Source organism: Amycolatopsis sp. NPDC114484, from assembly GCF_055633755.1.
Window position 1 is genome coordinate 224,496 of the sequence record NZ_JBVKDQ010000013.1, and the last position, 54,975, is coordinate 279,470.

The 54,975-nt window shown below is 68.6% G+C and carries 54 protein-coding genes (1 of these 54 cut by a window edge); 23 read left to right on the plus strand and 31 right to left on the minus strand.

Annotated features, from left to right (window positions below; genetic code table 11):
• The 3 genes from ACZ7SW_RS29295 to ACZ7SW_RS29305 form a co-directional block, all read right to left on the minus strand.
• On the minus strand, positions 1-69 hold the start of the coding sequence (locus tag ACZ7SW_RS29295) for an NAD(P)-dependent oxidoreductase (protein WP_470233580.1). The gene continues 825 nt to the left of window position 1, outside the view; the window shows 69 of its 894 coding nt (coding positions 1-69); its start codon is at positions 67-69; its stop codon lies beyond the left edge, outside the window.
• Between the two features lie 35 nt (positions 70-104).
• Positions 105-1,352 carry a cytochrome P450 gene (locus ACZ7SW_RS29300; RefSeq protein ID WP_470233581.1) on the minus strand — a complete coding sequence of 416 codons (1,248 nt, stop codon included), beginning with the start codon at positions 1,350-1,352 and terminating at the stop codon, positions 105-107.
• A 107-nt stretch (positions 1,353-1,459) separates the two neighbouring features.
• Complete coding sequence (locus ACZ7SW_RS29305; protein WP_470233582.1) at positions 1,460-3,016, minus strand: AMP-binding protein; 1,557 nt, start codon at positions 3,014-3,016, stop codon at positions 1,460-1,462.
• A 217-nt stretch (positions 3,017-3,233) separates the two neighbouring features.
• Here ACZ7SW_RS29305 and ACZ7SW_RS29310 point away from each other — a divergent pair, with 217 nt between their 5' ends.
• The gene (locus ACZ7SW_RS29310; RefSeq protein WP_470233583.1) at positions 3,234-4,577 is read left to right on the plus strand and encodes a flavin monoamine oxidase family protein; all 1,344 of its coding nucleotides are present in this window, start codon (positions 3,234-3,236) and stop codon (positions 4,575-4,577) included.
• Between the two features lie 50 nt (positions 4,578-4,627).
• Here ACZ7SW_RS29310 and ACZ7SW_RS29315 read toward each other — a convergent pair whose 3' ends face one another.
• Entirely contained in the window at positions 4,628-5,785 is a 1,158-nt protein-coding gene (locus tag ACZ7SW_RS29315; RefSeq protein ID WP_470233584.1) for an acyl-CoA dehydrogenase family protein, read from the minus strand.
• A 228-nt stretch (positions 5,786-6,013) separates the two neighbouring features.
• Here ACZ7SW_RS29315 and ACZ7SW_RS29320 point away from each other — a divergent pair, with 228 nt between their 5' ends.
• Positions 6,014-6,217 carry a ferredoxin gene (locus tag ACZ7SW_RS29320; protein WP_470233585.1) on the plus strand — a complete coding sequence of 68 codons (204 nt, stop codon included), beginning with the start codon at positions 6,014-6,016 and terminating at the stop codon, positions 6,215-6,217.
• Positions 6,218-6,222: 5 nt separating this feature from the next.
• The gene (locus tag ACZ7SW_RS29325; RefSeq protein WP_470233586.1) at positions 6,223-7,398 is read left to right on the plus strand and encodes an NAD(P)/FAD-dependent oxidoreductase; all 1,176 of its coding nucleotides are present in this window, start codon (positions 6,223-6,225) and stop codon (positions 7,396-7,398) included.
• Between the two features lie 158 nt (positions 7,399-7,556).
• Here the strand turns inward: ACZ7SW_RS29325 and ACZ7SW_RS29330 are convergent, their stop codons facing one another.
• Positions 7,557-7,913 (minus strand): hypothetical protein, encoded by a 357-nt coding sequence (locus tag ACZ7SW_RS29330; protein ID WP_470233587.1) that lies wholly within the window; start codon positions 7,911-7,913, stop codon positions 7,557-7,559.
• A gap of 139 nt (positions 7,914-8,052) precedes the next feature.
• Here ACZ7SW_RS29330 and ACZ7SW_RS29335 point away from each other — a divergent pair, with 139 nt between their 5' ends.
• Positions 8,053-8,619 carry a cytochrome P450 gene (locus ACZ7SW_RS29335; RefSeq protein WP_470233588.1) on the plus strand — a complete coding sequence of 189 codons (567 nt, stop codon included), beginning with the start codon at positions 8,053-8,055 and terminating at the stop codon, positions 8,617-8,619.
• 76 nt (positions 8,620-8,695) lie between these two features.
• Here ACZ7SW_RS29335 and ACZ7SW_RS29340 read toward each other — a convergent pair whose 3' ends face one another.
• On the minus strand, positions 8,696-10,069 hold the full coding sequence (locus ACZ7SW_RS29340; RefSeq protein WP_470233589.1) for an NAD-dependent succinate-semialdehyde dehydrogenase: 1,374 nt from the start codon (positions 10,067-10,069) through the stop codon (positions 8,696-8,698).
• A 119-nt stretch (positions 10,070-10,188) separates the two neighbouring features.
• A complete protein-coding gene (locus ACZ7SW_RS29345) occupies positions 10,189-10,731 on the minus strand; it encodes a TetR/AcrR family transcriptional regulator (RefSeq protein WP_470233590.1) in 543 nt (180 codons plus the stop codon).
• A gap of 185 nt (positions 10,732-10,916) precedes the next feature.
• Here ACZ7SW_RS29345 and ACZ7SW_RS29350 point away from each other — a divergent pair, with 185 nt between their 5' ends.
• From ACZ7SW_RS29350 to ACZ7SW_RS29385, 8 genes are read left to right on the plus strand one after another with little or no spacing between them, the layout of a single operon-like run.
• Positions 10,917-12,134 carry an acetyl-CoA C-acetyltransferase gene (locus ACZ7SW_RS29350; protein ID WP_470233591.1) on the plus strand — a complete coding sequence of 406 codons (1,218 nt, stop codon included), beginning with the start codon at positions 10,917-10,919 and terminating at the stop codon, positions 12,132-12,134.
• Entirely contained in the window at positions 12,131-12,886 is a 756-nt protein-coding gene (locus ACZ7SW_RS29355) for an SDR family oxidoreductase (protein ID WP_470233592.1), read from the plus strand. Before ACZ7SW_RS29350 ends, ACZ7SW_RS29355 begins: the two co-directional genes overlap by 4 nt.
• 25 nt (positions 12,887-12,911) lie before the next feature.
• Positions 12,912-13,670 carry an SDR family oxidoreductase gene (locus ACZ7SW_RS29360; RefSeq protein WP_470233593.1) on the plus strand — a complete coding sequence of 253 codons (759 nt, stop codon included), beginning with the start codon at positions 12,912-12,914 and terminating at the stop codon, positions 13,668-13,670.
• Entirely contained in the window at positions 13,667-14,119 is a 453-nt protein-coding gene (locus ACZ7SW_RS29365; RefSeq protein ID WP_470233594.1) for a MaoC family dehydratase, read from the plus strand. Before ACZ7SW_RS29360 ends, ACZ7SW_RS29365 begins: the two co-directional genes overlap by 4 nt.
• Positions 14,119-15,144, plus strand: coding sequence for a phosphotransferase family protein (locus ACZ7SW_RS29370; RefSeq protein ID WP_470233595.1), 1,026 nt, complete (start codon positions 14,119-14,121; stop codon positions 15,142-15,144). Before ACZ7SW_RS29365 ends, ACZ7SW_RS29370 begins: the two co-directional genes overlap by 1 nt.
• Positions 15,144-16,376, plus strand: a complete 1,233-nt coding sequence (locus ACZ7SW_RS29375; RefSeq protein ID WP_470233596.1) for an acyl-CoA dehydrogenase family protein — start codon at positions 15,144-15,146, stop codon at positions 16,374-16,376. The genes ACZ7SW_RS29370 and ACZ7SW_RS29375 overlap by 1 nt, the downstream gene beginning before the upstream one ends.
• Entirely contained in the window at positions 16,373-17,548 is a 1,176-nt protein-coding gene (locus ACZ7SW_RS29380; protein WP_470233597.1) for an acyl-CoA dehydrogenase family protein, read from the plus strand. Before ACZ7SW_RS29375 ends, ACZ7SW_RS29380 begins: the two co-directional genes overlap by 4 nt.
• Positions 17,545-18,660: an acyl-CoA dehydrogenase family protein gene (locus tag ACZ7SW_RS29385; protein WP_470233598.1), complete on the plus strand. Its 1,116-nt coding sequence runs from the start codon at positions 17,545-17,547 to the stop codon at positions 18,658-18,660. Before ACZ7SW_RS29380 ends, ACZ7SW_RS29385 begins: the two co-directional genes overlap by 4 nt.
• Before the next feature lie 118 nt (positions 18,661-18,778).
• Here the strand turns inward: ACZ7SW_RS29385 and ACZ7SW_RS29390 are convergent, their stop codons facing one another.
• The 6 genes from ACZ7SW_RS29390 to ACZ7SW_RS29415 all read right to left on the minus strand — a co-directional run bounded on the left by ACZ7SW_RS29390 (position 18,779) and on the right by ACZ7SW_RS29415 (position 26,385).
• Positions 18,779-21,094, minus strand: a complete 2,316-nt coding sequence (locus ACZ7SW_RS29390; RefSeq protein ID WP_470233599.1) for a LuxR C-terminal-related transcriptional regulator — start codon at positions 21,092-21,094, stop codon at positions 18,779-18,781.
• A gap of 339 nt (positions 21,095-21,433) precedes the next feature.
• Positions 21,434-22,348 carry an NAD(P)-dependent oxidoreductase gene (locus tag ACZ7SW_RS29395; protein WP_470233600.1) on the minus strand — a complete coding sequence of 305 codons (915 nt, stop codon included), beginning with the start codon at positions 22,346-22,348 and terminating at the stop codon, positions 21,434-21,436.
• Complete coding sequence (locus ACZ7SW_RS29400) at positions 22,345-23,121, minus strand: SDR family NAD(P)-dependent oxidoreductase (protein WP_470233601.1); 777 nt, start codon at positions 23,119-23,121, stop codon at positions 22,345-22,347. The genes ACZ7SW_RS29395 and ACZ7SW_RS29400 overlap by 4 nt, the downstream gene beginning before the upstream one ends.
• A 347-nt stretch (positions 23,122-23,468) precedes the next feature.
• The gene (locus ACZ7SW_RS29405; protein WP_470233602.1) at positions 23,469-24,866 is read right to left on the minus strand and encodes an aminotransferase family protein; all 1,398 of its coding nucleotides are present in this window, start codon (positions 24,864-24,866) and stop codon (positions 23,469-23,471) included.
• Positions 24,867-24,871: 5 nt separating this feature from the next.
• Positions 24,872-25,690, minus strand: a complete 819-nt coding sequence (locus tag ACZ7SW_RS29410; RefSeq protein ID WP_470233603.1) for an enoyl-CoA hydratase/isomerase family protein — start codon at positions 25,688-25,690, stop codon at positions 24,872-24,874.
• A gap of 185 nt (positions 25,691-25,875) precedes the next feature.
• Positions 25,876-26,385 (minus strand): extracellular solute-binding protein, encoded by a 510-nt coding sequence (locus ACZ7SW_RS29415; RefSeq protein WP_470233604.1) that lies wholly within the window; start codon positions 26,383-26,385, stop codon positions 25,876-25,878.
• On the opposite strand from ACZ7SW_RS29415, the gene ACZ7SW_RS29420 reads away from it, so the two are divergent.
• On the plus strand, positions 26,274-26,663 hold the full coding sequence (locus ACZ7SW_RS29420) for a molybdopterin dinucleotide binding domain-containing protein (protein ID WP_470233605.1): 390 nt from the start codon (positions 26,274-26,276) through the stop codon (positions 26,661-26,663). The genes ACZ7SW_RS29415 and ACZ7SW_RS29420 overlap by 112 nt on opposite strands.
• Before the next feature lie 425 nt (positions 26,664-27,088).
• Here the strand turns inward: ACZ7SW_RS29420 and ACZ7SW_RS29425 are convergent, their stop codons facing one another.
• From ACZ7SW_RS29425 to ACZ7SW_RS29455, 7 genes are all read right to left on the minus strand, one after another.
• Entirely contained in the window at positions 27,089-28,243 is a 1,155-nt protein-coding gene (locus ACZ7SW_RS29425) for an ABC transporter ATP-binding protein (protein ID WP_470233606.1), read from the minus strand.
• Positions 28,236-29,027 (minus strand): ABC transporter permease, encoded by a 792-nt coding sequence (locus ACZ7SW_RS29430; protein WP_470233607.1) that lies wholly within the window; start codon positions 29,025-29,027, stop codon positions 28,236-28,238. Before ACZ7SW_RS29430 ends, ACZ7SW_RS29425 begins: the two co-directional genes overlap by 8 nt.
• The gene (locus ACZ7SW_RS29435; RefSeq protein WP_470233608.1) at positions 29,027-29,896 is read right to left on the minus strand and encodes an ABC transporter permease; all 870 of its coding nucleotides are present in this window, start codon (positions 29,894-29,896) and stop codon (positions 29,027-29,029) included. Before ACZ7SW_RS29435 ends, ACZ7SW_RS29430 begins: the two co-directional genes overlap by 1 nt.
• 85 nt (positions 29,897-29,981) lie before the next feature.
• Complete coding sequence (locus ACZ7SW_RS29440) at positions 29,982-31,043, minus strand: extracellular solute-binding protein (RefSeq protein WP_470233644.1); 1,062 nt, start codon at positions 31,041-31,043, stop codon at positions 29,982-29,984.
• Between the two features lie 221 nt (positions 31,044-31,264).
• Entirely contained in the window at positions 31,265-33,586 is a 2,322-nt protein-coding gene (locus tag ACZ7SW_RS29445; protein WP_470233609.1) for an ATP-binding protein, read from the minus strand.
• 86 nt (positions 33,587-33,672) lie between these two features.
• Positions 33,673-34,947 (minus strand): flavin monoamine oxidase family protein, encoded by a 1,275-nt coding sequence (locus tag ACZ7SW_RS29450; protein WP_470233610.1) that lies wholly within the window; start codon positions 34,945-34,947, stop codon positions 33,673-33,675.
• Positions 34,944-36,278, minus strand: a complete 1,335-nt coding sequence (locus ACZ7SW_RS29455) for a flavin monoamine oxidase family protein (RefSeq protein WP_470233611.1) — start codon at positions 36,276-36,278, stop codon at positions 34,944-34,946. Before ACZ7SW_RS29455 ends, ACZ7SW_RS29450 begins: the two co-directional genes overlap by 4 nt.
• Before the next feature lie 102 nt (positions 36,279-36,380).
• Between ACZ7SW_RS29455 and ACZ7SW_RS29460 the strand changes: the two genes are divergently transcribed.
• Both ACZ7SW_RS29460 and ACZ7SW_RS29465 read left to right on the plus strand, forming a co-directional pair.
• A complete protein-coding gene (locus tag ACZ7SW_RS29460) occupies positions 36,381-37,367 on the plus strand; it encodes a hypothetical protein (RefSeq protein WP_470233612.1) in 987 nt (328 codons plus the stop codon).
• A gap of 41 nt (positions 37,368-37,408) precedes the next feature.
• Positions 37,409-37,807, plus strand: a complete 399-nt coding sequence (locus tag ACZ7SW_RS29465) for an acyl-CoA thioesterase (RefSeq protein ID WP_470233613.1) — start codon at positions 37,409-37,411, stop codon at positions 37,805-37,807.
• Between the two features lie 60 nt (positions 37,808-37,867).
• Here ACZ7SW_RS29465 and ACZ7SW_RS29470 read toward each other — a convergent pair whose 3' ends face one another.
• From ACZ7SW_RS29470 to ACZ7SW_RS29490, 5 genes are read right to left on the minus strand one after another with little or no spacing between them, the layout of a single operon-like run.
• The gene (locus tag ACZ7SW_RS29470; protein ID WP_470233614.1) at positions 37,868-38,641 is read right to left on the minus strand and encodes an enoyl-CoA hydratase-related protein; all 774 of its coding nucleotides are present in this window, start codon (positions 38,639-38,641) and stop codon (positions 37,868-37,870) included.
• A 16-nt stretch (positions 38,642-38,657) separates the two neighbouring features.
• Complete coding sequence (locus ACZ7SW_RS29475; protein WP_470233615.1) at positions 38,658-39,062, minus strand: RidA family protein; 405 nt, start codon at positions 39,060-39,062, stop codon at positions 38,658-38,660.
• Between the two features lie 32 nt (positions 39,063-39,094).
• Positions 39,095-39,883: an enoyl-CoA hydratase/isomerase family protein gene (locus tag ACZ7SW_RS29480; RefSeq protein ID WP_470233616.1), complete on the minus strand. Its 789-nt coding sequence runs from the start codon at positions 39,881-39,883 to the stop codon at positions 39,095-39,097.
• Between the two features lie 31 nt (positions 39,884-39,914).
• Positions 39,915-41,135 (minus strand): acyl-CoA dehydrogenase family protein, encoded by a 1,221-nt coding sequence (locus tag ACZ7SW_RS29485; RefSeq protein ID WP_470233617.1) that lies wholly within the window; start codon positions 41,133-41,135, stop codon positions 39,915-39,917.
• A gap of 26 nt (positions 41,136-41,161) precedes the next feature.
• On the minus strand, positions 41,162-42,271 hold the full coding sequence (locus ACZ7SW_RS29490) for an acyl-CoA dehydrogenase family protein (protein ID WP_470233618.1): 1,110 nt from the start codon (positions 42,269-42,271) through the stop codon (positions 41,162-41,164).
• 211 nt (positions 42,272-42,482) lie between these two features.
• Between ACZ7SW_RS29490 and ACZ7SW_RS29495 the strand changes: the two genes are divergently transcribed.
• From ACZ7SW_RS29495 to ACZ7SW_RS29505, 3 genes are all read left to right on the plus strand, one after another.
• The gene (locus ACZ7SW_RS29495; RefSeq protein WP_470233619.1) at positions 42,483-44,057 is read left to right on the plus strand and encodes an AMP-binding protein; all 1,575 of its coding nucleotides are present in this window, start codon (positions 42,483-42,485) and stop codon (positions 44,055-44,057) included.
• A 247-nt stretch (positions 44,058-44,304) separates the two neighbouring features.
• On the plus strand, positions 44,305-44,988 hold the full coding sequence (locus ACZ7SW_RS29500; protein ID WP_470233620.1) for a LuxR C-terminal-related transcriptional regulator: 684 nt from the start codon (positions 44,305-44,307) through the stop codon (positions 44,986-44,988).
• Positions 44,969-45,445: a VOC family protein gene (locus ACZ7SW_RS29505; RefSeq protein ID WP_470233621.1), complete on the plus strand. Its 477-nt coding sequence runs from the start codon at positions 44,969-44,971 to the stop codon at positions 45,443-45,445. Before ACZ7SW_RS29500 ends, ACZ7SW_RS29505 begins: the two co-directional genes overlap by 20 nt.
• 57 nt (positions 45,446-45,502) lie before the next feature.
• Here ACZ7SW_RS29505 and ACZ7SW_RS29510 read toward each other — a convergent pair whose 3' ends face one another.
• Complete coding sequence (locus tag ACZ7SW_RS29510) at positions 45,503-47,092, minus strand: flavin-containing monooxygenase (protein WP_470233622.1); 1,590 nt, start codon at positions 47,090-47,092, stop codon at positions 45,503-45,505.
• Positions 47,093-47,096: 4 nt separating this feature from the next.
• Positions 47,097-48,032, minus strand: coding sequence for an alpha/beta hydrolase (locus ACZ7SW_RS29515; RefSeq protein WP_470233623.1), 936 nt, complete (start codon positions 48,030-48,032; stop codon positions 47,097-47,099).
• A gap of 163 nt (positions 48,033-48,195) precedes the next feature.
• On the opposite strand from ACZ7SW_RS29515, the gene ACZ7SW_RS29520 reads away from it, so the two are divergent.
• Positions 48,196-49,002, plus strand: a complete 807-nt coding sequence (locus ACZ7SW_RS29520; protein WP_470233624.1) for an SDR family NAD(P)-dependent oxidoreductase — start codon at positions 48,196-48,198, stop codon at positions 49,000-49,002.
• A 5-nt stretch (positions 49,003-49,007) separates the two neighbouring features.
• Complete coding sequence (locus ACZ7SW_RS29525; protein WP_470233645.1) at positions 49,008-49,751, plus strand: SDR family NAD(P)-dependent oxidoreductase; 744 nt, start codon at positions 49,008-49,010, stop codon at positions 49,749-49,751.
• A 76-nt stretch (positions 49,752-49,827) separates the two neighbouring features.
• On the opposite strand, the gene ACZ7SW_RS29530 is transcribed toward ACZ7SW_RS29525, so the two are convergent.
• From ACZ7SW_RS29530 to ACZ7SW_RS29545, 4 genes are all read right to left on the minus strand, one after another.
• A complete protein-coding gene (locus tag ACZ7SW_RS29530) occupies positions 49,828-50,232 on the minus strand; it encodes a RidA family protein (protein WP_470233625.1) in 405 nt (134 codons plus the stop codon).
• Between the two features lie 31 nt (positions 50,233-50,263).
• Positions 50,264-51,442, minus strand: a complete 1,179-nt coding sequence (locus tag ACZ7SW_RS29535; RefSeq protein ID WP_470233626.1) for a saccharopine dehydrogenase family protein — start codon at positions 51,440-51,442, stop codon at positions 50,264-50,266.
• Between the two features lie 179 nt (positions 51,443-51,621).
• Positions 51,622-52,026 carry a cupin domain-containing protein gene (locus tag ACZ7SW_RS29540; RefSeq protein WP_470233627.1) on the minus strand — a complete coding sequence of 135 codons (405 nt, stop codon included), beginning with the start codon at positions 52,024-52,026 and terminating at the stop codon, positions 51,622-51,624.
• On the minus strand, positions 52,023-52,922 hold the full coding sequence (locus tag ACZ7SW_RS29545) for an NmrA family NAD(P)-binding protein (RefSeq protein ID WP_470233628.1): 900 nt from the start codon (positions 52,920-52,922) through the stop codon (positions 52,023-52,025). The genes ACZ7SW_RS29540 and ACZ7SW_RS29545 overlap by 4 nt, the downstream gene beginning before the upstream one ends.
• 483 nt (positions 52,923-53,405) lie before the next feature.
• On the opposite strand from ACZ7SW_RS29545, the gene ACZ7SW_RS29550 reads away from it, so the two are divergent.
• From ACZ7SW_RS29550 to ACZ7SW_RS29560, 3 genes are all read left to right on the plus strand, one after another.
• A complete protein-coding gene (locus tag ACZ7SW_RS29550; protein ID WP_470233629.1) occupies positions 53,406-53,918 on the plus strand; it encodes a TetR/AcrR family transcriptional regulator in 513 nt (170 codons plus the stop codon).
• 234 nt (positions 53,919-54,152) lie between these two features.
• Complete coding sequence (locus tag ACZ7SW_RS29555; protein WP_470233630.1) at positions 54,153-54,380, plus strand: DMT family transporter; 228 nt, start codon at positions 54,153-54,155, stop codon at positions 54,378-54,380.
• Positions 54,377-54,697 (plus strand): DMT family transporter, encoded by a 321-nt coding sequence (locus tag ACZ7SW_RS29560; protein ID WP_470233631.1) that lies wholly within the window; start codon positions 54,377-54,379, stop codon positions 54,695-54,697. The genes ACZ7SW_RS29555 and ACZ7SW_RS29560 overlap by 4 nt, the downstream gene beginning before the upstream one ends.
• Positions 54,698-54,975: the final 278 nt, after the last annotated feature.

Here is a 54,975-nt window from a genome sequence, read left to right on the forward strand (position 1 = left end):
GGATCCCAGCAGCCCGCAGCCGAGGACCGCCACGTCGTAGGTCTTCGTCGTTGAAGAGGTGTCAGTCATGGATTCTCCGCGTTCTTTCGATTGAGTCGGGCGGGTCAGGCCTTGCGGGGACCGAGGCGTACCGGGAGCGATTGGCGCTGGTTGGCGAAGAACGACGCGGTGAACGGCGCGTCTCCGGCGATTTCCATTTCGGGGTAGCGTTTGAGGGTTTCCCCGATCATCACCCGCAGCTCCAGACGGGCGAGTGCGTTGCCGAGGCAGAAATGCCGGCCGCCCGCTCCGAAGGCCAGGTGTTCCGGGTTCCGGGTCACGTCGAAGCGATCCGGGTCCTCGTAACGGTCTTCGTCGCGGTTCGCCGACGGGTACCACATGACGACCGAGTCGCCTTCCTTGATCTGCGCGCCGCCGAGTTCCACGTCCTTGGTCGCGGTGCGGCGCATCAGCGCGAACGCCGGGAACATCCGCAGTGCCTCCTCGACCACGTTCGGCACCAGCGACGGGTCGGCGAGCACTTTCCGGCGTTCGTCCGGGTTTTCCATCAGCGCGATCATCGCGCTGGTGTAGGTCGCCATCGTGCTGTCGTTGCCCGCGGCGAACAGCAGCAGCATGCCCGCGATGATCTCGTCGTCGGTGAGCTTGTCCCCTTCGACCTCGGCGTCGACCAGGATGCTGATGAGGTCGTCGCCCGGGTTGGCCTTGCGGTCCTCGACCAGCGCCACGCACTGCCCGATCAGGTCGGGAATGAAGACGGTCAGCCACTCCTCGAGCCCGCCGGGATTGAAATGCGGGTCCTCGAGGGCGATGTAGCGGCTGATGTTGTGGATCCAGCGGGCGTCGTCTTCCTCGGGGATGCCCATGAACCCGTGGATGACGCGGGCGACGATCGGCTTCGAGACGTCGTTGACCAGGTCGCAGGAATCCTTCCCGTCGAGGCGGTCGAGGACGTTCTTGACCGCCTCGACGACCCGGTCCTCCTCCGCCGCGATGCGGTCGCGGGTGAAGCCCTCGAGGAACAGCTGCTTGAGCCGGTCGTGCCGCGGCGGGTCGAGGTTGATCATGTCCGTCTTGGCCAGTTCGACCAGGTCCTCGGGCATGCCGTGCCAGGTCAGGTCGACCGCTCCCTCGCGGTGGGAGGAGAACGTCTTCCAGTCGCGGCTGACGCGTGCGACGTCCTCGGCTTTCGTGATCGACCAGAAACCGGCCGCCTCGGGCATCCCGGCGATGCCGGACGAGTGGTGCACCGGGCATTTGCCGCGCATTTCGGCGAAAACCTCGTGCGGCGGGCCGGCGGCCCACAGCTGCGGGTCGGCGACTGTGAAGCCGGGGTCGTCGAGTGTGCTCATCGTTCCTCCGCAGTGACGTAGCCAACGCTGATGCGCGCGAACGTAGAGCCGGGGACCCGGCGCCAGCGGGGACCGGCGAGGTCTCGGCCCGGTTGGGGGAGGCCCCGTCAGGCCGTTTCGCCGTCCCACGCCGTCGCGGTGATGCCGCGGGCGCGGACTTGGTCCTTGTTCACGCGCTGGGTCGGCGTCTTCGGCAGCTCGTCCACGATCTCGATGAAGCGCGGGACGGCGTGTTTGGGAAGGTCCGCGGCGAGGAAGTCGCGCAGCGTCGCCGGCTCGCATCGCCGGCCTTCCTGCTCGACGACCAGGAGGGCGACGTCCTCCTCCCCGAGGTCCGAGGGCACCCCGATCGCCGCTGCTTCGCGCACGTCCTCGTGCTTGTTGGCGGCGCACTCGACCTCCCAGGCCGACACGTTTTCGCCGCGCCGGCGGATGGAGTCCTTGAGCCGTCCGATGTAATAGAGGAAGCCGTCCTCGTCCGCGCGCATCCGGTCGCCGGTGTGGAACCACAGATTCCGCCAGGCGGCGACCGTCGCCTCCGGTTTGTTCCAGTAACCCGCCATGACGGTGTGCGGTTCCCTCGGCCGCAGGATCAGCTCGCCGATCTCGCCGGGCGGCACGGGCCGGTCCTGATCGTCGACAAGCCGGACCTCCAGCTCGGGCGTCGGCAGCCCCACCGAGCCGACGCGGTGGTGCTCCGCCGTGTTCTGGGTGATGCACAGCGCCTCGGTCATGCCGTACATCTCGACCAGCCGGACGCCGAACCGTTCTTCGAACGCGTTCTGGAGCGCCGCGGGGGCTCCGCCGCCGGTCCCGATGACGGCGGGGTGGTCGCGGTCGGCGTCGCTGGGCTCGGCGGAGTAGAGCATCGACAGCATCGTGCCGAGGTAGGCGAAGTACGACGCGTCGGCGGCGCGCACCTCGTCCCAGAATCGGCTCACGCTGAACCGCTTGCCGAGAGCCAGCCGTCCGCCGGTGAGCAGGGCCGCGAGGACGTACGACCGCGCGTCGGAGTGGAACAGCGGCTCCGGCGTGTACGCCGTCTGCCCCGCCCGCATGCCGAGGCCTTCCGCGCCGCGGCGCGCCCAGGTGATCTGGTACGCGTGCGGAAGCAGCACGCCTTTGGACGGGCCCGTCGTGCCGGACGTGTAGATCATCGTCGCGATGTCGCTTTCCAGCGGCGGCACGACCGTGCCGTCGCGGCCCAGCTCCCGAAGGTCGTCGAAGGTCAGGTGCCGGGTGCCGGGCCCGAACGGCAGCTCGCCGGCGTCGGGGTCGATCAGGACCGCGAACTCCGGGGGCTCCGGGGCCACCGTGGCGACCGCGCGCAGATAGGCGGGAAGCCCGATGACCACCCGCGGGGCGCAGTCGCGGACGAGATACTCCAGGAACGCGCCGCGCGCTTCCGGGTTGACCGGCACGTCGATCATCCCGGCACAGTCGACCCCGAGCCAGGCGACCACTGTCTCGAGCCGGTTGTCCGACACGATCAAGCCGCGGTCGCCTCGGTCGAGACCGAGCGCGCGCAGACCGGCGGCGATCGCCGTGACCGACCCGAACAGATCCGCTCGCGAGCACTCCTCGCCGTCGATCAGCAGAACCGGAGCGTCCGGGGCCTGCTCGGCCTGCTCCTTCAGCACGGCGAAAACGGTGGCTTCACCCACAGCGGAATTCCTTCCCAGCGAAATCTCTCAGCATTGTGCGGCGCATCGGCCCGGATGGCAGCAAACCGCGCAGATCGCACGCGAGGACGCGCTGGTTCCCAAGCGGTGCCCGGCTGGGGGAGCACCGGGTCATCCCCCAGCCGGGCGCAGTGTCGCCGGGTCTGCCCCTCGCCGCTGGCGCCGCCAGCACGATCTCCCGGTGCAGAGGGACAAAAGCGTGCGTGAACAGCAGTGTGAAGTTGTTGTCATCGGTGCCGGGGCAGCCGGTCTGGTAGCCGGATCGACGCTGGCGGAATCGGCGGATGTCGTCGTGCTCGAATCCGCGAAGCGGCCCGGCGGCCGCGTGGAATCCGTCCGGCACGGGGACTACTGGCTCAACATCGGGACCCAGTTCACCGAAGGCGCCGGGCCGTTGTTCGAGGTGATGGACCGCTACCGGATCGAGCGGGGCTCGCTCGCCGGACGGAAGGCGGCGCTGTATCTCAAAGGCCGCATGGTGACGACGGACAACCCGCCGCTGCTGCTCCTTCGCTCTCGGATGCCGTTGGCCGCCAAGATGGAGCTGGCGCGGGTCGGCTTGCGCATCAAGTATGCCTACGCCCGGCTCTTCGGGAAGAACGCCGAGGCCGCCCGTGCGATGCGGGCCCGCCTCGAAGCGCGAACCGGGGCGGAGGCCCTGATGGCGGGCGTCCGATCGCGCGAGATGACCGCGCTCTTCAGCGCGTGGTCCGGTCAGTGGATCGGTTGCGAGCCGGAGGAAACCGCGGCGACCCAGCTCGCGATCTCCATCGGAACAGCGTTGGAGAAGGCGGCGAAAGTGCCGAACTTCGCACTGCCCGTCGGCGGGAATCAGACCTTCACCGACGCGCTCGCGGAAGACCTCGGCGACCGGCTGCGGCTCGGGTCCGAGGTACGGAAACTCACCTGGACGGACAGCAGCGTGACTGTCGAGTACGCCGACGAGGACGGCGCTGTGCGGTTGACGGCGAAACGCGCGATCGTGGCGACTCCGGCCGACTGCGCCCTCGCGGTCATGCCCGACCTGCCGGACGCGTACCGCACGGCGTTGGCCGACATCGAGTACGGCCGGTATGTCCTCGCCGGCGTCTTCACCAAGGAACAGGGTTCGCAGCGATGGGACGACTACTACGGCATTTCGACGCCGGAGCTGTCTTTCCAGATGGTGTTCAACCACGCGGCTCCGCAGCGCGTCGAAGGTCCGCGAAAGCCGGGGGGTGCGCTGGTTCTGCTGTCCGGAGGTGCCGCCGCCGATGAGCTGTCCCGGCTCTCCGACGAGGAAATCGAGGACCTGTTCCTCCGCGACCTGATCCGGTTGTTCCCGGAACTCGACGGCGCGATCGACCGCGTGGTGGTCAAGCGGCAGCCGCGGGTGGTCTCCTACTGGAAGCCGGGCAAGCGGGACGCGTCGCAGAAAACTCTGCGTGTGCCGGTCGGTCCGATCTGGTTCGCGGGCGACTATCTCGGCGATCCTTCGCTGGCGGCCGCGGCGGCGTCGGGGCAGCGCGCGGCCCGGAAAACCTTGCAGAGCCTGGAATCGTGAAACAGGAAGACTGCCGCGGAACAGTGCCGCGGCAGTCTTCCTGCGGAAGGTCAGAGCCCCATGTCGTGGGCGATGATCAGCTTCATCACCTCGGACGTGCCGCCGTAGAGCCGGTTGACCCGGCTGTCCGCGTAAAGCCGGGCGATCGGGTACTCGTTGATGTAGCCATAGCCGCCGTGCAACTGCAGGCAGCGATCGATCACGCGATCGGCGACCTCCGTGCAGAACAGCTTGGCCGAAGCCGCCTCTGCCGGGCTCAGTTCGCCCGCGTCGAGCGCCTCCAGCGCGCGGTCGGTGACCGCTTCCGCCGCGTCGACCTCCGCCTTGCACGCGGCCAGCTCGAACTTCGTGTTCTGGAACGTCGCGACGGGTTTGCCGAAGACCTTCCGGTCCGCGGTGTAGGCCTGGGCGAGCGCGACAGCCGCCTTCGCCTGGGCGTACGCGCCGTGCGCGATTCCCCAGCGCTCCGAGGCGAGATTGTGCCCTAGGTAGGAGAATCCCTTGTCCTCCTCGCCCAGGAGGTCCTCAACGGGCACGCGGACGTCGGTGAACGCGAGTTCGGCGGTGTCGGAAGTGCGCAGCCCCAGCTTGTCCAGTTTGCGCCCGACTTGGTATCCCGGCAGCGAGGTGTCGACGGCGAACAGGGAGAGGCCGAACCGGCGGTCGTCCTCGCGGGGCGGGCTGGTGCGGGCGGCGACGATCACCCGGTCGGCGTTGACGCCGCCGGTGATGAACGTCTTGGCCCCGTTGAGGACGTAATGCGTGCCGTCGGCGGAGAGCTTGGCCGTGGTGCGGATGCCGGTCAGGTCGGAGCCGGTGCCGGGCTCGGTCATGGCGAGCGCCCACATCTGCTCGCCGGTGACGAACCCGGGGAGGTACCGCCGCAGCTGTTCGTCGGTGCCGAGCATCTTCAGGTACGGGAGGGCCAGCAGGACATGGCAGCTTGATCCGCCGAGCAGGACCCCGACCCGGGCGATCTCCTCGTATTCGATCGCGGTGAACTTGTGCGTCGTCAGGCCGGCGCCGCCGTACTCCTCCGGCACCGAGATGCCGAACAGGCCGAGTTCGCCGAGATCCCGGTACAGCTTGCGGGGGACTCCGCCGGCCGCGAACCATTCGTCGTAATGCGGGAGGACTTCCGCTTGCAGGAAGGATCTCAGCGTCTTGCGGAAGGACTCGTGGTCTTCGTCAAACACAGTGCGGTGCATGAAACCTCAGCTTGTTCGGGGGAGTGCGGCGCGTCCGGGAATCTAGGCAGCCGCCCCGGCTGCCTCGCGGCCGTCGCGCGTGCTCGTGCCCGGGTGGGGGATGAGCGAGCCGGTTCCGGGGGCGGGGGACACCCCCGGTCGGGCATTCTTTGCCCGCGCGGCGCGGGTGCCCGCCGGGAACGCTCCACACTTCCGGCCAGGTTCGCCGGAACGCAAGGAGAGCACATCATGGCGCTGACGCTCACGATCGACCTCGAAGGATGCACGGGCTGTGCTTGCTGCATGATGGAATGCCCGGATCTCTTCGACATCGACGACGAATCCGGCCAGGCCGTCCTTCTGGAGCCGCACCCGTCCGACGACCGCCTCGAAGAGGCCGAGCGCGCGGTGCGGTCGTGCCCCGAGGGCGTCATCACGTTGGGGAAGGGCTGACGGCGATGGACCGCATCGTCGTGGTCGGCGGCTCGGTGGCGGCGGTGAACGCCGTCGACGGGCTCCGGCGCGCGGGGCACGAGGGCGAGATCACGCTGGTGAGCGCCGAGAACGTGCTGCCCTACGACCGTCCTCCGCTGTCCAAGGACGCATTGCGGGAGGGACAGCAGCACGCGGCCCTGCTGATCAAAGAACCCGGCTGGTATCAGGAGAACGCCGTCGACGTCTCGCTCGGCGCGGCGGCCGTCGGGCTTGACGCTGGCGGGAAAACGGTGTTCCTCGAGGGCGGCCGGGAGCTGTCTTACGACGGCTTGGTCGTCGCCACCGGATCCCGGACCCGGCCGCTGCCGGTTCTCGCAGGGGTGCCGGGCGTCCACGAGGTGCGGTCGTTGTCGGATTCGCTGAGTCTGCACGAGCAGCTGGTCCCGGGCCGCCATCTGGTGGTGATCGGCGCGGGCTTCATCGGGCTGGAGGTCGCCGCCACCGCCCGGAAGATGGGGCTGGACGTCTCGGTCGTGGAGATCGCGCCGGTCCCGCTGACCCGGGTGCTCGGCGCGGAACTCGGCCGCTGGTTCCAGGACCACCACGTCGGGCACGGGGTGAACCTGTACTGCGGCACCGGAATCGAGCGGGTTGAGAGCACGCCGAACGGGAACCGCGTTCATCTGGCCGACGGCGCGGTGCTTGCGGCCGACCTCATCGTCGCGGGTGTCGGCGTCCAGCCGGCGACCGGCTGGCTCGACGGCAGCGGCGTCGAAGTCGCGAACGGCGTGGTCTGCGACGAGACGCTGAGGACGACAGCGCCGGACGTGGTGGCGGCTGGCGACCTCGTGCAATGGCCGAACCGGCTGTTCGGCGAGACGATGCGGGTCGAGCAGTGGCTGAACGCCGTCGAGCAGGGCGTGCACGCGGCCCGGACACTGCTCGGCGAGAGCGAGCCGTTCGCCCCGGTCCCGTACTTCTGGTCCGACCAGTTCGAGGCCAAGGTCAAGTTCGTGGGCCACGTCAGCGGCGACGACCAGGTGAAAATCACGAAGGCGGACGAGAAGTCGCTGGTGGCGATGTTCGGGCGCGGCGACCAGCTCCGCGGGGTGCTCTGCGTGAACGCGCCGCGTCAGCTGGCACTCGGAAAGCGGGCCATTCTGGACAGCGTGTCCTGGGCGGACGCGGTCGGCTCCTGACCGCGCTCGCGACTTCACCGGCATCGACGGACCTGGAGAAGCCAATGGCCGCGGACGGAATTCCGGAAAATCTGACCCTGGCCGAATTCGGCTTGTGGACGGCAGGTCCTCCGCACGGAATCTTCGCCGAACTCCGGGCGAAGCGCCCTGTCCACTGGTCACCGGGCATCCCGGTCCTGCCGGAGGAAGAGGGTTTCTGGTCGCTGACCAAGGCGGACGACATCGCCGCGGTGAGCCGCGACTGGAAGACGTTCTCCTCGGAGCGGCAGGGGATCGACATCACCAACCACCAGATCCCGCTGGAGTTCGCGCGCGCCGAGTTCATCGGCATGGACCCGCCGAAGCACGACCGGATCAAGCAGCTTTTCCTCAAGGGCTTCACCGCGGAGAAGATCGCCGAGCACGAGGAATGGATCCGGGCGATCGTCGTGTCCGTGCTCGACCGCCTCGACGGCGAGGAGACCTGCGACCTGGTGAGCGCGGTATCCCAGCCGATCGTGGCGCGGGTGATCCACGGGCTCCTCGGCATTCCGGAGTCCGAGGACGCCAAGTGGGCAGGCTGCATGAAGCGGTACATGGGGCGGGACGACCCGGACCTGAACCCCGGCGGGATCGACGCGTACGAATCCGACCGACGACCTGATCAGCATCCTCGTGCACGCCGAGATCGACGGCGAGACGCTCTCGGCCGAGGAGATCATGTACGGCACGTTGCTGCTGATCGGGGCAGGCAACGACAGCACGATGGCTACGTACGTGAGCGCTGTGAAGGCGCTGATCGAGAACCCGGGGGAACGCGAGAAAGTCCTCGACGACCCGTCGCTGGCGCCGAGTGTGGTCGAGGAGGCGCTGCGGATGTTCCCGGCGTTCTCGATGATGCGCCGCACCGCGACCAAAGACGTCGAGATCCGCGGCCAGCTGATCAAAGAAGACGACAAAGTCGTGATGTGGTATCCGTCGTCGAACCGCGACGAGGACCGTTACGAGGACCCGGATCGCTTCGACGTGACCCGGAACCCGGAGCACCAGGCGTTCGGGGCCGGCGGCAGGCATTTCTGCCTCGGCAACGCGTTGGCGCGTCTGGAACTGCGACTGATGCTCGAAGAGACGCTGAAACGCTATCCGGAGATGGAGATCGTCGGCGACGCGCCGCACGCCGAGTCGTTCTTCATCAATCAGGTCAAGGCATTGCCGGTCCGGCTCGGCCCGCGGGCCGGATGACCGAGCACAGCGCCGCCGTCGCCTCTCTCGACGAGGGCGACGGCGGCGCTGCTTCATATTTTGTTCGCGCGGATCGTCAGCCCGCGGTCCGGATGAGCTTGCGGTTGACGAACTCTTCCGCGCCGAGCCGGCCGAGTTCGCGCCCGAACCCGGACAGCTTCACGCCGCCGAACGGCAGGCCGGGTTCCTCGGCGCCGACGAGGTTGACGTAAACCATGCCGGCTTCGAGCTCGTCCGCGACCCGCTGCGCCTGGTTCGGATCGGTGCTGAACACGTAGGAGCCGAGCCCGAACGGAGTGTCGTTCGCGACGGCGATCGCTTCCTCCTCCGAGCGCACGCGGTACACATTCGCGAAGGGGCCGAAGAACTCCTCTTTGGCCGCCGCGTTCCCAGCGTCGATGTCGACCAGGACAGTGGGAGCGAAGAAAGCCCCGTCCCGCGTACCGCCCAACGCGACTCGCGCTCCACCGTCGACGGCGCGGCGCAGCTGCTCCTCGAGGCCCTCCGCGGCGCCGACCGAGGAGACGGGACCGAGGACGGTGTCCTCGGCGGTCGGTGATGCGGGTTCGAGCTGCGCCAGCGTCGCGGTCACCTTCGCGAGGAACGCGTCGTAGAGATCGTCCATGACGATCCAGCGCTTCGCGCCGTTGCACGCTTGGCCGGCGTTGTCGTAGAACCGGGCGCCCAGTGCGGATTCCACCGCGGTGTCGAGATCGTCGGTGCTCAGCAGGAGGAACGGGTCCGAGCCGCCGAGTTCGAGGACCGCCTTCTTGAGGTGCCGGCCCGCGGTCGCCGCGACGTGCGCGCCGGCCTTCTCCGAACCGGTCACCGACACTCCGGCGACCCGGGGGTCGGCGATGATCGAATCGATCTGAGCGTAGGTGGCGTAGACGTTCTCGTAGGCACCGGCCGGAAAACCGGCGTCCAGCAACAGCTGTTCGATCGCGGCCGCCGACTCCGGGCACTGGGACGCGTGCTTGAGCAGGATCGTGTTGCCTGCCATCAGGTTCGGCGCGGCGAAGCGGGCGACCTGGTAGTACGGGTAGTTCCACGGCATCACGCCGAGAAGAATGCCGACGGGCTGCCGTCGGATCACTGCGGTGCCTTCGCCCCACTGGAGCGGGACCGGTTCGTCGGCGAGGAATTCCGCGGCGTGCTCGGCGTAGTACTCGAAGATGGCGGCGGCGAAGTCGACTTCCAGGACGCCCTGGTTGGTCGGCTTGCCCATTTCCCGGCTGATGATGAGCGCCAGCTCGTCTCGGCGCTCGGCGAACAGTGCTGCCGCTTTGCCGAGCAGCGCCGCTCGGTCGGAGACCGACGACGAACGCTGCCACTGGCGGTAGGCGGAGTCGGCGCGGTCGAGCTTCGCGGCCAGCTCGCCGTCCGACAGCGCGGCGTACTCCTTGAGGGTCTCCCCGCTGGTGGGGTCGACAACGGCGTAGGTGCTCACGTCATCCTTCTTTCTCGATCGCCGGGCGCGTGGCGTCCACCCTGGGCGACCCGAAGCGCGGCTGGGCTTTCGTCTCTCAAGGAGTGCCTGGCCGGGGGATGCGCGGCCGGGGCCAGCAATCAGTTTCGAGGCGCTGCGCCGACCAGGCGCAGCGCCAGGCCGGCATACCGGTCCGCGATCTGTTCCGGGGTCCAGCGGCCGCCATCGCGGTACCAGCGCACGAGATCGATGCCGAGCGAGAGGATCGCGGCCGCGGTGAGGTCGACGTCGGGCACGTCGAACGCGCCCGCCTCGACGCCACGGGCGACGAGCCCGCGCATCTCTGCGTCGATCGCGTGCCGGATGCCGCGGATCTCGGTCAGGTGTTCGGGAGCGAGCGCGGCGAGTTCGTAGTTGACGATGCGCGCGCCGGTCGGGCTGCTCGCGTGGTGCAGGGCGAAATCGTGCATCGCCCGGCACAGCGCTTCGGCCGGATCGCCGGTAGCCGCGATCGCCGCCCGGACCAGGCGGAGCGTTGTTTCGTGTCCGTCCTTGGAGATCTGGTACAGCAGCTCTTCTTTCGATTTGTGGTGCACGTAGAGCACTGCCGGGCTCTTTCCGGCCGCGGCGGCGATGTCGCGCGTGGTGGTCCCGTGGAAACCCTTGTCCGCGAACGCTTTCATCGCCGCTTCGTGGAGGAGGGAACGAGTGTCTCGGGGGTGCTCTGGAGTGTCCGGCACGGGTGGTCCTCTCGTCGGGCCGCCGGGGCATCCCCCAGCCGGGTGCGACGTCGTGGATGTGCCGCGGGATGCGCGGCGGTGCGGCCTAGCTTGACATAAGCGAGCGCTTAGTCAAACCAGGAGAGCACATGCCCGAAGCAGTCATCGTCGCCACCGCCCGTTCCCCGATCGGCCGGGCGGGCAAGGGATCGCTCAAGGAGATCCGGCCCGACGACCTCGCCGCCCAGATGGTGCGGGCGGTGCTCGGCAAGGTGCCCGAGCTGGACCCGCGCGACATCGCCGACCTGATCCTGGGCTGCGGGCAGCCGGCCGGCGAGTCCGGCAACAACCTTGGCCGGGCGGTCGCCGTCCTGTCCGGATTGGACCATCTGCCCGGCGTGACCGTAAACCGTTACTGCTCAAGCAGTCTGCAGACCACCCGGATGGCCTTCCACGCGATCAAAGCCGGGGAAGGCGACGCCTATCTCTCCGCCGGGGTGGAGACGGTCAGCCGCTACGCCAACGGCACGGCCGACATCCCCGAGGCGCAGAGCCCGGCATTCGCCGACGCCCAGGCGCGCACCGAGAAACGCGCCGCTGGCGGTGCGGAAGCGTGGACTGACCCGCGCGAGTCGGGGGAGCTGCCGGACCTCTACATCGCGATGGGGCAGACCGCCGAGAACGTCGCCCAGGTGCTCGGAATGTCCCGCGAGGAGCAGGACGCGTTCGGCGTCCGCAGCCAAAACCTTGCCGTGCAACGGATCGAAGAGGGCTTCTGGGCTCGCGAGATCACGCCGGCGACGACGCCGGACGGCACGGTCGTGACCGCCGACGACGGCCCCCGGCCGGGCACGACCCTCGAAGGTGTCAGCCAGCTCAAGCCGGTGTTCCGTCCGGATGGGACGGTGACGGCCGGGAACGCGTGCCCGCTCAACGACGGTGCGGCCGCGCTGGTGGTCATGAGCGACACCCGCGCGAAGGAACTCGGGCTCACGCCGCTGGCCCGGATCGTTTCCACCGCGGTCACCGCGCTCTCGCCGGAGATCATGGGGCTGGGCCCGGTCGAGGCGATCCCGGCGGCGCTGAAGAACGCCGGTCTGGCTCTCAGCGACATCGATCTGGTCGAGATCAACGAAGCGTTCGCCGTGCAGTCGCTCGGTTCCGCGCAGCAGCTGGGCATCCCGCTGGAAAAGCTGAACGTCAACGGCGGTGCGATCGCCGTCGGCCACCCCTTCGGCATGACCGGCGCCCGGATCACCGCGACCCTGATCAACTCCCTGCAGTGGCACGACAAGCAGTTCGGTGTCGAGTCGATGTGCGTGGGCGGCGGCATGGGCATGGCGATGGTGCTGGAGCGGCTGTCGTGACCGGCCGGTTCGCGGGCAAGACCGCGATCGTCACCGGCGCCAGCCGCGGCATCGGGCTCGCCGTCGCCGAACGCCTGGTCGCCGATGGCGCGCGAGTGGTCATCACCGCCCGCAAGCGGGAGGCCCTGGACGAAGCGGTCGCTCGCCTCGGCGGGCCGGAAACGGCACTGGCGGTCGCGGGCAAGGCGGACGACGCCGAGCACCAGGCGGATACTGTCCGGCAGACGATCGACACCTTCGGCAGCGTCGATTTCCTGGTCAACAACACCGGGATCAACCCGGTCTACGGGCCGCTGGTCGACCTCGACCTCGCAGTGGCGCGGAAGGTGGTCGAGGTCAACTGCGTCGCCGCAGTTTCCTGGGTGCAGCACGTGTATCGCGCCTGGATGCGCGACCACGGGGGCGCCATCGTCAACGTCTCGTCGCTCTCCAGCGTCCGGACGGCCCCGAACATCGGCTTTTACGGTGCCACCAAAGCGATGCTGAATTCCCTGACGGAATTGCTCGCGGTGGAACTCGGGCCCGGCATTCGCATCAACGGGGTCGCTCCCGCGGTCGTGAAGACGAAGTTCGCCACTGCGCTCTACGAAGGACGCGAGGAGCAAGCCGCGCAGGCCTATCCGCTGAAGCGGCTCGGTGACACCGAGGACATCGGCGGTGTGGTCGCGTTCCTGCTCTCGTCGGACGCGGCCTGGATGACCGGGCAGACCGTCGTCATCGACGGCGGCGTCAGCCTCACCGCGGGCGAATGACCACCACAATCGACAGGAGTCATGCATGACCACCACCCGCCGTACCGCCATCGTCACCGGCGCTGCCCGAGGCATCGGCGCCGGTGTCGCCGAACGCCTTGCCGCGGACGGATTCGCGGTCGCCGTTCTCGACTTGGACGAGGCGGCGTGCGCGGCCGTAGTCGACCGGATCGCCCAAGCAGGCGGCACCGCGCTCGCCGTCGGCGTCGATGTCTCCGACGAGGAAGCGGTAGAGGCCGCTGTCGGCCGCGTCGCAGCCGAACTCGGCGACCCGGCCGTGCTGGTCAACAACGCCGGGATCCTCCGCGACAACCTGCTTTTCAAGATGACGGCCGCGGACTGGGACGCCGTGATGGGCGTCCACCTGCGAGGGTCCTTCCTGATGAGCCGCGCGGTACAAGGATTCATGACGAAGGGCGGCTGGGGACGCATCGTGAACCTGTCCAGCACTTCGGCGCTCGGCAACCGGGGCCAGGCCAACTACGCGGCGGCCAAGGCGGGCTTGCAGGGCTTCACCAAGACCCTCGCCCTGGAACTGGGCAAGTTCGGGGTCACCGCCAACGCGATCGCGCCCGGGTTCATCGAGACGGAGATGACCAAGGCCACCGCCGAGCGGATGGGCGTGTCCTTCGAGGACTTCCGGACCGCCGTGGTCAAGGACATCCCGGTCGCCCGCGGCGGTCTGCCCGCCGACGTCGCGCACGCGGTCTCGTTCTTCGCCAGCGAAGGCGCCGGATTCGTCTCCGGCCAGGTGCTCTACGTGGCGGGCGGCCCGAAGGCATGAGGACATTCGACGGAGTCGCGGAGCTGGAACAGGCGGTCGGGAGCCATCTCGGGTACTCGGAGTGGCACACGATCAGCCAGGAGCGGATCGATGCCTTCGCCGGGGCGACGGGGGACCACCAGTGGATTCACGTCGACCCCCAGCGGGCAGCGTCGGGCCCGTTCGGCACGACGATCGCGCACGGATTCCTCACCCTGAGCCTCGTTTCGATGCTGAGCTGGCAGGTCTACCGGATCGACAGAGTGTCGGCCGGGCTGAACTACGGAGCTGATCGGCTGCGCTTTCCCTCGCCCGTTCCGGTCGGCTCCCGCGTGCGGGCGGGCGTTGAGCTTCTCGGCGTCACTCGGAAGACAATGGGCTATCAGGTGACGACCCGGGTGACAGTCGAGCGCGAGGACGGCGGTAAACCGGCTTGCGTGGTCGACCTGCTCGCGGTCGTGGTGCCGTGATGGGGCAGGAGTCGTTGCCGGGCCTCGATCTCGACCGGTTGGGGGAGTGGCTGCCGGGCGCGGTCCCGGAGGCCGGTGCGGAACTGTCGGCGCGATTGATCGCGGGTGGCAAGTCGAATCTGACCTACGAGGTGAGCGACGGCGTCCGCACGTGGATCGTCCGTCGCCCTCCGGTCGGTCACCTGCTGGCCACCGCGCACGACATGGCCCGCGAATACCGCGTCATGGCTGCTCTGCAGGATTCCGCGGTGCCCGTGCCGCGCACTTTCGCGCTCTGCCGCGACGAGACGGTGCTGGGTGCTCCGTTCTACGTGATGGAACGGGTCGACGGGCGGCCATACCGATTCCGGAAGGAGATCGCGCCCTTGGGCCCGAAAAGGACCCGGGCGATCGCCGAGTCGTTGGTCGACACGCTGTCCGCGCTGCACGCCGTCGACCCGATCGCGGTCGGGCTGGCCGACTTCGGCCGTCCGGATGGATTCCTCCACCGCCAGGTGATCCGGTGGAAGCGGCAATTCGACGCTTCGCATACCCGGGACCTGCCGCGGGTCGGCCAGCTGTACATCGCGCTGCTCTCCGAGGTGCCCGCCGAATCCGCGACCGGCATCGTGCACGGCGACTTCCGGCTCGACAACGTGCTCGTGGACGACCAGGACCGGCTGCGGGCAGTGATCGACTGGGAAATGGCGACACTGGGCGACCCGCTGACCGACCTCGCGCTGATGCTCGTCTACGGCCGCCTCGGCGAGACAGCGTCCGGGAACCAGATCGTGGATGTCGCGTCGGCGCCCGGGTTTCTGTCCGAGCGCGAGATCATCGAGCGGTACGCCGCCGCGAGCGACCGCGATCTTTCCCGGTTCGGCTTCTACCTCGGCCTGGCGTCGTTCAAGCTGGCCGGAATCGTGGAGGGCATCCATTTCCGGTACGTCAACGGGCAGACCGTCGGCGACGGTTTCGCGGACGTCGGGCAGTCCGTCGAACCGCTGCTCGAGCGCGGCCTGGACGCGATGAGGGAGTACCGCTGATGGAATTTCAGTACGACGCCCGCACCGAAGAACTGCGAGCCGAACTGCTCGACTTCATGGACCGCCACGTTTATCCGGCCGAGGCGGTGTTCCCGGAGCAGCTTGCGGCGTTGCCGGACCGATGGGCGTGGGACAGCGCGCCGATCATGCGTGAGCTGCGAACCGAAGCGCGGCGTCGCGGTCTGTGGAATCTCTTCCTGCCCGGGGAACATGGCGCCGGTCTCACCAACCTGCAGTACGCCCCGCTCGCGGAGATCACCGGACGCAGCGGACACCTGGCGCCAGCAGCGTTGAACTGCGCCGCACCGGACACCGGCAACGCGGAAGTGCTGACCCAGTTCGGCACTGCGGCGCAGAAGGAACGCTGGCTCGAACCTCTGCTGGCCGGCGAGATCCGGTCGGCCTTCGCGATGACCGAGCCCGCGGTCGCTTCGTCGGACGCGACGAACATCGAGCTGAGCATCGTGCGCGACGGCGACGAGTACGTCTTGAACGGCCGCAAGTGGTGGATCACCGGCGCGATGAACCCGAACTGCCGGATCTTCATCGTGATGGGGAAGACGGACCCGTCCGCCGAGCGGCACCGGCAGCAGTCGATGATCTTGGTTCCGAGAGACACGCCCGGCTTCTCCGTCGAGCGCGACATGCACGTGTTCGGTTACGACGACCACGAGCACGGCGGCCACGCGGAACTGGTCTTCGAGGACGCACGGGTCCCCGCCGCGAACCTGATCGCGGGCGAGGGCGAGGGATTCGGCATCGCTCAGGCCCGCCTCGGGCCGGGACGGATCCACCACTGCATGCGGGCGATCGGTGTCGCGGAGCGGGCCGTCGAGCTGATGTGCGCCCGCGCGGCGGAACGGGTCGCGTTCGGCAAGCCGCTCGCCGAGCAAGGGGTGATCCGCGACTGGATCGCCGAGTCGCGAGTGCGGCTGGAGCAGCTGCGGCTGCTGGTCCTGAAAACGGCGTGGCTGATGGACACCGTCGGCAACCGAGGCGCGCACACCGAGATCCAGGCGATCAAGATCGCCACGCCCGGCACCGTGCAGTGGATCCTGGACAAAGCGATCCAGCTCCACGGCGCGGGCGGGCTCTCGCAGGACTTTCCCCTGGCCGCCGCCTATTCCGCCAACCGGACGTTGCGGTTCGCCGACGGGCCGGACGAGGTGCACAAGAACGCGCTGGCGAAGGCGGAACTGCGTCGCCAAGCCGAACGGAGGCAAGCGAAATGACGCCCGACGAACTCGCCGAAAGGGTCACCGGTTTTCTCGCCGCGCACGACCCCGCGACCACCGAGCGCACCGAGTTCCTGCGGGCCCGGTTCGATGCCGGTCTGGCCTGGGTCGGCTTTCCCGAGGGATACGGCGGCCTCGGGCTGCCACAAGCGCTGCAGTCCGAAGCGGACCGCGGGTTCGCCGATGCGGGAGCCCCGACGAACCGGCCCGAGCGCAACGGCATCGGGCTCGGCATGGCAGCGCCGACGATCCTGAGCTACGGCACGACGGAACAGAAGGACCGGTTCCTGCGTCCATTGTGGACCGGCGAAGAGATTTGGTGCCAGCTGTTCAGCGAGCCAGGCGCCGGGTCCGACCTGGCGAACGTCTCCACCCGTGCGGTGCGCGACGGGGACGAGTGGGTCGTCAACGGACAGAAGGTCTGGACCTCCGGCGCGCACAACGCGCGGTTCGCGATCCTGCTGGCCCGGACTGACCCGGACCAGCCCAAGCACTTCGGGCTCACGTACTTCCTGTGCGACATGACCGATCCGGGCGTCGACGTCCGCCCGCTGCGGCAGCTGACCGGCGAGGCCGAGTTCAACGAGGTCTTCCTGACCGACGTGCGGATCCCGGACAGCCAGCGGCTCGGAGCGGTCGGGGAGGGCTGGAAGGTCGCGAACGCGACGCTCAACAACGAGCGCGTCTCGATCGGCAAGTCAGCCGAGCGCGAGTCCGGCATGATCGGCGTCGTCGCCGCTGCCTGGCGGGAGCATCCCGAGAAGCGGACGCCCGAACTGCACGACCGTCTGCTCAAGCTGTGGGTGGAGGCCGACGTCGCGCGCGCCACCGGCGCCCGGCTGCGGCAGAAGCTGGCTCAGGGCCAGCCCGGCCCCGAGGGGTCGACGATGAAGCTGACCTTCGCGCGGCTCTCCCAGGCGCTGTCCGGCCTCGAACTCGAACTGCTCGGCGAGGACGGCCTGCGCTATTCCGACTGGACGATGGTCCGACCGGAGCTGGTCGACTTCACCGGCCGCGACGCGGGATACCGCTACCTGCGCGCCAAGGGCAACTCCATCGAGGGCGGCACCTCGGAAATCCTGCGCAACATCGTCGCGGAGCGGGTACTGGGTTTGCCCGGCGAACCGCGCGTCGACAAAGACGTCCCCTGGAAGGAAATCCCGCGATGACCCCGGCAAGCGATCTCGATCTGCTCCCGACGGAGATCGAGGAGGACCTGCGCGCCAGCGTGCGGGACGTGCTCGCGGACCGGTGCGACCCGAACGCGGTGACGGCGCTGTACGACGGTGATCGAAAGGTCGTCGGCGGCCTGTGGAAGACCCTGTCGATCGATCTCGGACTGGCTGGCCTGCTCGTGCCGGAGTCTCGCGGCGGGCACGGCGCATCGGCGCGAGAGGCGGCGGTCGTAGTCGAGGAATTGGGCCGGGCAGCGGCGCCGTCTCCCTTCCTGACCAGCTCGGTGATCGCCACGACCGTGCTGCTGAACTCCGACTCGCCGCTGCTCGCCGAACTGGCGGCTGGGACCCGCACCGCCGCGCTGGCCGTGCCGTGGTCGACCGGTCCGGATGACGTGCTCCCGGCGCTCACCTCAGAGGGCGACCGGATCACCGGCACGGTCACCAGCGTCGCCGGAGCGCTCGAAGCGGACTTGCTGCTGGTGCCGGTCGCAACATCGCACGGGATCGCAGTGTGCGCGGTCGACGCTGCCGCCGTCTCGACGGAACCGGTGGTCTCGTTGGACATGACCCGGCAGCTCGCCGACCTCACGCTCGACCGGGCACCGGGCTTGCTGGTCCTCGCCGATGCGGAGCCGGCGATTCGGCACGCGCTCACGGCGGGAGCAGCACTCCTGGCAGCCGAACAGGTCGGGACCTCGCGGTGGTGCCTGGAGACGACGGTGTCCTACCTGAAGGAGCGGCGGCAGTTCGGTCGCGTCGTCGGCGGGTTTCAGGCGCTGAAGCACCGGCTCGCCGACCTGTACACCGAGATCGAGTCAGGGGCGGCAGCCGCCGGTTACGCCGCCGCGACGCTGGCCGCCGACGACCCGGACGTGCCGGTCGCAGCTGCAGTCGCACAGTCCTACTGCAGCGACATGGCAGTGCACGCGGCGGAGGAAGCGGTTCAGCTGCACGCGGGCATCGGGATGACCTGGGAGCATCCGGCCCATCTGTATCTGAAGCGGGCCAAGGCCGATCAGCTCGCGCTGGGGTCTCCGGGCGCGCACCGAGGCGCCCTCGCGCGTCTGGCGGATCTGCCTCCTGCGCCGGTCCGCCCAGCCTGACGGCTGTCTCGGTGGGACCACGGGGCTCCAGCAGGTGCGGCGCGCGACCTGCTGGAGCCCGTCGGCCGTCGCGGCCAGTTCCACTGACGCGGAAGCCCTGGCAGCGCAAGCGAATCGCTTACCGCCCGTCCGCTTCCTGCTGAAGCACCCAGCTCGCGATCTGGGTGCGCGCCTTGAACCCGCGCTTGGCCAGGATCTTTTCGACATGGCCTTCGGCGGTCCGCAGGGAAATCACCAGTTTCGCGGCGATCTCCCGGTTCGACATGCCCTCGGCGACCAGCCGGGCGACCTCGAGTTCGCGCCGGCTCAGCCCGGACGGCGCGGATTCCGTTCTGCGTTCGGGCTGCTGCTGCGGCTCGCGCAGGGCGAACGCGAGCGTTTCTTCGACGGTGAACCTGCCGCCGCGCTCGCGGGCAGGCTGGAATTTCTCCGCGGCCAGGTCCATCCGGCCCTGCCGTTCGTACCGTCTGCGCGTCCCGGGCATCAGCCGGGCGCCGATCGTCCGCCACACACTGTCGGTGGCGCCGACCAGGGTGGCCGCGCGGTCGGCTTCGCCGCGGTCGGCGGCGACCCACGCGAGCACTTCGAGCGTCAAGGCCAAGCCGAGGGTGTCGCGGAAGGGCCGTTTGATCCGCAGCGCCTCGAAAAGCTCGGCTTCCGCCGTCTCGTGCTCGCCCCGGACTAACGCGAGCATCCCGCGCAGCCATCGGGCATACGAGAGATTCCAGCGTTCCCCGGCCGCGGCGCAGCGTTCGAAAAGCTCCTCGACGAGTTCCGCCGCGCGGTCGAACTCGCCAAGGAGGATGTAGGTGGTGGCCATTTCCACCCGGAGGCTGTCGGCGTACTGAGCGGGAACGCCGGCCTCGGTGTATTGCTCGAGAGCTTCGGCGAAGATCGAGAGCGCGGCCCCGATCTTCTCGACCGGGCCGAACGACCGGAAGAACCCGCGGACATGGTTGGCGAACGCCAGTGCGCCGAGGTCGCCCAGTTCGACCGCCAGATCCCGCGCCTGCTCGGGCAGCTTCGCCAAGGTCTGGTCGCCGCCCTCGAAGGCGCCGACGTACGCGGTCGTGGCCAGTGCCCAAGCTCGTTCGCGGCTCGGTGCGGGGTCCAGGGCCAGCGCCCGGTTCAGCCACAGGCGTGCTTCGTCCATGTGGTCCATCGCACCCCAGAACCACGGGACGGAGGCCATGGCAAGGCCGGTCCGGGCCTCGGCCGGGTCGGACACGCAGTACTCCAGCGCATGGCGCAGGTTCGCGTACTCCTGTTGCAGCCGCAGCGCCCACTCTTCTTGCCGCGGTCCCGCCCATTCCCGTTCAGCGGTCTTGATGAGACGGGCGTACCAGTCGCGGTGGCGGCGAGCCAGGGCGGTCTCCTCGCCGGCCGCGGCCAGCCGGGTGCGGCCGTATTCGCTGATGGTTTCCATCATCCGGAACCGGACGTGGGTCCCGTGCTCCTCCCGGACCAGGATGGACTTGTCCACCAGCCCCGCGACGGTGTCGAGGACGTCGGCAGGCGGGAGGCGGTCGTCCGTGCACACCGCCTCCGCCCCGGGGATGTCGAACCCGCCGGCGAAGACCGACGAACGGATCCACAGCACCTGTTCGGCGTCGGTGCAGAGGTCGTAGCTCCAGTCGATGAGCCCCTGCAGCGTCCGGTGCCGTTCGGGGATGGTGCGGTTGCTCTCCCGCAGGAGCTGGAAGCGGTCGTCCAGCCGGTCGGCCAGCTCCTGCACGGTCAGCACCCGCAGCCGGACCGAGGCCAGTTCCAGGGCCAGCGGGATGCCTTCGAGACGATGGCAGAGCCGCACGACGGCGGCCTCGTTTCCGGGCGTGATCCGGAACCCGGGCACGACCGACGCCGCCCGGTCGGCGAACAAGGCGACCGAGGGATAGTGCAGGGAGTCGCCCGGCGCGAGGTCGGCGTTCGGGTCGGGGACCAGCAGCGGGAAGACCGGGTAGAGGTGCTCGCCGCGCAGCCGGATCGCGTGCCTGCTGGTGGCGAGGACGCTCACTTCGGGCGCGGCGCCGAGCACCTCGTCAACGAAGTCCGCGATCGCTTCGACGAGGTGCTCGCAGTTGTCGAGGATCAGCAGCAGCCGGCGCGGCTGGAGGTAGTCGCGGAGAACGGCGAGCGGGCCGGCTGTGGTCCGCGAGCGGATCCCGAGTGCGTCGAGCACGGTGTGCGGAAGAAGGTCGGGGTCCTTCAGCGAGGCCAGTTCGACCAGGCACACCCCGTCGGGAAACGCCCGGTTCAGCTCCTTCGCGACCTGGAGCGCGAGCCGGGTCTTGCCGACTCCGCCGAGACCGGTCAGCGTCACGAGCCGGGTACTCGAGAACAACTGGCGGACGGCGACGATGTCGTTGCGCCTGCCCACGAAACTCGTGAGGCTGGCCGGGACTGTCCTCGTCGTTGAGGCAGACGGAGAAGCCATGAGGTCCTTGGTCTCGCGGTGGGCTGGTCGTGGAGAAGTCTATGCCCGGCCGATCCCGGCGGGCGGCGTCGGCAGGCGGCTCGGACCGCGCGAACACGGGCGTCGGAGAAGCGGTCAGCACCCGTTCCTGCGCGAAGCGGTCGAAGCCAGTCCGGGCGTGTCCGCCGACTGGACCGAACCCCTCCAGCAGTGCCCTGCCGACACCGGCCTCGACGAGCGCGCGGGCGGTCGTCGAGGCCGGTCTCGCGGTGCAGACGGCCGCCCCCGTCTCGCGCAAGCGGTCAGATCTCCTCGGGCGCTACTCGACGACGGGTCCGGTGCGAGAGTTTCTGGGCTGGGCTAGGCGTTGCCCCTTTCGTCAGGTTTCCCGTCCGGCAGGGGGAGGGAGAGAAGTGCCTGTGCGTACAGGCCGAGCTTGCCGAAGCCCGCCGCGTCCGCCTCCTCCAGTGTCGTGACCGCGGCCTCGAGCAGCCGCGGCCGGCGGCCGTCCGCGCGCAGTGCGGCGGCCGTCCGTTTCGCGCCCGCGGCATAGGTTTCGAGCGTGGCCTGGTCGGTGGCGAAGTCGCCGCTCTCGATGGCCGCGGCTGCCTCCTTGCTGCTGTGGCCGATCGTGCGCAGCACCAGTTTGGTGGTCTCGCGGAGCATCTCCGCCGGGACGCCCTGCGCCTTGGCGTAGCTGGCTGCCTCGAGGTAGGCGCCCATCGCGGTCACGTAGAACGACCCGATCATCGCCGAATCCACCGCGCTGGCCGCGCCGATCCGCTCGGAGATGTGCTGGGACTTGCCGCCGAGGCACCGAAGGGTCTTTTCGTGCGCCGACCAGACCTCAGGAGAACCCGAGTACAGCACGAGCGCGTCCGGCGAGCCGACGAACTCGGGGAAGGTGAGGAGCGAACCGTCCAAATAGGGCACGCCGCGCTCTGCGGCCCATGCAGCCATCGATTCCGCTTCGGCGGGGACGCTCGTGCCGAGGTTGACCAAGGTGGTCCCGTTCCAGTTTCGCACTGGCTCCAGCGAAGAACGAGTTGTCGCGTAGTCGGCCGTGCACGCGATGACGAGCGGCGTGCCGGCGACCGCGTCCTCGATCGCGCGGACCGGCACGATCCCCTCACGGGCGAGGCGCTCGGCGCGTTCCGGCGTGCGGTTCCAGACCGCGACGGCGCGGCCGTGGTCGGCGAGCGTCCGCGCGAGCGCGGCGCCCATCAGACCGCAGCCGACGACCGTGACGTCGTGGCGTTGTCCGGTGGCGGTCACTGGGCGGTCAGGCCGCCGTCGACGACCAGCGTGTGGCCGGTCAGGTAATCCGAGGCGGCCGAGGCGAGGAACGTCGCCGGGCCGACGAATTCCTCCGGCTGCGCCCAGCGGCCCATCGGGACCTGCCTGCGGATGTACTTGGCGACGGCCTCGTTGGCTTCGAGGTCCGGCAGCATCGCCGTCTGGACATAGCCCGGAGCGATCGCGTTGACCTGCACGTTCTTGCGGGCCCATTCGAGTGCGACGGCTTTGGTGAGGCCGACGAGCCCGTGTTTGGCGGCGATGTAGGCGCTGTCGTCGCGCATGCCGACGAGCCCGAGCACGGACGCGATGTTGATGACCTTGCCGCCGCCGTCCTTCAGGTATGGCGACGCGGCGCGGGTCAGCAGCCAGCAGGACTGGAGGTTCAGTTCGATGACCCGCTGGAAGACGGACGGATCGGTGTCCTCGATCGAGGAGTCGTGGTCGTCCGCGGCGTTGTTCACCAGGACGTCAAGACCTCCCAGCGTCTCCGCGGCCGTCGTCACGCAGGAGTGGATCGCGTCGCTGGACCGCAGATCGACCGCGTGGGCCTGAAAAGTCCCGGCGGTGTCGGCGATGAGCTTGGCGGTCTCGCGCAAACCGTCTTCGGACCGGGCGGCGCCGACGACGTTCGCGCCGCGGCGGGCGAGGCCGACGGCGATGGCCTGGCCGATGCCGCGGCTGGCGCCGGTGACGAGCACCCGCCGGCCGGTGAGGTCGAACAGGTCGCTGGTATCGGAGAAGGCGTTCATGGACTGGAGGCTCCCCGCCAACGGGCCGCAGATGCCGTTGGCGGGAAGGAAACCTGCCCAGATGGGTGATGCTTCGCCGGTCGTCCCGGATGTTCCGCCGCGCGGCGGAGGCAGCACGGTGCCGAGGGCGGGAGAGTCCGTTTCGCGGCGGAACTTCCCCCAGCCGGGCCGTTTCCCGCCGCGCGCCGGACGGTTCCCCGCGGGAACGACCACTATGGGCGCGCAATGCCGGTTCGGGCGCGTGGGTGCGCCCGCGCCCGAACCTGCATCCACGCGCCCTTGCCCCCGCGCATTCGCGGCCACAGCGCGGGGAGGTCATCGAGTTGGCGGTGCCACGCCCTTCTTCGTCACGGGCGTTCCACTCCAGCCAGCGGGAAGCCCATCAGGTGTTCCCAGCCCGTCAGCGTGTCGTCGAGGCGCGCGGCCATGTCGTCGAGTTCCGCCTCGGTGATGGTCAGCGGCGGAGAGATCCACATCGGAAGGCCGCGTTCGCCCATGGCGCGCCGGTTTCCGTACAGCGCCGAGTAGAAGACCAGGCCGTTTGCCAGACCGACCTGCTGGAAGCGCTGCTCGGCGTAGGCATTCCTCGGGAAGTAGGTCCGCCCGTCAGGGCCGACCAGCTCGAGGACCATGAAGAGACCCCACCCGCGGACGTCCGCCACGGACGGATGGGCCAGCAGGCTCTCGCGAAGGGCGAACAATTGCGCGCTCCGGGCCCGGCAGTTGTCGAGCAGGCCCTCCGCCTTGATGATGTCGATCGTCGCGACGCCGGCCGCGCAGGCCAGTGCGTTTCCGCCGTTGGTGAAGCCGTGGACGAAGCCCACGCCGTTGACGAAGGGCTGATTGACCCGGTCGTGGACGGAGACCGCGCCCAGGGGGACATTGGCCGACGAGATGCCCTTCGCGAAGGTCATGATGTCCGGCACGACGCCGTGGTGGTCGATGCCGAACCATTCGCCGGTGCGGCCGAATCCGGTGACGACCTCGTCGTCGATGAAGAGCACGTTGTGCTCGTCGCAGATGCGACGTACTTCCTGCCAGTACAGCGCGGGTGCGACGATGCCGTAATCGGAGCCGCAGCCGTGCGGGGTGGCGATGAAGGCGGCGATGGTCGGGGCTCCTTCGAACGCGATGAGGCGCTCCAAGTCGCGCGCGCAGCTCAGTGCCCAGTCCTCCCGGCTGACGCCCTCGGGGCGGCGTGCGTCGCTGTACTGATGGATTTTCGGCCAGTGCTGGATCATCGGGTCGTAGTGCCGCAGTGTGCCGGGGTGGCCCGACAGCGCCATCGTCGCCAGGGTCATCCCGTGGTACGACTCGTAGCAGCTGACGATCTTGTGCTTGCCCGGGTTTCCCGTGGCCACGTGATACTGCCGGGCGAGTTTCAGTGCGGTTTCGACTGCCTCCGAACCGCCTGACACGAGGTAGCTGCTGTTGTGCCCCTCCGGCGTGATCTCGGCGATGGCCTCGCCGAGGTCGATCCGGCGCCGGTTGGCCAGCGTCGGGTGCACGAAGCAGTACCGGTCGAACTGCTCGACGATCGCCTCGCGCATCTTCGGATGTCCGTGTCCGAGGTTGACGGCCATCGGCCCGCCGGAGATGTCGTAGTACCGGTTTCCCTTGGTGTCGTAGATGAAGACGCCCTCGGCTCGCTCCACTTCTACGTCGAGTGCGTGGTAGTTGAAGGCGCGACCCCACTCGCCGTCGGCCTCGAGCGGGGCATAAGCCACCTCTGGAGATTCCGCCATCTCAATCAGCTCCTCGTGTTCTCGTGGACGGTGACGCGCGGCGCGAACCGCGGCTCGCGACCTTCGGCGAAGGCCGCGGCGGCTTCTGTGGAGTCGGGTCCCTGGGACGCCTCGACGCTGGCGAGCGTCTCGCGGTGCATGATTTCCTCTGCGGTGCCGTCCCAGGCCTGGTCGATCAGGTTCTTGGCCAGTCGCAGTGCGGTAGGCGACTTGCGCTTCAGGACGGCGACGACGCGGGCGACCTCGGCATCCAGTTCGGCGTCGTCGACCACCCGGTTGACCAGCCCCCATGTTTGGGCTTGCGCACCGTCGAAGGGCTCGCCGAGCAAGATGATCTCTTTCGCGACGACCGGACCGGCGGTACGCGGCAGCACCGCGGTGAAGCTGTTCGTGACGACGAGCCCGACGGCGGTCTCGGTGAAGCGGAACACCGCGGAACCGCCCGCGATCACCAGGTCGCCGCTCAGCGCGATCTCGGCGCCGCCGCCGATCGCGTAACCGTGCACCCGGGAGACCACCGGAACCGGGCAGGACCGGATGCGACGGGTGATCTCGTGCAGCCGGTCCGTGGCGGCGGCCAGTTCGTCCTCGGTCATCGGTGGTCTGCTGGCCTGTTCGGCGGACCATTTGAGGTCGTGCCCCGCGGAGAACGCACGACCCGCTCCGCGCAGGACGACGACCCGGGTCGACGCGTCCAATTGCTCGAAGGCCTCGTCGAATGCCTGCAGGAGTTCGGGATTGAGGGCGTTGAGTCGTGCCGGCCGGTTCAGGGTGATCGTCAGAACGTCGTCTTCGAGCGAGGTCAGCACCACGGCTTCCGTCATGGAGGCATCGTCGGCACGCGAGGTGGTGCACGCTGTCGGCCGCAGACCAACCGCACCCAGCCGGGGGAATCAGCGGGTTCGCCGCGCCCCGACCGGACCACGCGGCAGCCGGGCGGTGCGAGTGCTCCGGGCCGGTGACAGACCGGGGTGTCGCCACCCCGGTGGCCACACCCCGGTCCAGCAGGTCATCCGGCAGTCATCGCGGCCCAGGCAGAGAAGGCAGGTTCCGTGTTCTGTGCCCACCACTTGCTGTTGTACGCGGCCTCGCCGTTCATCTTGTCGACGTTGTTCTGCGGGAGCCATTCCTCGAAGATCGCGGGTACCTTCGGCTTCGACTTGGGAGTCGTGGGGCCGTAAGGGATGTTCTCGGTGAACGCGGCCTGCGCTTCAGGCGTCGCGATGTAGTTCAGCAGTGCGGCTTGCGCCTTCGGGGCCTTCGATCCCTTGATCGCGTACAGCGCCGCCCGCGCGGCGAAGCTGTGGTTCTGGACGACCTTGACCGGGTCGGAAGGCGAGTCGGTGGCAACCTGGACTGCTGTCTTATGCGCGAAGGGCTCGAGCCATGCCTTCTTGGCAGCGGCCAGTGTGTCCCCGCCGGAGTTCACGTAAACGAGCCTTTGGCCGGACAGACTGTCGCTGTTCGCTGGGCGTCGCCGACGGCGACGTCGTGAAGGTGAGCAACCGGCGCGGGGCATGCGTGGCTGCCGTCCGGACGACCGACGGTGTCCTGCCCGGTGTCGTGGTGATGGCCACCGGAGGCTGGTATGACCCGGAAAATCCCGGCGAGCCGGGCTCCCTCGACCTCCAGGGCAACCCGAACGTGCTCACCCCCGATCTCGGGACATCACGCCTCGCCCAAGCCAGTTCCGCACAGACTTGTCTCGTCCGCATCTCCGCGTTCCCGGAGGCGCCGAAGAGCCGCGCGTACGAACCGCCCGTGACGCGGCGCCGGCCAGGCCAGTCGATCTCTTGATCTCGGTCGGGGAGCACCGCCGTCGCCGGCGGATAAGCCCGCCGAAATACCTGGTTGACCCCGCCTGACCTGGTCTTCGTGTCCGTGAGGGGAACCCTGAGGGAATCAGATTCCCTCAGGGTTCCCCTCACGGACCCGCGCACCCGGTCATGCGGGCACTGATCGGGCATTGCGCCGAGTCTGGCATCCTTTGTGGACAGTCGGCAGGCGGGGGACCACGCAGCTGAAGTTCCCGGCATGGGAAATCAGAGTCCGCGAGGGTTCCCCTCACGGATCGCACGCCGCTCCCGCCGGCCCCTTCGACTTGGCCAGCCTCGCTTCAGCCACACCCGCAGCACCGCCTTGAGTCCGCGGCATCGGGTTTGCGGTCAATGAAAGGCCCCTTGAAGGAATCTCCCCTGAAGGGGCCTTCACGGACCTAGCCGTCAATCGGCTGCGTCGACGGTTCCGATGACCACGCCGGCCTTGGCAGCTCCATCGGAATTGGGGAGCGCGACCGAATGCTCGGGGTCCCACGTCGCCAGTACCGGGTCGCCCGCGGCGACGGACGACTGGTTGCCCGACTGTTCCTGCGCGATCATCGAGAAGCCTGCGTCGAGCTGGAGGTCGAGCCGCCGGATGCCGCCCATGTAGATCACCTGGGAGACACGACCCGGGAGAACGTTCGTCCCGGAGACGGAGACCGCCGTACCCGTATCAGGCCGGACGAGCACCCGCTCCGGGCGGACGGTCACGACTCCGCACGACCCGGCGGGCAGGACTGAGCCGGACGTGGGCAGCCGCAGGTCGTAGCCGTCGCCGCGCAGCAGGCGCCCGGCGCCGGTGTCGGCCACTGTGCCGGGGAGAACGTTCGAGTCGCCGAGGAACTCCGCGACGAAAAGCGTCCGGGGCCGTTCGTAGAGATCTGTCGCGGTGCCGACCTGTTCGACGGAGCCGTTGTTGAAGACCGCGATGCGATCGGACATGACCAGAGCCTCGTCCTGGTCGTGGGTCACGTAGACGAAGGTGATGCCCAGCTCGCGGTGGATCCGCTTGAACTCCAGCTGGAGGCTGGCGCGAAGCCGGCGATCCAGCGCGCCGAGGGGTTCGTCCATGAGGAGCACCCGCGGCTCGAACACCAGCGCGCGGGCGAGAGCCACGCGTTGCTGCTGGCCTCCGGAGAGTTCGCGCGGATACCGCGCGCTCATGCCGCCCAGTCCGACCAGTTCGAGACTCCGGCCCACCCGCTCGCGAATCTCGGCCTTGGAGGTCTTGCGCCGCTTCAACGGGAAAGCGACGTTGTTGGCGACGGTCATGTGCGGAAAGAGCGCATAGTTCTGGAAGACCATGCCGATGTTGCGTTTGTAGGGCGGCACTTGCTCGATCGGCTTGCCGTCCAGCAGGACATGACCGCTGTCGGGCTGCAGGAAGCCGGCGATCGTGTTGAGGGTGGTGGTCTTGCCGGAGCCGCTGGGCCCGAGCAGGGTGACGAACTCGCCTGCCGGAAGATCCAGGGAGATCTTGTCCAGAGCGGCGACCTCGCCGTAGCGCTTGCTCAGGTCGCGGATTTCGATGGCGGCGCCGAGGACGCGTTCAGGCATTCTTGGCCTCTCTTCTGACGGCGATGATCCCGGCGGCGACCAAAAGCGTTGTGCTCACCGCGATGATCACGGTCGACGCCGCGGCGATCGTCGGGGTCAGGGAGCTGGTCACGCTCTGGTAGAGCTGCACGGGGAGGGTGCGGGAGAACGGGCTGGCCAGGAAGAGCGAGACGATCGCTTCGTCCCAGGAGACCAGGAAGGCGAACAGCGCGCCGGTCAGGATGCCGGGCGCGAGCAGGGGCACGGTGACGTGGAAGAAAGTCGCGACGGGTCCCGCCCCGAGGGAGGCGGCCGCTCGTTCGAGCCGTCGGTCAAAGCCCTGCAAGGAAGCGCGCACGGGGATCACGACCATCGGGATCGCGAGGGCGGTGTGGGCGACGACGAAGCCGGTGAACGATCCCGCCAGATGCCACTTCAGGAAAACGTAGTAGACGCCGATCGCGGTGATCACACCCGGCACGATCATCGGGGCCATCAGGAACGCGGACACCGGCGTCGTCCACCGTCCCCGGCCCCGTACGAGCGCGAAAGCACCCAACGTGCCCAGCGAGGTGGCCAGGACCACGACGATGCCGGCCACCTTCAGCGAGAGCACGAACGAATCGGTCCATGCCGGATCGGAGAACAGTTCGCCGAACCACTGGGTCGAAAACCCGGGCGGAGGGAACTGGAAGGTGCGTGAGCTGGTGAAGGCCATCGGAACGACCACCAGCACGGGTGCGACGAGAAGCAGCGCGATCAGAGCGCAGAACGCCTTGAGCGCGATGCGGCGTGGTTGCTTCATCAGCGCGCCTCGCTTTTCGTGCCCAGCGCTCGCGTGAAGGGCCGTCCGAGCAGTGAGCCTCCGGCGAGAATCAGGAGGGTGATGAGGAGCAGTGCGAGCGCCATGGCTCCACCTCGTCCGAAGGCCAGCTGGGAGTTGACCTGGCTGACGATCTGCTGCGACAGCAGGCTGTTCTGGGGCGATCCGAGAAGGGCGGGCGTGAAGTAGAAGCCCAGCGTGAGCACGAACACGATGGTGCTGCTGGCGGTGATCCCGGGAACCGACAGCGGAAGGTACACCGTCCGCAAGGCGGTCCGAGGTGTCGCGCCGTGGATCTCGGCGGCCCGCAGCAGCGTCCGGTCGATCTGGGTCAGCTGGGAGTAGAGCGGCAGAACCAGGAACGGCAGCATGATCTGAGCCATGCCGATGGTCACGGCCGTCGTCGTGCCCAGAAGGCGGACGTTGCCGAATCCCAAGGCGCGCAGCGCTTTGACGACCGGGCCGCTGTCCCCGAGCAGGATGATCCAGGAGTAGGTGCGCACGATCAGGCTGGTCCAGAACGGCATCAGCACGGCGGCCAGCATGATCATCCGCCACCGGGTGGAGACCACGGTCATCAGATAGGCGTACGGATACCCGATGGCCAAGCAGAGCACGGTGACGAAGACGGACGTCAGGAAGGTCCGGCGCAGGATGGTCAACTGCACGTCGCTGGTGAAGAACCAGTGGTAGTTCGCGAATCCGGAGTCGCCGCGAGACACGAAGTCGGTGAAGCTCCGCACTGACATCGTGCCCAGCGGGTAGACGAAGAACAGGGCGAGGAAAGCCATCGCCGCCGCGGCGGCGAGGACCCATCTCGACCGGTACAGCGCTGCTGTCAGCACATTCATCGCTGGATATCTCCTTGGCCTTGCTCGGCGCCGGCCGCGGTTGTCGTGCGACGACCGCGGCCGGACGCGTCTTCCGGGAGGGGGCTCAGCCCGCGGTCATCGCGGTCCAGGCGGCGAAAGTCTTGTCCGCGTTCGCCACCCACCACTTCATGTCGGCGACCAGTTCGCCCTGGGGGCCCATCTTGTCGATGTTGTTCTGGGGCAACCACTTCTTCAGGTCGGCCGGGACGTTGGGCTTGGCCGAGGGTGTCGTCGGGCCGTAGGGCAGCCGCTCGGTGAACGCACTCTGGACGGCGGGCGCCGCGATGAAGTTCATGAGCGCGGCCTGGGCCTGGGGCGACTTCGAGCCCTTGACGGCGTAGACGGCGTCCCAGCCTTCCCACGCTTTGTCCCACACGACGTCGATCGGGGCGCCCTTCTGGGCCGACAGGGCGGCGCGGCCGAGGTAGCACAGGCACATCGAGAAGTCTCCCGACTCGAGCCCTTGGGCCTCCTGCGCCAGCGTGGAGTCGAGCGTCAGGTTGCTGCCCAGCTTCTTGATCGCCGCGGCGGCTCGGTTCGTGTCCAGCGGGTAGAGCTTGTCCGGAGCCACGCCGTCCGCCAGCAGCAGCGGGTCGATGCTGCCGGGCGCGTAGTTGAAGACGAGCCGCTTGCCCGGATACTTCTGGACGTCCATGAAGTCGGTGATCTTCGTCGGCGGATTGCCGCCGAACTTCTTGGTGTTGTAGACGAGCCCCACGGCCTGCACCATGATCGGCACGCCGCACTCGTCGGTCAGGTACTGGGGAGCGACATCCTTGACGTCCACGCCGATTTCGGAACGTTTCGCGTACAGCGTCCCGCAGCCTTCCGCGCCTGAAACAGAATCGATGTCGATGGCGTCCCAGGTGGTGTTGCCGGCTTGCACCATGGCCTTGACCTTCGCCGGATCCGACGGCGAATCGGTAGCGATCCGGACGCCGGTCTTCTTCGCGAAGGGGTCCAGCCAGGCTGCCTGGGCGGCCTTGAGGGTGTCGCCGCCGTAATTCACGTAAACAAGCTGCTGCCCGGAGAGGCTGTCGCTTCCTTGGCCTGCCGGCGAGCCGCACGCGGCGACCGATGCGAGAATCAGGGCGCTCAGCGCAGCGAGCGCGGACTTGGGATTCATGGTCACGGTCCACCCTTTGCTCGGGATACACGGTGAAGGGAGACAGACGATGCGCCCGGTCAGCGGCCCGTTCCTGTCGGCGCGAACATTGTTAGCCCACGTGGGGGAGGCGGGCGGTGCTCCGGGCGGGGGTCGTCAGTCCACAGAGGACGCAGTCAGGGAAGCGGGACCGAAGCTCGGTGCTGGATCAGTGATCCGTGCGTCCGGCGGCCGTGCCCGCGTCAGGCGCCCGCGCGCTGGCGGGTCACCCAGGCAGCGATCTGGGTCCGGGTCTTGAAGCCCTGCTTGGCGAGGATCTTCTCCACGTGCCCCTCCGCCGTCCTGAGCGAGATCACCAGTTGTGCGGCGATTTCCTTGTTGGAGAGCCCATCCGCGATGAGGTCGGCGACCTCGCGCTCGCGCCGCGTCAGGGGATTGGACGACGTGTCCGAAGCGCCGGTCGAAGGGGCCTCGCGCAGTGCGTACGCGACCGTCTCCTCGACACTCAGCCGGCTGCCGCGCGTCCGGGCGGCACTGAAGGCGGTGTCTCCGATCCGGGCGCGCGCATCCGCCTCGAAACGACGGCGCAGGCCGACGAACTGGCGGGTGCCCACGGTCCGCCAAATCTGGTCGGTGCTCCCGATAATCACGGCGGCACGTTCGGCCTCCCCGGCCCTGGCCGCCGTCCAGGACACGACCTCGAGGGTGAGCGCGAAGCCGAGGGTGTCGCGGAAGACGCGCTTGATCCGGAGGGCTTCGAGGAGGTTGCTCTCCGCGGCGGCGGCGTCATCGTCGCGCAGGAGGACGATCAGGGCGCGCAGCCACAGGGAATAAGACAGATTCCACCGTTCGCCGGCGGCGGTGCAGCGCAGGAACATGTCCTCGGTCAGTTCCTCGGCGCGGTCGTACTCCTGGAGGGCGATGTGGGTCACCGCGAGTTCGACGACCACGCTGTCCTGGACCTGACCGCGTATCCCGGACTCGTCGTACTGGCGGAGCGCCTCGGTGAACAACGGGATCGCGGCGCGGATGTCGCCGTGTTCGATCGACGTGCGAAATCCCATGACGTGGTGGGAGAGCGCCAGCGCAGGGAGGTCGTCGAGGCTCATCGCCATCGTGCGTGCGCGCTCGGGCAGTTCGGCGAGCTTAGCGTCGTCGCCTTGGAAGGCGGCGATGTAGCCGCGCGTCGCCAGTGCCCACGCATGTTCGGGAGAAGGCGAGGACAGCATCTTCAGCGCACGGTCGAGCCAGAGCTGGGCCTCGTTGAGGTGGTCCATGGCTCCCCAGAACCACGGCTGGGCGACGATCCGGACGCCGATCTCCGCCTCTTCCGGACGGGCCATGCAGTATTCGAGGGCGAGCCGGATGTTGGCGTGGTCGAGCTGGAGCCGCCGGGCCCATTCCTCCTGCTCGGAACCGGCCCAGGCAGCGGTCGCGGTCTCCACCAGGTGCGCGATCCAGTCACGGTGGCGGCGGGCGAGGGCGTCGGCCTCCGCGGACTGCAGCAACCGCGCGGCGGCGTACTCGCGGATCGTGTCGAGCATGCGGAAGCGCACGTGGCTCCGGTGGTCTTCGCGGATGACGATCGACTTCTCGACCAGACCAGTCAGCGTGTCGAGGAGGGCGGCGTGCGGGAGGGCGTCGTCGGTGCAGACTTCTTCCAGCGCGGCGAGGGCGAAGCCGCCGGCGAAGACGGAGGCGCGAGCCCACAGCAAGCGCTCGGCCGGAGTGCAGAGGTCGTGGCTCCAGTCGACGAGCGCGCGAAGGGTCTGGTGGCGCCGCGGCACATTGCGGTACCCGGAGCGCAGCAGCTGGAACCGGTCGTCAAGGCGATCCGCGAGTTCCTCGACGGTCAGGACGCGAAGCTGCACCGCGGCCAGTTCGATCGCGAGCGGGATGCCTTCGAGGCGGTGGCACAGCCGGATGACCGCGGCCTCGATTTCTCCGGTGACGGCGAACCCCGGAACGACCGCCGCGGCACGATCGGCGAAGAGCGCGACGGACGGGTAGTGGCTCGAGCTGCCCGGATCGAGGCGAGCCGAGGGATCTGGCGCCAGGAAGGGCGTCACCGGATAGACAGTCTCGCCGGCGATGCGCAGCGCTTGGCGGCTCGTCGCCAGGATCCGCACCTCGGGCGCCGCCTTCAGGATCTGGTCGATCAGGTCCGCGGTGGCGTCCACGAGGTGCTCGCAGTTGTCCAGGACGAGGAGCATCTGACGGGGGCCCAGATGCTCGGTGAGGGCCGCGACGACCCCGAACTTGGGCTGTTCCCGGATCTGCAGCGCGTCGGCGACGGTCTGGGGGACCAGATCAGGCTGCGAGAGGGCCGCCAGCGAGACGAGACAGACGCCGTCGGTGAGGGCGCGCTTCATCTCGCTGGCGGCGCGCAGGGCCAGCCGGGTCTTGCCGACGCCGCCGATCCCGGTGAGCGTGACCAGCCGGGTCGTCGAGAAGATCTGCCGGATCGCGGCGAGGTCGTTGCGCCTGCCGACGAAGCTCGTGATCTCCGCCGGCAAGTTCGGAGCGGACCCGCGGGTCGGCCCGGAAGCTGGCGGAGCGTCCACGTCACATCCTTCACGAGCGGCTGGGTGACCGCGTCGAGCCTATCCCGGTGACTTGGCGTGCGCCGCGATCGCGGCCGTAGCCGTGGTCAGCCGGCGGGCGCGGCCGTGGCCCGCCGCGACAGGACCTGGTCGGCGGCCCTCTTGCCGGACCGCAGTGCGCCGTCCATGCCGGTAGCCCACATGTCCGCCGTGTGCTCACCGGCGAAGTGGACGGGACCGACGCTCTGGGCCAGCAGGCCTGGGAGGCGCGGGAAGTCGCCGAGCAGCGAGGAAACCACTCCGCCGGCGAAGGGCTCGCGAGTCCAGTCCTTCACGATCCCCGCGAGCCGGCGCGCAGGCCGGCCGAGCACGGCTGACACGACGACGTCCAGGGCGGCGAGTGCCGACTCTTCGCCGCGGAGGAAACCGTCGCCGCGATCGGCCGCGAGGCCGAGCAGAACGACCGAATCCTCCGGGCCGACCGGCCGGGCCCAGACGAGAGAGATCGGGCCGTCGCTCATGACGCCGGTGTCGACCTTCTCGAACAACTCGGCACCGTCGGCGTACTGCCCGATCACCTTGCCGCCCTGGGCCATCGGGGTGGCGAGCAGCGCCTCGGTCTTCCACGCGGGCAGGACCGGGTCGAAACCGATTCGCAGCGTCGGCGTCACCGGAACGGCGACGATCACATCGCGCGCGGTGAAATCACCGCGGTCGGTCTCCACGGTGATTTCGCGGCCGGTGCGCCGGACTGCGCGCACGACGTGGCGAAGGCGGATGTCGAGCCCCTCGCTCATCGCCCTGGCCATGGCGTCGGTGCCGTCGGCCATCATCCAGCACACCTTGCCGACGTGGGGCGGCTCGACCATGCTCATCTGGATCTGCGAATCGTCGTGAACCGGGTTGAATCCGGTCAGGGCGCGAAAGAGCCGGCGCGCCAGCGGGCTCAGCCCGGCCCGTGCCGCCCAGGCGGGGACGAGTTCGCTCGGGTCCGGCGGGCAGGCGTCGAGGGCTGCCCTTACCTCGTCGGCGACCTTGTCGCGATCAGCGTCGGGCAAGCGCCGGCCGTCGACGACAGTGGTGTTGCGCAAGGACGCAGCGGCGGAGAAGCGTCCGTCCGGGTCGGAGCGCAGCAGCGCGAGCTGGGGGGTGAGGGCGACTCCGAGTTCGGCGCACGTGCGCAGCAGTTCGTCCTGCCCGAGGTCGATGAACGAGCCGCCGAGATCGGCGGGCTGGCCGTGCAGCAGTCGCTCGCGATCCGACCGGGTACGGCCGCCGACGTACGGCTGTGCCTCGAGGACGACGACTTGCTCGCCCCGGCCGGCCAGCGAACGGGCGGCGGCGAGCCCGGCAGGGCCGGCACCGATGACTACGGTCCTCATGCGCGCACCAGCTTCCGGTCGATGTAGTCGAGGGGTACGCGTGCCGGTGCCCGCAGGACCTCGCCGGCAGCGCGGAGCCCCGAACGGACCGCGCCTTCCATGGTCGCGCAGAGCGAGACGTCGGTGAAGTCGCCGGCGATGTGCACTCGCCGTTCCGGGGTGGCCAGGACGGCGATCTGCGGGCGGCGTGCGGTGAAGCTGGGCATTCCCCCGATGCCGAGCGCGCAGCGATCCGCCGACCAGTTCTTGACGTGCTGAGCCAAGCGGGTCACCGAGCCGCCGATCGCAGTGGCGACGACGGCGTCGAGTTCGGCCAGCGCCAGGTCCTCGTCCTCGAGGACATAGCGGTTCTCGCCGCACACGAAGCCGCTGACGACGGCAGGACCCGTTGTGACATAAGGATTGCTCACCCACGCCGTGTTGACGGGACCGTCCGTGAAGACCGCGCGGGACAACGCGGCACGCACCGAATCCCCTTCGGAGTACTGCGCGATCACCTTCCCGCCGGACGCTCGCTGGAGGGCGCTCAGTGCCCCGGTGAGATCTGCGGGCAACGGCGGGTCGAAGCCGAGTGTCGGCAGCACGAAGGGCGAAACCGCGACGACCGCGTGGCCGGCCGTGAAGCGTTCGCCGGATTCCAGTTCCACCGCAACGGTTCCTCCGGACTGGCGGATCGCGCGAACCGGCGCCCCCAGCCGCACGTTCACCGTCGCGGCGAGGGCGTCGGCGAGACGTTGGCTGCCTCCGACCACACGCCGGATCTCGCCGATGTGCGCGTGCGTGAGGTAGTGGCTGTCGACCTGGAAGGCGTCGTACTGGGTGGGCATGCGGCCGAATCCGGAAAGCGCGGCCCGCGCCAGGTCGCTCAGCCCGGCGCGGCGCGTCCACTGTTCGAGGACCTCATGCGGTGCCGGCGGAAAGGACGCGAGCGCGGTGTGGATCTCGGTTTCCGCTTGCCTGAAACGATTTCCGGTGAGCAGTTCCCCGTCGACGATCAAGCGTCCCTCGGCCAGGTAGCCGGCCGCCGGGCTCGCTCCTTCGGGGGTGTCGGGCCGCTCGATCCAGACCGGAGCCGACAGCTCGACACCGAGATCGCCGCAGAGCGCCGCGAGAGCGCGGTAATCCTCGGTGATCAACTCGCCGCCGAGGTCGCCGTGCTGGCCGTCCGCGAAACCGTCGGTGACGGTGAACGTGCGCCCGCCGACCCGGTCACGCGCCTCGAGCACGGTCACCTCGATACCGGCGTCGGCCAGCGTCTTGGCTGCGGTCAGTCCGGCGAGCCCGGCTCCGACGACGACGACCGGCGGCCGAATCTCTTGTGAGCTCTGCATCTTCCGATGATCTGAGGGTGCCTCGCCGCTGTGCGCGCAGGAGAAATCAACGGTGCCCAGCTGGGGGATGAATCCGGCGTACCCGGGCAGCATGCTGGCGTGATGAGAACTCTCCCGCGCATTGGCGTCTACGGCACCGGGCGCACTGCCGCCGAACTGGTCGCCGCGCTGCCGCACACCCCGCTCCGGTTGACGACCGCCGTGGTGCATTCGCCTGACAAGGCGGGCAAGGACATCGGGGAACTCACCGGACAAGCGCCCGTCGGCGTACTGGCGACTGCCGACCTGGAGGCCGCCCTGCGCAGTGGCGAGATCGATGTCCTCCTGTACGGCGGCCTCACGGGCGATCGCCACGAGCAGGTTCTGGCCTCCTGCGCCGCCGCCGGTGTCGACCTGGTGCACGCGTGCTTCGTCGATCCGCGTTCGGCGCTGGCGCCGGATGTCCGCGACCGGATCGAGAAGGCGGCGAGCGAATCGGGTTCGCGGATGGTGGGAACCGGCATGATCCCCGGACTCTGGCTCGACGTGCTGCCCGCACTTCTCACGAGCGGTCTGCCCGCACCGGTCTCCGTCCGCGCCGAACGCGTCTCGAACATCTCGTCATGGGGACGTGACGTCCTCGCGCACGAACTCGGCATCGGCGCCACGGCCGCGGGCACCTCGGCGCGCGTGGATGCCTTGCTGCGCGAATCGGCTCGCCTCATCGCCGACGTCCTCGGCCTCGGTGATCGGGAACCGATCTCCACGGGCGGCCTGGTCGCCGCTGACGCGGACACGACCGTCGCCGGTATCGAGGTGCGCCGAGGCGAGGTCGAGGGTTTCGACCAGAGCGTCGTCGTGTCGGACGGCGAGACTGAGCGGCTGCGGCTCAGCTGGGCCGGTTTCGCAGATCCGGCAGCGCGGGAGGGCATCGGCGACACCGACGTGGTCCTGACCCTGACCGGTGGAGACGCGAGCGAACTGCTGGTGCGGGTCAGTGCTCCGGTCGATCCTTATCCCGGTACTGCCGCGCGGATGCTGCATGCCGTGCGAGGGTTGCGGGCGTTGCCGCCGGGCCTGCATCCGCCCACTGCGCTCCCCGTCGGCTGACAGTGGTGAACGGACGGGGACCGACGAAGACGTCTGAAGCTGTGGGTGCAGCGTGGTCTACCGAGGTCGCGCTGCGCGACGACCAGGTGGACTACCTCGGGCACATGACTGCCCACTGCTACTTGGAGCTGGTGGAGTTCGCGCACTGGCGCTGGCTGTCAGAGGTCATGGCGGACGAACGACCGGCGTTCGTCATCGCGGAGATTCGACTGCGTTTCCTGAAGGAGCTGCTGATCAGCGACGGACCCGTGCTGATCACGATCACGCCCAAGGTGCTTACCGAGCGCAGCGTGACAGTCGTCGAGGAACTGCGGTCGGCCGCGGGCGTCCACGCGACGGCTGAGGCGGTGCTCGTGCGCTGGGACCCCGATGCTCGCAGGTCGCGACCGTTCGGGCCGGACGAGCGGGCTCGGATCCACGCGCGGATGGCGGCGCCTTGACGGGCAACGCCGCCCCTCCCGGCGGAGGGGCGGCGTTGCCCGGTCGCGAGCCGATGGAGATCAGCCGAGCACCTTGCGCAGGACAGCCGGGTCCAGCGGGGCAAGGGCGGGAGCTCGGCGTTCCCGGAGCGCGGCGATCGCCTCGTCGAAGTCGCCTTGTGTCGAGACGCGCTGGACCAGCTCTTCGCCGCGCACGACGGTCTCGTGAAGGTCGCCGGTGCACTCGTTGTTGAGCTGATGCTTGATCACGCCTAGGGACAGCGGCGAGAGCCGCCCTGCCATTTTCGCGGCCAGCGCCATCGCCTCGTCGAGCGCGGTGCCTTCCCCTGCGAGGTACTGCACGATCCCGAGACGGCGAGCCTCGGCACCGTCGATCCGGCGATCGGCGAACAGCAGATCGGCGGCGACCCCGTGGCCGCAGATGCGTTGCAGCAGCCACGGAACCCCGTGTTCGGCGACGAGGCCGACGGAGGCGAACCCGGCCGACATCCGGGTGGTTCCGGAAGCCACCCGCAGATCGCACATCAGGGCGAGCGAGAGGCCGATGCCGTGGCAGCCCCCGTCGACGGCGGCGATGATCGGCTTCGCGATGGTCCGGGGGAAGTCGTCGCCTCGGGGATCGCGGACCGCGTGCGAGGTGAGCGAGTCCAGCTCCGGACCGGCGCAGAAGTCCGCGCTGGCACCGGTGAGGACGATGACCCGGACAGCCGGGTCCGCCTCAAGGCTGACCAGGGTGTCGAAGTAGTCGGTCTCCGCGGTGTGGCTCCACCGCGAGCGATCGTCCGGATTGCCGAACCGGAGAAGGGCGACTTGGTCGTGTCGTTCGATGTGCACGTTCGGCTCCTTGCTCTCAGTCGATCACTGCGGTGCCGTTGACCTCGATGAGCAAGTCACTGCGCATGAGGCCGGTGATCCCGATCATCGTCGCGGGTACTGCCTGCATGGCGTGCCTGCGGACCGCGCGCCCGATCCCGCGATTGACCTGTCCGGCAGTGGTTTCGTCCAGTCCGACGACGTAGTAGGTGAGGTGCGCGATGTGCTCGGGGCGTGCTCCGCCGGCCGCGAAGGCGAGCAGAGCGTTCTCGACGGCGCGTTCTGCCTGTGCGGTGTAGTCGCCGGGTTCGCCGATCCGAGTGCCCTCAGCATCGACGCCGACCTGTCCGGCGATGCGGACCACACTGTGGCCGGACGTCCGCGACGCCTGGCGGTAGCCGATGGGCTCGGGCAGTCCGTCTCCGTCGAAATACTCGACCATGAGGTGTCTCTCTTCCTGTTGCTGTTGCGGGCTCAGCGCCCGTGGTACTGCGGCGTGCGGCGCTCCATGAAGGCGGCTCCGGCCTCCGCGGCGTCATCGCTGAACGCGCACTCGATGTGCCGCAGCGACTCGCTGGCGACGCAGTCGGCGAAGGACGCTGTCGACGCTTCGCGCAGGTTCTGTTTCATCCGCCGCAGGGCGAGTGGTGCCGAGCCAGCGAGTCGCTGTGCCAATCGCTTGGTCTCGTCGGCGAACTTGTCGGCTGCCACCACCGCGCTGACGAGGCCGATGTCCAAGGCACGTGCGGCGTCCACCTTTTCGTTGAGCAGCATCAGTTCGCGGGCGCGCGCCTCGCCGAGCAGCCGGGTCAGCGACCACGACGTACCGAAATCGCCCGACAGGCCGGCCGTGAGGAAAGCGGAGCGGAAGACAGCGGCCTCAGAGGCGATCCGGAGGTCGGCAGCGAGCGCGAGTCCGAGCCCTGCCCCGGCGCAGGCGCCGTGAATGGCGGCGATGGTGGCGGCCGGCATTGTCCGCAGCAGCTCCGCCGCGCGTGCGTGGCGCCGGAGCTTGGCCACCTCGCGCGGGGCGGACATCGCGTCGCGTCCGGCCGCCATGGCGTTGAGGTCGCCGCCCGCGCAGAAGGCTTTTCCCGCGCCGGTCACGACGACGACGCGCAGATTTTCGTCGTGGGCACAGTTTTCGAGTGCCTCGACCAGGCCGTCGGCCAGCGCCTCGTTCATCGCGTTGAGCCGCTCGGGCCGGTTGAGGACGACGTACCGCACCGGTCCTCGGTCCTCGACCTCGACCACGTCGGTCATGGTGACTCCTCTCCTGGAGATGGGCGGCGGCTCAGGCGGGGCGTGGTTCGCGGGGCATGCCGAGGATCGACTCGGCGAGCAGATTGCGCTGGATCTGGTTCGTGCCGGCGTAGATGCGGCTCGACCGGGAGGCCAGGAAGGTCGTGATCCATCCGGCGCTGTCGGTCGGCGCGCCCGGGGCGTCCGGGCCGTCGGCCAGCACGGCCCGGCGGCCTCGGAGCACGAGTGCCTCGTCGCCGAGGATGTCCATCGCGAGATCGGTGAGGACGACGTGGTACTCGGACCAGTAGAGCTTGGTCATCGCTGCCTCAGCACCGATCGGCTGGCCGCGCAGAGATCTGGTCAAAGCCTTGTAGCCGAGCAGTTTCATGGCGAGCACGCGCGCGCGGCACCAGGCGATCCGCTGCCGGATGTCGCTGTCGGTGTCGCGGCGGTGTTCGCGGGCCAGCTCGCAGAGCCGGTCGAGTTCTTCCTCGAAGCGCACCGCCAGGACCGCCGCCGCGCCGCCGCGCTCGTGTTCGAGCAGAGCCGTCGCCACCCGCCAGCCGTTGTTGACGCCGCCGATGACGTTGTCGTCGGCGGTCACGGCATCGGTGAAGAAGACCTCGTTGAACTCGGCCTCGCCCCACATCTGCCGGATCGGCCGGATCTCGATGCCCGGTTGCCGCAACGGGCAGGCCAGCAGCGTGAGCCCGCGGTGCTTCGGCGCTTCCGGGTCGGTCCGCACCAGCGCGAAGATCCAGTCGGCGAAATGCGCGGTGCCGGTCCAGATCTTCTGCCCGTTGATGTGCCACCCGCCCTCGCCGCGCACGGCGGTCGTCGACACGCTAGCGAGGTCGGAGCCCGATTGCGGCTCCGAATAGCCCTGGCACCATTTGACCTCGCCGCTGAGGATCCCCGGCAGGAACCGGCGTTTCTGTTCCTCGGTGCCGAACGCGAGCACGGTCGTGCCGAACATCTGCATGCCGAAGACGTCGCTGAGGGAAGTTTGGGGGAGCTTCATCCGGGTCAGCTGTTCAGCGACGGCCACCTGGTGCTCGGGGGTGAGGCCGCGGCCGCCGTACTCGGCGGGCCAGTCGACGCCAAGGTAACCGCCCTCGTAGAGGGCCCGGCGAAGATCCGCCGCGAAAGCGGGGAACTCGTCGTGCGGCAGGGCACCGGACCCGGCCCGGCCGGCCGGAAGGACCCGCCGGAGGAACTCGGCGAATTCTCGCTGGAATTCCTGGACGGGAATCGAAAAGACGGGGTTCATGACTGTCCTGACGTGACGGGGAAGGACTAGACCGGGAGCAGAGCGGAGATCCGGGCGCGGTGCTGGCGCGGAGTGCCGAAGAGGGCTCCGGAGGCCTTGGCCCGGCGCAGCCAGAGGTGGGCTTCGTGCTCCCAGGTGGCGCCGATGCCGCCGTGGATCTGGATGTTGTTCCCTGCGGCCTGTGCTGCGGCATCCGCGGCTGCTTGCTTGGCCATGGAAGCGAGCACCGGCGCTTCCGCCTGGCCGGCCGCGATTGCCCATGCGGCGTAATGGGTGAGCACTCGCGCCGCCTCGACCTCGACAAGAGCGTCGGCGCAGAGGTGTTTGAGGGCTTGGAAGGAGCCGATGGGGCGGCCGAATTGATGCCGGCTCTTGCTCCATTCGACCGACTGGTCGAGAGCCGCCTGGGCGGTGCCGACCAGTTCGGCGGCCAGCGCGGCGCAGGCGCGGGTGTCGACGGATTCCCTTACGGCGACAGCCTGTCCGGGTCCGACGATGAGCGTCGCGGGCGTGTCCGTGAGCCGCAGGGTGCCGATCGGCCGGGCGAGGTCGAGGCTCTCCTCGGCGATCGCCTCGACTCCGTCCGCACCGGCTGGGACCAGGAACCAAGCCGGTCCTTCGGCTGTCTGCGCCCACACGACGAAGGCGTCGGCGACGGGGAGGTCGGTGACCCGTGCCTTCGTCCCGGTGAGGTGGTGACCGCGGGGAGTCGCGACGGCCCGGGTCGCCGTGCCGGGCGCCGACCAGGTTCCCGCCTCGTCGGCGATGGCTGCGGTCAGAACCAGATCTCCGTCGGCCACCTGCTGGAGGACGGTGTCCGCGACCTCGGAAGCGGAGGCATCGAGGACCCAGGTCGCCAGAACCGTCGAGAAGAAGGGGCCGGAGAACAGTTCGCGCCCCAGTTCCTCGAAGACGATCATCGACTCGAGGAAGCTGGCACCGCTGCCGCCGCGTTCCTCGGGCACCGTCAGAGTCTGGAGCCCGAGGTCACGGGCCATGCTCCGCCAGACCTCCCGGTCGAAGGCGTAGCCGGTGTGGAGGAGTTCTCGCCGGGCGTCCTCGCCGACTCGTTTGCGCAGGAAGGACCGGACGGCGTCACGCAGGTCTTCCTGCTCCTGCGCGAAGGTGAAATCCATGGAGGACGCCTTCCTGTGATAGCGGGTGAGATCGTTGACCCGAGACCTATCGCCGATTGGCGGACAGTGGTCGACAGCGGCGTCGTATCCCGCCCGACTGGGTGGGTATGCCGGAAGCCGCGCAGCTCTGGCTGCGCCGGAATTCCCCCATGCGGGTGTCGGGCGAGCCACGCACCGAAGCACTTTCGGGGTCTGCGCGCACGATCGGCGAATGAGCATCCAGGACAGCCTTCTTCTCGCACTCCGGACGGCCGCCGCCGAGGATCCCGACCGAGAGTGCATCCGCATCGTCGGTGAGAGCTTCACCCGCCGCGAGACTCTCGATCTGGTCGAGCGCACCGGACGGGGCCTGCGTGCGTTGGGGATCGAGCCCGGCGACCGAGTGGGCATCATGTGCGACAACCGGCCGGAGACCCTCTGGGCATGGCTCGGCACGAACGCCGCCCGCGGGATCGACGTGCCGTTCAACGTCGAGGCGCGGGGCAGGCTCCTGGAGTATTTCGTGCACGACGCGGCGCCGCGGGTCCTCATGGGAACTGAGGACTACCTCCAGATCCTCGCGGAGACGATCACCGATCGGCCCGAGTTCGTCGTCTGCGTCGGGGAACACTCGACGAAGCCGTTCGGGGACGCCGTACGGCAACTCGGCTTCGACGAACTGCTCGCGCTGGGCTCGGCTTCGGAGGAGGAGTTGGCGGCTCCGCTGCCAGGCGACATCGCGACGATCATGTACACCTCCGGCACGACCGGCCCTTCGAAGGGAGTCATGCTGCCGCAGCGCTACTACCCCGCGAAGGCGGCTCATGCGGCTCAGCTGATGGAGGTTCGCTCGGACGACGTGGTGCTGTGTGTGCAGCCGCTCTTCCACATCGATGCGCGCGCCTTCCTGACGACTGCCTGGTCCGTGGGCGGCAAGGGCGTGTTGGGACGAAGGTTCAGCGTCAGCCGCTTCTGGGACGAGGTACGCGAGAGCGGCGCGACGATCTTCGCCACGATCGGCACGATGCTGTGGATGCTCCACAAACAGGAGCCGCGTCCCGACGACACCGACCAACCCGCCCGGACTGCGATCTGCTCGTCCACTCCCGGCGAGATCCTGCGCGACTTCGAGGCTCGCTTCGGGGTCCAGATCATCGAGGCGTACGGCATGACCGAGTGCGTTCTGCTGACGTCGGCACCTCCCGGCCAGACGATTCCGGGCCGCATCGGCCGGGCCATCCCCGAGGTGGAGATCCAGCTGGTCGACGACAACGACGAGCCTGTGGACGAAGGCCAGGCCGGCGAGCTGGTCTACCGGCCGCGCGAGCCCTTCGCGATGATGCAGGGCTACTGGGCGAAACCGGTGGAGACAGCCGAGGTTTGGCGCAATCTGTGGTTCCACACCGGTGACCTCGTCCGTCAACACCCGGACGGGATGTTGGAGTACATCGGCCGCAAGAAGGACTCGATCCGCCACCGCGGCGAGAACGTCTCGGCATGGGAGGTCGAGCAGGCTGTCGCCGCTCACCCGCAGGTGCTCGAGGTGGCGGCGATCGGGGTGCCTTCTGAGGTGGGCGAGGAGGACGTCGCGGTGCTTGTCGTCCCGGCTGCCGGAGCCGCCCTCGACCCGGACGAACTGGTCGAGTTCGTCACCCGGGATCTTCCGCGGTTCGCCGTTCCGCGCTACGTCGAGGTCGTCGACAGCCTGCCGAAAACCCCGTCGGAGCGGGTCGAGAAGGGCAAGGTCCGCGAGCGCGGGATCAGTGCCGCGGCGTGGGACGCGAACCTGGCGCTCGGTCGGCGTTGAAGGCTGGGCGGAAGGGCCGCCACGGGATTCCCGTGGCGGCTCTCTTGCTGGAACTTCACGGACCTTGCCCCGGGCCGCGGCGGTGATTGCTTCCTTGCCGGTCGATCTCGGCCAGCGCGCCCGCGCGGACGCAATGCGGGTGTTCAAACACGTAGTTCCCCCCGCGTGTCCCCGCTCACAGTCGCGCAGGCTGGCTATCGCCGCGCGAACGTCGGGTGAGGATTCGCTGAACGCAAGGGAACGTGCCATGACAGTGCTTGCCGAACGCCCGCTTGAGATGACCGATACGACCGATTTCTGCCAGTTGCAGCGCATCCTGGTCGTCGACGAGAACGAACTGATGCAGGCGGGTCTCTGTGCCGTCCTCGAAGCTGCTCCCTGGGTGTCAGCCTGCTACATGGCGAGCACGGCGAAGGACGCGGTCCAGGTGATCCGTCGCCACCAGCCGCAGGTCGTGGTCGTCAGCGCCTCTCTTCGCGGACGTTCGAGCGCCGAACTCTGCTGTTGGATCCAGGACTGGATGCCCCACGTCAAGATGGTTCTCATGGCTGGACTCGGCCGGGTGCCGACGGCGTTGGCGACCTCGCTGGGTGCGGCGGGCGCTCTTTCGAAGCACCTTCCCCGAGGTGCGATCGTGTCCGCCGTCAAGAGTGTCGCGGAGGGCGTCCGGGTATTCCCGAAGACCGACGCGACTCCCGAGAACCGACTGTCCCGCCGCGAACTCGACGTGCTTCAGCACCTCGCCGCCGGGCTGAGCAATCCCGAGACGGCGGCCAGCCTCAACCTCTCGCGCCACACCGTCAAACAGCACACGAGCGCGGTGTACCGCAAGCTCGGCGTACGGAACCGTGCCGAGGCCGCGAGCCGAGCCCAGGAACTCGGCCTTCTCGTCAAGGTCGAACTGTCCGGGAGTGAGCGCCTTGCCAGCTGACCCGGAACTCGGTCGCCTCAACCACATCGGCATCGTGGTTCCCGGCACCGAACATGACACGGTGGTCGATTCGCTGGTGAGGTTGTTCGCGGGGGAGATCAACCAGAGCGGCGACGACGCGGAACTCAACGGGCGCTGGTCGTGGGTCCGGGCCTCCTCGGGCTTGATGCTGGAGGTGTGCTCGCCGTTCGAGAATGCCGCCAGTGCGTTGACTCGCTTCCTGGAACGAACCGGCGGCGGACTGCACCACGTCTCCTTCGACTCCGACGACATCAACGCGTGTCGGGCGGCGGCCCGCGAGCGAGGCGCGACGCTGGTGGGGGAGAGCGACGACCACGCCGGCTGGGCCGAGTTCTTCGTCCGGCCGCAGGAGACCGGAAACGCGCGGTTCCACTGGATGCAGCCCGTCGCGGAGAGCGCGTTCGAGGCGCTTGAGCTTCGCCGATCTCAGCGCTGAGGCGTGGGACCTGCGACTGCCCGCATTTCCGGGGGAAGCGGGCAGTCGTCAGCGGTCTCACTCCATCTCGAACCCGTGATAGTGCCCCGCCTCGACGCCGTCGGTCACCTGCTTGTACAGCCCGACGCCCGCCACGAAGGGCATGAAGATGCGTTCCTTTCCCGGCACGTTCGCGCCCATGTACCACGACGCCGCCATCGGGAAGATCGTCATGTTCGCGAGGTCGTTGGTCGTGGCGACCCAGTTGTCCTCGTTCTCCGGTTCCGCTTCGATGCGTTCGTACCCCGCTGCTCGCGCGTATTCCAGTGCCCGGGCGATGAACCCGACATGGTGTTCGATCGACGTGACCATGTTCGAGAGGACCGAAGGGCTCTGCGGTCCGGTGACCGTGAAGAGGTTCGGGAACCCGGCCGACATGAGTCCCAGGTAGGTGCGGGGGCCATGGGCCCACTTCTCCTTCAGCGTCGCCCCGCCGTTCCGGATGTCGATGGCGTTGAGCGCGCCGGTCATGGCGTCGAATCCGGTGGCCAGGATGATCGCGTCGAACTCGTGCTCGCGTTCGCCGGCGAGGATTCCGCGCGGCGTCACGCGGACGAGCGGCTCCTCGCGCAAGTCGACCAGCTCGACGTTCGGCTGGTTGTAGACCTGGTAGTACCCGGTGTCGACGCACATCCGCTTGGTGAAGATCGGGTAGGTGGCCGGGCAGAGCTTCTCGGCGACGACGGGGTCGGCGACGATGCTCCGGATCCGGTCGCGGAAGTACTCCGCGACGACCTCGTTGGCACGGAGATCGAGGACCAGGTCCGTGAAGGCCCAGCCGAAACAGAGGCCGCCGTCGGCCCAGCGGCGTTCCAGCTCCTTCTCGACGTCGATCTGGTCCGACTCGAGCAGCGCCTTCGTGCCGGGACGGCACTCGTAGCCGTCGGGCGCGTTCCGCGCGTTTTCCCGGATCTCGGAGTAACGGCTCTTCGCGACGGCCAGGTCTTCGGTGATCGGCCGGTTGTGCGCAGGCGCCGAAAAGCATGGCGTGCGCTGGAAAACGGTCAGGCTCCCCACGGTCCGAGCGATCGTGGTGATGGTCTGCAGCCCGGACGAGCCGGTGCCGATGACGGCGACCCGCTTGCCGCTGAGGTCAACACCGCCCTCGGGCCAGCGTGACGTGGAGCAGATCTTGCCCTCGAAATCGTCGAGCCCGGGGAAGGCGGGTTGTGTCGGCACCGAAAGGTTTCCCGTCGCGGCGATCACGAACCGCGCGCTCAGCATCGTTCCGTCCGTCGTGGTCGCGGTCCAGCGCCGCGCTGCTTCGCTCCACTCCAACGCCTGCACGCGAGTAGCGAAGGTAATGTCCTTGCGCAGGTCGAACCGGTCGGCGACGTGCCGCAAATAGCGATGGATCTCCGGCTGTGCCGCGAATCGCTCGGTCCACTCCCACTCCTGCTGAAGGTCGTCGTCGAAGGAATAGGAGTACTCGATCGAGTCGATGTCGCAACGGGCGCCGGGATAGCGATTCCAGTACCAGGTCCCGCCCACGTCCTCGCCTGCCTCGACGACGTGCGCGTCGAACCCGGCTTCGCGCAGCCGGTACAGCTGGTAGAGACCGGCGAAGCCGGAGCCGATGATCAATACCTCGTGTTCGTGCACTGCCATGACCTCAGGCCTCCCTTTCGAAGCTGTCGGCGAAGGTGCTGATATAGCGCGACACCAGTTCGATCCCGTCGTGATAACCCGGGAAAATGTTGGCCATCTGGAAAAAGCCGTGCATTTCCCCGGCAGCCTCTTCGGAGGTGACTTCCACACCCGCCGCGCGCAGGGCCGCGGCGTACGCAACGCCTTCGTCGTGCAGCGGGTCGTACTCGGCCGTGTAGACCAGAGCGGGCGGCAGACCGGCGAGGTTCGCGGCGCGCAGCGGCGAGGCATCCGGATTGCTGCGGCTCGCCTCGTCGGGGAGGTAGTGATTCCAGAACCACCGCATCGCCTCGCGCCCGACGAGGAGTTGGTTCGCCAGGTCGAGGTAGGAAGGGCGATCCAGGTCGCAGTCGGTGACCGGGTAGACGAGGACCTGGCCGTCGATCTTCGGCCCGCCGTTGTCTCGCGCCCACCGGGTCATCACCGCGGCGATGTTGCCGCCGGCGCTGTCGCCGGCGACGATCAGCGGGCCTTGCTTGTGCAGGCTCTCCGAAACCCAGGTCAGCGCCGCGTAGCTGTCTTCGAGAGCGGTCGGGAAGGGATGTTCGGGGGCCTTCCGGTAATTGACGAGGACGACCGTGCAATGCGTGCGGTCCACCAGGTCGCGACCGACGAAGTCGTACTGCAGGTCGATGTCGCCCAGCACCCAGCCGCCGCCGTGGAAGTAGACGACCACTCCCCGGGAAGGTCCGGCGGGAGCCAGGACCCGCACGCGGAACCGGCCGTTCTTGCCGTCCAGCTTCAGGTTGCGCACCGATCCGACCTCGGGTCCGCGGCCGGTCAGGCCCGCGGCGACCATGTCTCCCATCCGGGCGATGGCGGGGGTGCTCTCGTGCAGCGGCGGGTCGCCCGCGGCCGTGAGCGCTTCCACGAACTGGGCCGATTCCGGCTCAAGGGGCATCGTGTTCCTCCTGGCGTCTGTCTCGCCGCAGTTTCGTTCGGCTTGAAGACCAAGCGGCCGATAGCGGGGAAATGGGGACCTAGTCGGGGGATGTAGCCCAAGTGGGCGCCCTCGTCGCGGCGAATCACTCGCGACGGACGGACGAGGACGACCCTCGAGCGCTATGAGAGCCAACGGAACGGTTGCAGTGGTCACGGGCGGCGGCAGAGGCATCGGGCTCGCGATCGGCGGCCGGCTTGCGAAGCAAGGCCATCGAGTCCTGCTCACCGATATCGACGAGTCGCTGGTTCGCGAAGCAGTCCTTCGCGTCGGCGCGAAGTGCGCGTGGGCGATTCAAGACGTTCGAGACGCCGCGAGCCATGAGCAGGTGGCGGAACGCGCGAACGAGATGGGACAGCTGGGTATCTGGGTGAACAACGCTGGCATCCTGATCTCCGGCGACGGCTGGACCAACAGCCCGGATGACATCGCGGCGAGCTTGGACGTCAACGTCCGCGGCGTGATCGCGGGCTCGAACGCAGCCGTGAAAGCGATGCCCCATGGGGGACGCATCCTCAACATCGCCTCGAACGCGGCACTCGGGCCAGTGCCAGGGCTCGCTGTCTACGCCGCGACAAAGGCCGCGGTGCTTTCGTATTCGACCTCGCTGCAGGGCGACCTCGATCACGCCGGCCTGCCGATTCGGGTCCACGCGCTGTGCCCCGACGTGGTGGCCACCGAAATGGTCACGTCCCGGTCGAACGACGCGGGAGCGGCCATCCTGTTCGCGGGCGGCCGTCAGCTCGATGCCGATGACGTCGCGACCACGGCGGTGAAACTTCTTGACAGCACCAGATTGGTCCGTTCGGTCCCGCGCGTGAGCGGACTGGTCACCCGGTTCACGGGTCTGGCTCCGTCCGTCGGACTCCGGTTCAGTGTCCTCGCTCGGCGGTCGGGGGAGGAGCGTCAGCGAAAGGTGGGGTCGAAGTGACTGCCATGGCGCGATTCGACGGCAAGGTCGTGCTCATCACCGGTGCCGCATCGGGAATCGGGCTGGCTGCCGCGTGGCGGTTCGCAACCGAAGGCGCCCGGGTGGCGCTGGTCGACGTGAACGAGGAAGCCGGAGCGCGGGCGGAGTCGGCGTTGCGCGCCGCCGGCCACGACGCTGTCTTCCACTCCGCCTCGGTCACCGACGAGCCCGCGGTTGCCGGTGCCGTCGCATCCGTTCAGAAGGAGTACGGCCGCCTCGACGTCCTGTTCAACAACGCTGGGATTGTGCTGGAGAGCTTCGGGGTCTCCACGCCGTTCCCGGAATGGCGCCAGGTCCTCGACGTCAATCTCCACGGTGCCTTCCTCATGGCCAAGGCGGCTATCCCCCTGATGATCGAGGCGGGTGGCGGCGCAGTGGTCAACACGGCGTCGATCTATGGCCGAGTGGCCTCGCCCGGTGCGGCGTCGTACATCGCGAGCAAGCACGCGATCGAAGGACTGACCAAATCCTTGGCCTTGGAGCACGCCGCGGACCGGATCCGGGTCAATGCCGTGTGCCCCGGCTACGTCAAGACCCCGATGGTCGAACTCGACATCAAAGAGGACCCCACGCTGCTGGAGCGGCATCCGCTGGGCCGGCTGGCCGAACCGGAGGAAGTAGTGGCCGTCGTGGCGTTCCTGGCCAGTGACGAGGCCAGCTTCGTGACCGGCGCTTCGTACCTCGTCGACGGCGGGTACACCGCGCAGTAGCGGCATCGAAGTCGCCCGCGACGAGAAACCGCCCCTCCGGGAACCTCTGGAGGGGCGGCTCTTCGTGGCGGTGCACTCAGTCGACGACCGCCGTGAGGTCGATCTCGATGAGCGCGTCCGGGTTCGCGAGACCGGTGATGCCGACCAGCGTCATGGCCGTGGACTTGCCGCCGGCCTCGCCGACGCCCTTGCCGAGGCCCTCGTAGACCTTCTCGAGGTTCTCTTGGGTCGCATCGACTACGTAGACCATCATGCGAGTGACGTCCGTGGCGGTCGCGCCGGTCGCGGTGAGTGCCTTGAACGCGTTCAGGGTCGCGAGGTACGACTGTGTGCGGTGGTCGCCTTGACCGACGATCTGCCCGTCGAGGTCGGCTGAGATCTGCCCGGTCGTAGTGATGATCTTGCTTCCGGAGGCGACCATCGCGTGCGCGAAGCCGTGCGGCTTGGCGAGCGTGTCGGTGTTGACCTTCTTGACGGCCATGGTATTCCTCTGCTTTCGGGTTGCCAGGGTTTCAGATGGTTTCGGTGACGACCTCGACCGGCTCGACGCCAGCGGGCCGGTCCTCGACGAAGTCGGCGAGGACGTCGAAGTAGATGTGCGGGTCGACAGCTCCCTCCGGGCCGTGGACGCCCAGTTCGGTCACCTGGCCGCGGCAGAGCATCACGGTGGCGACAGCCAGCGGATAACCGGTGAACTCGCCCATGTTCGCGTTCGGCAGGACGATCGGGGTCGCGCCCACGCGGGTGGCGACGCCGTTCTTGACCCCTTCGGCGACCGCGAACAGTCCGGCGAACGGAGGACGCTCGCCTGCGGCCGGACCGTTGATGTCCGGGGTTTCCGTGAGCGCCACACCCGCGGCCGGGACATCGAGTTCGCCGGCCCTTACCCGGCCCTGGATCGCCTTGAGCGCCTCCATCAAGCCGCGCCGCGCGACCATGACGTTGTAGGACTCCTGGATCTCCGGGCGGACCTTCGGGAGCGTCATCGGCTCCGGATGACCGCACACCCAGACCGAGTGCTCGCCGACGCCCGGGTAGGCGAGCTTGATCTCGTCGAGCGCGTACGTGTCCACCAGGGCGCCGCCGCGACGGACCTTGATCGGCTCCGTGCAGTTGTGGATCCAGTGGTCGCGCGCTGCGTTGGGCTTGCCTTCCCGCTCCGGCGGGTCCGGCTTGATGCCGCCGATCGACCATGCCGTGCAGACCTTGTCGACCTGATCGAGTTCGGTCATGCAGAGCATCGCGAGAAGGTTGCTGGTGCCCGGACTGGAACCCATGCCGATGATCGCGGTGATGCCCGCGGCCCGTGCGGCGTCGTCCAGTTCGAGCATGTCGACGGTCGGCTCCCAGTCATCGCAGATGTCCAGGTAATGGGTCTGCGCCGCGATCGCCGCGCTGAGCACCTCGCGGCCGAATCGGTAGAACGGGCCCGCACAGTTCAGCACGACGTCGACGTCGGCCAGGGCCTTGCCCAACGCCTCGCTGTCGGAGATGTCGAGCGCGAGCGCTTCGGCCTTGGGACCGAGTTCCGCGGCGGCGGTCTTCGCGCGGTCGAAGTCGCGGTCGGAGACCAGGACCAGGCCGACCTCGGCCGAATCAGCGAGCGCCCGGCAGGCGTACTTCGCCATTTCGCCGGCGCCGCCGGTCACCAGAATTCTTGTGCCTGCGCCGAGGCCGGGGTTGTTCGTCATGGAGGGATTTTCGAAGTTCCGGCGACAGTGCCGGGCCATGGACGGAGTCACTGTGCCCGGGTGGGGGAGTGCCGCCGGCTCGGCGTTCGCTTTTCCGTCAACGACTCTGGCAGGGATATCGATAAACCTGTGCGAGCGCACGACTTCGACCTGCGCCGCGTCGCCCGCGCATTGGCCGGTTAGCCGTCAATGCCCCACTTTTTCGCGGCGGCGAGCAGCGACGCGGTGTGGAAAACGATCATCTCGCGGTAGCCGCCGCTCATTTCCCACGTGCCGGACCAACCCTTGGGCGCGACGAACCAGTCGCCGGGGACGTAAGTGTCCACCCGGCCGTCCGCCGACGTCAGGACGGCCGTGCCGTTGAGGATGTGGACGTGCTCGTCGTAGGGCAGGTCGGTGAAGGCGACCGTGCCGTCGTCGGCCTCGTAGACGCAGGTGGTGATGTCCTCGCCGGAGTACCACACAGCGTTGCGATTGGTCGCTATCGGCCGCGGCATCATCTCGGTCGGCCACAGCGGCATCGGCCGGAGGTTCTTGCCCTCGAGGTGATCGCGCTTGGCCGGGACGGGGTGGGCCGCGGTCACGAGTAGAGCTCCTTGCGGGAGGTGATGTAGTCGCGCAGGGTTTCTCGCGGGTGGCCCAGCATCCGCGTGAAGGTGTCGACGTGCCGGACCGCGGCGTACGAGCCGGTCTCGTGGTTCAGGTAGGTCATCAGCTGGTCGAAGGCCGGTCCCATCGCCTCGCGCAGCGGCTGGTCGTCGTCCTCATAGGCCACTTGCTCGCCGAGCACCTCGGTAAAAAGCCGCGCCAGGTCGGCGTAGGAGTGCCGGTCCGGCGAGGTCAGCACGTACTCCTGTCCGGCGTGCTCCGCGGGGTCGCCGGACAGGATCCGGGCGAAGACCTCGGCGACGTCCCCCTCCGAGACCCACATCCGGGGGCAGTCGGTGGTCGCGGGCATGGCGATCCGGCGATGCGCCTTGACGTCCGCGGCCACGAAGGACTGCAGGTTGAACATCAGCCAGGCCGGGACGTTGACGTAGCAGACCGGCAGACCGCTCGCGTCGAGGAGCGGCTTGGCGACGACGTGCAGCCCGGCGCCGCAGCGGGCGCCGACGTACGCCGGGTCGGCCTGTTCGAGGGTGAAGCCGGGCGGCATCCCGAGCAGCCGGACGACGAGTTCGACGGCACCGGTCTTCTGGGCGGCGCGGATGATGTTCGGGGTGACGACCGACTCGTCGGTGACGAGGTCCGGGGTCACCACGAGGACCTTGCTGACACCCCGCATCGCCTCGATCAGGCTGGCCTCGTCGTTCCAATCGCAGAGCACGGCCTCGGCACCGGGGAACTGCCGGCTGAGGCGGCGGAGCCCGGCCTCGCGGCTCGTCGCGGCCCGGACCGTCTGCGGAGCGCTGCGGTACAGGCGGGCGGCGGTGAGGCCGCCCAGATTTCCGGTAGCCCCGAGGATGAGTGTCTTTCCCATCAGGCCAGTAGAGCGTTGGTTCGGCCCTGGACCGTGCGAGAGCGCGCACAACAACCCCCGGCCGGGCGGGGTGCCGGTCTCGTCTCGGCGACGGTCGGGATCGCGGGATCAGCCGACTCGGTCGGCAGCAGGTCCGGGACAGGGGTCACCGGTTGCGAGGCCATCTTGTTCGCAACTGCCGAATCCCGCTGGCAGACAAGGATTCTGGCCGGTCGTACCCACGTGATCGGGGACTGCCCGGGGTGATTCGCGACTCGCCGCGCAGGCTGCTGAACGCCCAGAGCCCGCCCGGGCACACCCGTATGCGGGGTGCGGTGATGCCGATGTGCACCCGCCGCCAGGTGCTTCGGATTCGCGCTCGTTGCAGATGCCGCCGCGCGGGCCGCAAGTGTGGCCGCTGCTAGTTCGGCAGATCGTGTGATCTGAAACGCGTGGTGGCACCTACCATCCGGTTGGTAGGTTCTCGGAGTGTCGAGTTCTCGGGTGCGTGTTCTGGACTGCGGGCTGGCGTTGCTGCGCGCGGGCAAGCAGGTGTCGCTGGATGCGGTGGCGCGGGAGTCAGGGATGACGAAGGCGGGGGTGATGCACTACTTCCGCTCCAAGGAGGCGCTGATGCTGGCGCTGGTCGACCTGGTGGGCGAGCACTGGGAGCGGGAACTGACCGCCCGCCTGCCGATGCCGGCGGCCGAGGCGTCGGCACGGGAGCGGATCCGTGCCTACCTGGACTGGGCGTTGTCGGGTTCGTTCGACGAGGCTGATCTGGTCATGATCGCCGACCCCCGGCTGCGGAAGCAGTTGATCGAGCACTGGCGGCAGCGAATGGCGCCATGGACCGATCTGCTCGCCGGCTTGTCCGCCGACGAGCGCACCCGGCTGACCGCCGTGCGACTGCTGGCCGATGGTGCGTGGCTGGCCGACGCCGCCCGTGTCGACCCTCTGTCCACACAGGACCGGAATCGGGTGCGGGCGCTGGCCGATCGGCTGTTGGAGGAATAAGACGACGTTCCGGTTACCGCGGCCATGCAACACCGTCGGGCCGACCTTCGGAGATCGACAAACTGTAAGGAGTGAAGGGTGAGTATTCGACGATGACCAAGTGGCTGTTGCTCGCGTGCGCGATCCTCAGCGAGGTGACTGGCTCGCTGTCGCTGAAAGCGGCGACGAACCACCCTGGCTGGTACACCCTGGTCGCGGTGGGCTACCTCGCGGGGGTTCGCCTTCCTGGTCAAGGTGCTGCTCGCCGGAGTCCCGCTCGGTGTGGCCTACGGCATCTGGGGTGCGCTGGGCGTGGCGCTCACCGCCGTCCTGGGCGCGGCGATCTTCGGAGAGACGCTGACCCCGGTGATGCTCGGCGGCATCGTGCTGATCATCGGTGGTGTCCTGCTGGTCGAACTCGGTTCCCAAAAAGCCAAGCGGGGCAAGGAAACCAAGAAGGCTCCGGAGGTCACGGCGTCATGACGTTCGTCTTCCTCGCCGTCGCGATCCTGTGCGAAGTCGCCGCGACCGTGTGCCTGCGCATGGCCGCCGCAGGCCGGAAGGCCTGGTACGCGGCCGTCGCCGCGGGGTATCTGGTGGCGTTCGCCCTCCTGAGCCTCATCCTCAGCCGCGGCATCGGCATCGGCGTCGCCTACGGGATCTGGGCGGCCGCTGGTGTCGCCCTCACCGCGCTGGCCAGCCGCGCGTTGTTCAAAGAGCCCCTCACCAAAATCATGGGGCTGGGCATCGCCTGCATCATCGCCGGAGTCCTCGTCGTCGAACTCGGCGGCAACCACTAACCCCTTCGGCCACAGCCACAGGCGGGCTTCGCCGCAGTGTGGCGACCCGGGGTGGCGGATGCTGTACGTGCCCCGGCGGGGCCAAGGCGACCACAACATCGTCTCTCCGGCCGAGGAACACGCGCGGCCAACTGGCCCTCTTCGTCATCGACCGCTGGAACGCAGCCGCGCAGGAAGCCGTCTACGGGCACTGGAGCACGCGCACAGGATCACGGTCACCGGCGCGCGTCTTTACCGCAGGTCGGGCTCCCGCAAGCCTGCTCGGTCGGCGGTGGCCC

What these genes read in the sequence shown, in the direction of transcription:
- ACZ7SW_RS29300 (WP_470233581.1), bottom strand. Translation starts at nt 1,352, where the DNA reads ATGAGCACACTCGACGACCCCGGCTTCACAGTCGCCGACCCGCAGCTG.
- ACZ7SW_RS29315 (WP_470233584.1), bottom strand. Translation starts at nt 5,785, where the DNA reads ATGCACCGCACTGTGTTTGACGAAGACCACGAGTCCTTCCGCAAGACG.
- ACZ7SW_RS29320 (WP_470233585.1), top strand. Translation starts at nt 6,014, where the DNA reads ATGGCGCTGACGCTCACGATCGACCTCGAAGGATGCACGGGCTGTGCT.
- ACZ7SW_RS29325 (WP_470233586.1), top strand. Translation starts at nt 6,223, where the DNA reads ATGGACCGCATCGTCGTGGTCGGCGGCTCGGTGGCGGCGGTGAACGCC.
- ACZ7SW_RS29345 (WP_470233590.1), bottom strand. Translation starts at nt 10,731, where the DNA reads ATGAAAGCGTTCGCGGACAAGGGTTTCCACGGGACCACCACGCGCGAC.
- ACZ7SW_RS29350 (WP_470233591.1), top strand. Translation starts at nt 10,917, where the DNA reads ATGCCCGAAGCAGTCATCGTCGCCACCGCCCGTTCCCCGATCGGCCGG.
- ACZ7SW_RS29360 (WP_470233593.1), top strand. Translation starts at nt 12,912, where the DNA reads ATGACCACCACCCGCCGTACCGCCATCGTCACCGGCGCTGCCCGAGGC.
- ACZ7SW_RS29365 (WP_470233594.1), top strand. Translation starts at nt 13,667, where the DNA reads ATGAGGACATTCGACGGAGTCGCGGAGCTGGAACAGGCGGTCGGGAGC.
- ACZ7SW_RS29370 (WP_470233595.1), top strand. Translation starts at nt 14,119, where the DNA reads ATGGGGCAGGAGTCGTTGCCGGGCCTCGATCTCGACCGGTTGGGGGAG.
- ACZ7SW_RS29375 (WP_470233596.1), top strand. Translation starts at nt 15,144, where the DNA reads ATGGAATTTCAGTACGACGCCCGCACCGAAGAACTGCGAGCCGAACTG.
- ACZ7SW_RS29380 (WP_470233597.1), top strand. Translation starts at nt 16,373, where the DNA reads ATGACGCCCGACGAACTCGCCGAAAGGGTCACCGGTTTTCTCGCCGCG.
- ACZ7SW_RS29385 (WP_470233598.1), top strand. Translation starts at nt 17,545, where the DNA reads ATGACCCCGGCAAGCGATCTCGATCTGCTCCCGACGGAGATCGAGGAG.
- ACZ7SW_RS29390 (WP_470233599.1), bottom strand. Translation starts at nt 21,094, where the DNA reads ATGGCTTCTCCGTCTGCCTCAACGACGAGGACAGTCCCGGCCAGCCTC.
- ACZ7SW_RS29400 (WP_470233601.1), bottom strand. Translation starts at nt 23,121, where the DNA reads ATGAACGCCTTCTCCGATACCAGCGACCTGTTCGACCTCACCGGCCGG.
- ACZ7SW_RS29405 (WP_470233602.1), bottom strand. Translation starts at nt 24,866, where the DNA reads ATGGCGGAATCTCCAGAGGTGGCTTATGCCCCGCTCGAGGCCGACGGC.
- ACZ7SW_RS29410 (WP_470233603.1), bottom strand. Translation starts at nt 25,690, where the DNA reads ATGACGGAAGCCGTGGTGCTGACCTCGCTCGAAGACGACGTTCTGACG.
- ACZ7SW_RS29415 (WP_470233604.1), bottom strand. Translation starts at nt 26,385, where the DNA reads ATGCCCCGCGCCGGTTGCTCACCTTCACGACGTCGCCGTCGGCGACGC.
- ACZ7SW_RS29425 (WP_470233606.1), bottom strand. Translation starts at nt 28,243, where the DNA reads ATGCCTGAACGCGTCCTCGGCGCCGCCATCGAAATCCGCGACCTGAGC.
- ACZ7SW_RS29430 (WP_470233607.1), bottom strand. Translation starts at nt 29,027, where the DNA reads ATGAAGCAACCACGCCGCATCGCGCTCAAGGCGTTCTGCGCTCTGATC.
- ACZ7SW_RS29435 (WP_470233608.1), bottom strand. Translation starts at nt 29,896, where the DNA reads ATGAATGTGCTGACAGCAGCGCTGTACCGGTCGAGATGGGTCCTCGCC.
- ACZ7SW_RS29440 (WP_470233644.1), bottom strand. Translation starts at nt 31,043, where the DNA reads ATGAATCCCAAGTCCGCGCTCGCTGCGCTGAGCGCCCTGATTCTCGCA.
- ACZ7SW_RS29450 (WP_470233610.1), bottom strand. Translation starts at nt 34,947, where the DNA reads ATGAGGACCGTAGTCATCGGTGCCGGCCCTGCCGGGCTCGCCGCCGCC.
- ACZ7SW_RS29455 (WP_470233611.1), bottom strand. Translation starts at nt 36,278, where the DNA reads ATGCAGAGCTCACAAGAGATTCGGCCGCCGGTCGTCGTCGTCGGAGCC.
- ACZ7SW_RS29460 (WP_470233612.1), top strand. Translation starts at nt 36,381, where the DNA reads ATGAGAACTCTCCCGCGCATTGGCGTCTACGGCACCGGGCGCACTGCC.
- ACZ7SW_RS29475 (WP_470233615.1), bottom strand. Translation starts at nt 39,062, where the DNA reads ATGGTCGAGTATTTCGACGGAGACGGACTGCCCGAGCCCATCGGCTAC.
- ACZ7SW_RS29480 (WP_470233616.1), bottom strand. Translation starts at nt 39,883, where the DNA reads ATGACCGACGTGGTCGAGGTCGAGGACCGAGGACCGGTGCGGTACGTC.
- ACZ7SW_RS29485 (WP_470233617.1), bottom strand. Translation starts at nt 41,135, where the DNA reads ATGAACCCCGTCTTTTCGATTCCCGTCCAGGAATTCCAGCGAGAATTC.
- ACZ7SW_RS29490 (WP_470233618.1), bottom strand. Translation starts at nt 42,271, where the DNA reads ATGGATTTCACCTTCGCGCAGGAGCAGGAAGACCTGCGTGACGCCGTC.
- ACZ7SW_RS29495 (WP_470233619.1), top strand. Translation starts at nt 42,483, where the DNA reads ATGAGCATCCAGGACAGCCTTCTTCTCGCACTCCGGACGGCCGCCGCC.
- ACZ7SW_RS29500 (WP_470233620.1), top strand. Translation starts at nt 44,305, where the DNA reads ATGACAGTGCTTGCCGAACGCCCGCTTGAGATGACCGATACGACCGAT.
- ACZ7SW_RS29510 (WP_470233622.1), bottom strand. Translation starts at nt 47,092, where the DNA reads ATGGCAGTGCACGAACACGAGGTATTGATCATCGGCTCCGGCTTCGCC.
- ACZ7SW_RS29515 (WP_470233623.1), bottom strand. Translation starts at nt 48,032, where the DNA reads ATGCCCCTTGAGCCGGAATCGGCCCAGTTCGTGGAAGCGCTCACGGCC.
- ACZ7SW_RS29520 (WP_470233624.1), top strand. Translation starts at nt 48,196, where the DNA reads ATGAGAGCCAACGGAACGGTTGCAGTGGTCACGGGCGGCGGCAGAGGC.
- ACZ7SW_RS29525 (WP_470233645.1), top strand. Translation starts at nt 49,008, where the DNA reads ATGGCGCGATTCGACGGCAAGGTCGTGCTCATCACCGGTGCCGCATCG.
- ACZ7SW_RS29530 (WP_470233625.1), bottom strand. Translation starts at nt 50,232, where the DNA reads ATGGCCGTCAAGAAGGTCAACACCGACACGCTCGCCAAGCCGCACGGC.
- ACZ7SW_RS29535 (WP_470233626.1), bottom strand. Translation starts at nt 51,442, where the DNA reads ATGACGAACAACCCCGGCCTCGGCGCAGGCACAAGAATTCTGGTGACC.
- ACZ7SW_RS29545 (WP_470233628.1), bottom strand. Translation starts at nt 52,922, where the DNA reads ATGGGAAAGACACTCATCCTCGGGGCTACCGGAAATCTGGGCGGCCTC.
- ACZ7SW_RS29560 (WP_470233631.1), top strand. Translation starts at nt 54,377, where the DNA reads ATGACGTTCGTCTTCCTCGCCGTCGCGATCCTGTGCGAAGTCGCCGCG.